Annotated in this window: 37 protein-coding genes and 7 tRNA genes; 12 read left to right on the forward strand and 32 right to left on the reverse strand. The window is 40.5% G+C overall.

Annotated features, from left to right (window positions below):
* Positions 1-100 precede the first annotated feature (100 nt).
* The 9 genes from H5182_RS18480 to dnaQ all read right to left on the reverse strand — a co-directional run bounded on the left by H5182_RS18480 (position 101) and on the right by dnaQ (position 3064).
* A tRNA-Asp gene (locus H5182_RS18480) sits at positions 101-177 on the reverse strand.
* Positions 178-231: 54 nt separating this feature from the next.
* Positions 232-308: transfer RNA gene (locus tag H5182_RS18485), tRNA-Asp, on the reverse strand.
* A 37-nt stretch (positions 309-345) separates the two neighbouring features.
* A tRNA-Asp gene (locus H5182_RS18490) sits at positions 346-422 on the reverse strand.
* Between the two features lie 38 nt (positions 423-460).
* Positions 461-537, reverse strand: a tRNA-Asp gene (locus tag H5182_RS18495).
* Between the two features lie 31 nt (positions 538-568).
* Positions 569-645: transfer RNA gene (locus tag H5182_RS18500), tRNA-Asp, on the reverse strand.
* A gap of 41 nt (positions 646-686) precedes the next feature.
* A tRNA-Asp gene (locus H5182_RS18505) sits at positions 687-763 on the reverse strand.
* 27 nt (positions 764-790) lie between these two features.
* Positions 791-867 (reverse strand) — tRNA-Asp (locus tag H5182_RS18510).
* Between the two features lie 98 nt (positions 868-965).
* The gene (locus H5182_RS18515) at positions 966-2342 is read right to left on the reverse strand and encodes a TIGR03503 family protein (RefSeq protein ID WP_149982935.1); all 1377 of its coding nucleotides are present in this window, start codon (positions 2340-2342) and stop codon (positions 966-968) included.
* 8 nt (positions 2343-2350) lie between these two features.
* Positions 2351-3064 (reverse strand): DNA polymerase III subunit epsilon, encoded by a 714-nt coding sequence (dnaQ, locus tag H5182_RS18520; RefSeq protein ID WP_145241655.1) that lies wholly within the window; start codon positions 3062-3064, stop codon positions 2351-2353.
* 68 nt (positions 3065-3132) lie between these two features.
* On the opposite strand from dnaQ, the gene rnhA reads away from it, so the two are divergent.
* The gene (gene rnhA / locus H5182_RS18525; RefSeq protein WP_145241653.1) at positions 3133-3600 is read left to right on the forward strand and encodes a ribonuclease HI; all 468 of its coding nucleotides are present in this window, start codon (positions 3133-3135) and stop codon (positions 3598-3600) included.
* 85 nt (positions 3601-3685) lie between these two features.
* Positions 3686-4549 (forward strand): MBL fold metallo-hydrolase, encoded by an 864-nt coding sequence (locus tag H5182_RS18530; protein WP_145241651.1) that lies wholly within the window; start codon positions 3686-3688, stop codon positions 4547-4549.
* On the opposite strand, the gene H5182_RS18535 is transcribed toward H5182_RS18530, so the two are convergent.
* Entirely contained in the window at positions 4520-5278 is a 759-nt protein-coding gene (locus tag H5182_RS18535) for a class I SAM-dependent methyltransferase (protein ID WP_145241649.1), read from the reverse strand. The genes H5182_RS18530 and H5182_RS18535 overlap by 30 nt on opposite strands.
* Before the next feature lie 52 nt (positions 5279-5330).
* Here H5182_RS18535 and gloB point away from each other — a divergent pair, with 52 nt between their 5' ends.
* Together gloB and H5182_RS18545 are read left to right on the forward strand one after the other, a co-directional pair.
* Positions 5331-6116, forward strand: coding sequence for a hydroxyacylglutathione hydrolase (gloB, locus tag H5182_RS18540; RefSeq protein WP_145241647.1), 786 nt, complete (start codon positions 5331-5333; stop codon positions 6114-6116).
* 157 nt (positions 6117-6273) lie between these two features.
* Positions 6274-7860 carry a LysM peptidoglycan-binding domain-containing protein gene (locus H5182_RS18545; protein WP_182760426.1) on the forward strand — a complete coding sequence of 529 codons (1587 nt, stop codon included), beginning with the start codon at positions 6274-6276 and terminating at the stop codon, positions 7858-7860.
* Between the two features lie 50 nt (positions 7861-7910).
* Here H5182_RS18545 and H5182_RS18550 read toward each other — a convergent pair whose 3' ends face one another.
* From H5182_RS18550 to H5182_RS18560, 3 genes are read right to left on the reverse strand one after another with little or no spacing between them, the layout of a single operon-like run.
* Entirely contained in the window at positions 7911-8360 is a 450-nt protein-coding gene (locus H5182_RS18550) for a flavodoxin (protein ID WP_182731914.1), read from the reverse strand.
* On the reverse strand, positions 8360-9124 hold the full coding sequence (gene truC / locus H5182_RS18555) for a tRNA pseudouridine(65) synthase TruC (protein ID WP_145241641.1): 765 nt from the start codon (positions 9122-9124) through the stop codon (positions 8360-8362). Before truC ends, H5182_RS18550 begins: the two co-directional genes overlap by 1 nt.
* On the reverse strand, positions 9117-9437 hold the full coding sequence (locus H5182_RS18560; protein ID WP_182731913.1) for a YqcC family protein: 321 nt from the start codon (positions 9435-9437) through the stop codon (positions 9117-9119). Before H5182_RS18560 ends, truC begins: the two co-directional genes overlap by 8 nt.
* Before the next feature lie 104 nt (positions 9438-9541).
* Here H5182_RS18560 and H5182_RS18565 point away from each other — a divergent pair, with 104 nt between their 5' ends.
* Complete coding sequence (locus H5182_RS18565; RefSeq protein WP_182760427.1) at positions 9542-10570, forward strand: DUF3549 family protein; 1029 nt, start codon at positions 9542-9544, stop codon at positions 10568-10570.
* Positions 10571-10870 (forward strand): DUF3301 domain-containing protein, encoded by a 300-nt coding sequence (locus H5182_RS18570; protein ID WP_145241637.1) that lies wholly within the window; start codon positions 10571-10573, stop codon positions 10868-10870.
* A gap of 732 nt (positions 10871-11602) precedes the next feature.
* On the opposite strand, the gene H5182_RS18575 is transcribed toward H5182_RS18570, so the two are convergent.
* The gene (locus H5182_RS18575; protein ID WP_145241634.1) at positions 11603-12250 is read right to left on the reverse strand and encodes a GNAT family N-acetyltransferase; all 648 of its coding nucleotides are present in this window, start codon (positions 12248-12250) and stop codon (positions 11603-11605) included.
* 153 nt (positions 12251-12403) lie between these two features.
* Here H5182_RS18575 and H5182_RS18580 point away from each other — a divergent pair, with 153 nt between their 5' ends.
* The 3 genes from H5182_RS18580 (at position 12404) to H5182_RS18590 (ending at position 13781) form a co-directional block, all read left to right on the forward strand.
* Positions 12404-12637 carry a DUF2789 domain-containing protein gene (locus H5182_RS18580; protein ID WP_145241632.1) on the forward strand — a complete coding sequence of 78 codons (234 nt, stop codon included), beginning with the start codon at positions 12404-12406 and terminating at the stop codon, positions 12635-12637.
* Between the two features lie 89 nt (positions 12638-12726).
* Entirely contained in the window at positions 12727-12990 is a 264-nt protein-coding gene (locus tag H5182_RS18585) for a hypothetical protein (protein WP_145241630.1), read from the forward strand.
* Between the two features lie 17 nt (positions 12991-13007).
* Positions 13008-13781: a Zn-ribbon-containing protein gene (locus tag H5182_RS18590; protein ID WP_182731912.1), complete on the forward strand. Its 774-nt coding sequence runs from the start codon at positions 13008-13010 to the stop codon at positions 13779-13781.
* Between the two features lie 40 nt (positions 13782-13821).
* Here H5182_RS18590 and syd read toward each other — a convergent pair whose 3' ends face one another.
* On the reverse strand, positions 13822-14361 hold the full coding sequence (gene syd, locus H5182_RS18595; RefSeq protein ID WP_182731911.1) for a SecY-interacting protein: 540 nt from the start codon (positions 14359-14361) through the stop codon (positions 13822-13824).
* Between the two features lie 59 nt (positions 14362-14420).
* Here syd and queF point away from each other — a divergent pair, with 59 nt between their 5' ends.
* Complete coding sequence (gene queF, locus H5182_RS18600; protein ID WP_182717945.1) at positions 14421-15266, forward strand: NADPH-dependent 7-cyano-7-deazaguanine reductase QueF; 846 nt, start codon at positions 14421-14423, stop codon at positions 15264-15266.
* Between the two features lie 54 nt (positions 15267-15320).
* Here queF and H5182_RS18605 read toward each other — a convergent pair whose 3' ends face one another.
* The 4 genes from H5182_RS18605 to H5182_RS18620 are packed head-to-tail and all read right to left on the reverse strand — an operon-like array spanning position 15321 to position 22450.
* Positions 15321-16202, reverse strand: coding sequence for a peptidylprolyl isomerase (locus tag H5182_RS18605; protein WP_145241622.1), 882 nt, complete (start codon positions 16200-16202; stop codon positions 15321-15323).
* A gap of 35 nt (positions 16203-16237) precedes the next feature.
* On the reverse strand, positions 16238-17053 hold the full coding sequence (locus H5182_RS18610; protein ID WP_182760428.1) for a hypothetical protein: 816 nt from the start codon (positions 17051-17053) through the stop codon (positions 16238-16240).
* 25 nt (positions 17054-17078) lie between these two features.
* A complete protein-coding gene (locus H5182_RS18615) occupies positions 17079-20765 on the reverse strand; it encodes a translocation/assembly module TamB domain-containing protein (RefSeq protein ID WP_182760429.1) in 3687 nt (1228 codons plus the stop codon).
* Positions 20765-22450, reverse strand: coding sequence for an autotransporter assembly complex family protein (locus H5182_RS18620; RefSeq protein WP_257326364.1), 1686 nt, complete (start codon positions 22448-22450; stop codon positions 20765-20767). Before H5182_RS18620 ends, H5182_RS18615 begins: the two co-directional genes overlap by 1 nt.
* A gap of 203 nt (positions 22451-22653) precedes the next feature.
* On the opposite strand from H5182_RS18620, the gene H5182_RS18625 reads away from it, so the two are divergent.
* Positions 22654-22989, forward strand: a complete 336-nt coding sequence (locus H5182_RS18625; protein WP_182731907.1) for a ribonuclease E inhibitor RraB — start codon at positions 22654-22656, stop codon at positions 22987-22989.
* Between the two features lie 21 nt (positions 22990-23010).
* Here H5182_RS18625 and H5182_RS18630 read toward each other — a convergent pair whose 3' ends face one another.
* From H5182_RS18630 to H5182_RS18675, 10 genes are all read right to left on the reverse strand, one after another.
* On the reverse strand, positions 23011-24768 hold the full coding sequence (locus H5182_RS18630) for a DEAD/DEAH box helicase (protein ID WP_182760430.1): 1758 nt from the start codon (positions 24766-24768) through the stop codon (positions 23011-23013).
* 84 nt (positions 24769-24852) lie between these two features.
* Positions 24853-25155 (reverse strand): H-NS family nucleoid-associated regulatory protein, encoded by a 303-nt coding sequence (locus H5182_RS18635; protein WP_145241611.1) that lies wholly within the window; start codon positions 25153-25155, stop codon positions 24853-24855.
* A 307-nt stretch (positions 25156-25462) separates the two neighbouring features.
* On the reverse strand, positions 25463-26233 hold the full coding sequence (locus H5182_RS18640) for a hypothetical protein (RefSeq protein WP_182760431.1): 771 nt from the start codon (positions 26231-26233) through the stop codon (positions 25463-25465).
* A gap of 264 nt (positions 26234-26497) precedes the next feature.
* On the reverse strand, positions 26498-27052 hold the full coding sequence (locus H5182_RS18645) for a DUF1439 domain-containing protein (RefSeq protein ID WP_182731905.1): 555 nt from the start codon (positions 27050-27052) through the stop codon (positions 26498-26500).
* 96 nt (positions 27053-27148) lie between these two features.
* Positions 27149-29833, reverse strand: coding sequence for a DUF349 domain-containing protein (locus tag H5182_RS18650; RefSeq protein ID WP_182760432.1), 2685 nt, complete (start codon positions 29831-29833; stop codon positions 27149-27151).
* On the reverse strand, positions 29823-30104 hold the full coding sequence (locus tag H5182_RS18655) for a YeaC family protein (protein ID WP_182731903.1): 282 nt from the start codon (positions 30102-30104) through the stop codon (positions 29823-29825). Before H5182_RS18655 ends, H5182_RS18650 begins: the two co-directional genes overlap by 11 nt.
* A gap of 1 nt (position 30105) precedes the next feature.
* Complete coding sequence (locus H5182_RS18660; protein WP_145241601.1) at positions 30106-30432, reverse strand: hypothetical protein; 327 nt, start codon at positions 30430-30432, stop codon at positions 30106-30108.
* A 181-nt stretch (positions 30433-30613) separates the two neighbouring features.
* On the reverse strand, positions 30614-32119 hold the full coding sequence (locus tag H5182_RS18665) for a sodium:alanine symporter family protein (protein WP_182760433.1): 1506 nt from the start codon (positions 32117-32119) through the stop codon (positions 30614-30616).
* A 370-nt stretch (positions 32120-32489) separates the two neighbouring features.
* The gene (locus H5182_RS18670) at positions 32490-33620 is read right to left on the reverse strand and encodes a carboxypeptidase family protein (protein ID WP_182731902.1); all 1131 of its coding nucleotides are present in this window, start codon (positions 33618-33620) and stop codon (positions 32490-32492) included.
* 208 nt (positions 33621-33828) lie between these two features.
* Positions 33829-35271, reverse strand: coding sequence for a glyceraldehyde-3-phosphate dehydrogenase (locus H5182_RS18675; RefSeq protein ID WP_145241596.1), 1443 nt, complete (start codon positions 35269-35271; stop codon positions 33829-33831).
* Between the two features lie 176 nt (positions 35272-35447).
* Between H5182_RS18675 and H5182_RS18680 the strand changes: the two genes are divergently transcribed.
* A complete protein-coding gene (locus tag H5182_RS18680; RefSeq protein WP_145241594.1) occupies positions 35448-36248 on the forward strand; it encodes a DUF2989 domain-containing protein in 801 nt (266 codons plus the stop codon).
* A 58-nt stretch (positions 36249-36306) separates the two neighbouring features.
* Here H5182_RS18680 and ihfA read toward each other — a convergent pair whose 3' ends face one another.
* From ihfA to pheS, 3 genes are read right to left on the reverse strand one after another with little or no spacing between them, the layout of a single operon-like run.
* Entirely contained in the window at positions 36307-36600 is a 294-nt protein-coding gene (ihfA, locus tag H5182_RS18685) for an integration host factor subunit alpha (RefSeq protein ID WP_016707763.1), read from the reverse strand.
* A gap of 2 nt (positions 36601-36602) precedes the next feature.
* On the reverse strand, positions 36603-38990 hold the full coding sequence (gene pheT / locus H5182_RS18690; protein WP_182731901.1) for a phenylalanine--tRNA ligase subunit beta: 2388 nt from the start codon (positions 38988-38990) through the stop codon (positions 36603-36605).
* Between the two features lie 15 nt (positions 38991-39005).
* Positions 39006-39986 (reverse strand): phenylalanine--tRNA ligase subunit alpha, encoded by a 981-nt coding sequence (gene pheS / locus H5182_RS18695; protein ID WP_182731900.1) that lies wholly within the window; start codon positions 39984-39986, stop codon positions 39006-39008.
* Positions 39987-40417: the final 431 nt, after the last annotated feature.

Raw genomic sequence — 40417 nt, forward strand, 5'->3', positions numbered from 1 at the left:
GATAGCTGATAGCTGATAGCTGATAGCTGATAGCCAAAGTATGTTTTATTGCAATAGGTATACAAGGACTTTATAAACTTATTATTGAGGAAATAACAAGTGGCGGAGTGGACGGGACTCGAACCCGCGACCCCCGGCGTGACAGGCCGGTATTCTAACCAACTGAACTACCACTCCGCAGTGGTATGTGCATGGGGTAATGCACTTACTAATTTTATTACTGATATCAAGTGGCGGAGTGGACGGGACTCGAACCCGCGACCCCCGGCGTGACAGGCCGGTATTCTAACCAACTGAACTACCACTCCGCAGAGATATCATTATACTTGTTATTACTTAATTTGTTGGCGGAGTGGACGGGACTCGAACCCGCGACCCCCGGCGTGACAGGCCGGTATTCTAACCAACTGAACTACCACTCCAGCATACAAATTTTGTAATATAACATTGTTTAAATAGTTGGCGGAGTGGACGGGACTCGAACCCGCGACCCCCGGCGTGACAGGCCGGTATTCTAACCAACTGAACTACCACTCCAGCGCATATTTAAACTGTTATTTTTTCTTATTGGCGGAGTGGACGGGACTCGAACCCGCGACCCCCGGCGTGACAGGCCGGTATTCTAACCAACTGAACTACCACTCCATAATAAGAATATGTTTTACAACCATATGTTGTGTAAGTGTTGGCGGAGTGGACGGGACTCGAACCCGCGACCCCCGGCGTGACAGGCCGGTATTCTAACCAACTGAACTACCACTCCAGCGTCTACTTACAAATTGTCGAAAATTGGCGGAGTGGACGGGACTCGAACCCGCGACCCCCGGCGTGACAGGCCGGTATTCTAACCAACTGAACTACCACTCCACATTTTCGTTGCTGTCTGAGTCTCCCCTGACAGCGGCGTGAATAATACGAACCAACCCCTACTTCGTCAAGGGCTTTTTTGTTTTTTTACAGGTTTTTTAGTCATCTGACATCGAAAGGTTTAAAATTTCACCGGATCTATCACTTTTTGAACCATTTTTGTCGAGTTCTTTTTTTTCATTACTTTGCGGCTCATTTTCAACTGCTGTTTTTTTCTTCAAAAATGGTAAGTTGATTTTCGGCATGATTGATTTTTTCTGCACAAATACACGAATTGCTAACCAACCCAACAGCAAAACCAGTAAATTCCCGCCAACAATTAAACTAATAAATGTAATTGTTGCCATTGATTCGGCTTCCTTAGCAACTCTTTCTATTTCTTGTTGCTGTGCTGGGGTAATAATTGGTTCTGGTAATTCAGGCACCACTTCTATTGGTCGTTCTATTTCAAATTTATAGGTCGGTAAAGTCGCCATAAATTCGCGCCCATTAACATTAGTACCAAAAACAGACAGTTCAATACTGTATCGCCCCCAATCATAATTTTTAATCGTCAGCTGACGGGTCAAACTGTTTTTAGCATCAAGCGTAAACATTTGCTCTTCATTATTGGGGTAATAAATTTTACCTTGGATCAATACCGTATCTGGTTGCACTATTTGGTTATCGAGGGTAATGGTTAATTGATGTTCTTGCAGGTCATCTTCGGCTAAGGCGATTTCATAACTAAAGGGGGGTTCTTTAACTTCGATAAGATCTTGCACGACGGTGCGCTTTAATAATGGGGTTTCAATATATAGCTCTGGTCGCCATTGTCCGGCTGGGAAAACTAATTTAAATTCACCGGTAAAAATACCATCTTTAGGGCGCTCATCGAAACCACGGCCATCGTCTTTAAATTCAGCAACATTCTGAGTGCCAGCGCCAAAGTTTGCAAAGTCACTGTTATTGGTGCTAATAAAGTCAACATTTAAACTGACCACATCCCGAAACAAGCCCACTTGAATCGGCTCACCATCATTTAGTATTTGCCCTGTAATTTTAACTGTTTCGCCACGAAACAGTAATGGGGGTAATGGTTCGGCTTGTAATTCTACTTCTCCTAACACCACAATCCGGCTTTTCGGCAAAATACTACCAACGACCTGCCAAGGCCCAGGCATTGGCTGCTTAATAGTAATCAGATCATAACTTAGCTCATCAAACCATTGTAGGTTGTCATCTTTTCTCGCCGAGGTTGCATAATATTTACTGCCATCGGGTTTTACCAATACCACTGCTGGTGCACCGGGCTTGCGAAAAAATAATAAGGTGATTTCGTCAACTTTATAATCAATACGAAAACGATTTTCCAGTAAAGGAATTTCATTTTGCCGCCCATCGCGCTGCAGTAAGGTTATTTTATCTTCATTTGTTGCACTGCTGGTGTTTGGTAACATCATAACCAAACACACAACTAACATTATGCTTCTCATGTTTTGCCTTATTCGGCGCGCCATATACATTGACCACCGGCTTCGTTGACTATATTTAATCGCTCTTCGTGAGCGAGTTGCTCATCATTATTGGCTTGTAAGACCACCAGCGGTGGACGGTTTGAATCTAAACGACGCAGTTCTTTTTGTTGTTGCTCACTGCCTTGATTTTTATTTTGATTAAGATTGAGCTTTACCTGCCCCCCCGTCATCGCTAAATAAACGTCAGCTAAGATCTCAGAATCCAGTAGTGCGCCGTGTAAGGTACGCTTAGCGTTATCTACATCATAACGCCGGCATAACGCATCTAAGTTATTCTTCTGTCCTGGATGCAAGTCACGCGCCATTTTGAGGGTGTCGAGAACTTGGCAGTAATCATGGGTTTTTTGATAACCTTGATTGAGCAACGCAAATTCATTATCCATATGACCGACATCGAACGGCGCATTATGAATTACCAGCTCCGCCCCTCTAATATAGTCGAGAAACTCTTGAGCTATTTGATGGAATAACGGTTTATCACGTAAAAACTCATTAGTGATACCATGAACATCAATGGCTTCTTCGTCACTTTTGCGCTGTGGGTTGATATAAACGTGAAAGTTATTGCCGGTTAAACGACGATTCACTAATTCCACACAGCCAATTTCAATAATACGATGCCCTTGCTTAGGGTCGATGCCGGTGGTTTCTGTATCTAAAACTATTTGTCTACGTGCCATATCGAATTTAGCCTGACTCTGGTATCTTTCTATAATCACTTTATTGTACATAAGATCAAGGGAAAACAGTGCAAAAAACCGTAGAGATTTACACCGATGGCTCATGTTTAGGTAATCCGGGCCCCGGCGGTTATGGTATTTTTATGTTTTATAATGACCACGAAAAAAAATTAAGCCAAGGCTATACCCTCACCACCAATAATCGAATGGAAATGCTCGCAGCAATTGTTGCTCTTGAGAGTTTAAACCGCCCGTGTGAGATAAACCTCACCACCGACAGCCAATACGTGAAACAAGGTATTGAATCATGGCTTGCTAACTGGAAGAAGCGAGGCTGGAAAACGGCTGCTAAAAAACCAGTTAAAAATGTCGATTTATGGCAGCGTCTTGATGCAGCCTGCGCCCGTCATAATGTGACTTGGAAGTGGGTAAAAGGTCATAGCGGCAATAAATACAATGAAATTGTTGATGATTTGGCGCGTGATGCCGCTGGCAGTAAAGATTTATTAGTCGATGAAGGTTACAACCCTGAATAATATTAGTAGGTAATTCATCATAAACCATTTAACAACTTAGTTATATGATATAAGATTTGGATATATTAAATAATGGAGTTGTTAAATGGCTATCTCGATCGAGTCTTTTTTTCATCAGCAAAGTGCTACCTTTACTTATTTAGTGTCTTGCCAAACCACTAAATCTGCCATGTTGATCGATGCCCCTGCTGACTTTGATGCTGCTAGCTGTACGTTAAGTTTTCAAACCGCCGACGAGATCATTGCCCATATAAACGATAACCAACTTATTCTTGAGTGGGTTTTAGAAAGCCACGCCCATGCAGATCACATTACTGCCGCCAGTTATATAAAGCAGCAACTTGCGACATATCATCCTTGCAAGTTAGCAACGGGTAAAAAAATAATACAAGTGCAAGAACATTTTAGCCGCCTGTATAATATTAATATGCCATGTGATGGCAGCCCATTTGAACAGCTATTTACTGATAACGAGCATTTTGCACTGGGCGCACACAAGGTTACTGTATTAGCGACTCCAGGCCATACTCCAGACAGTGTGTGTTATTTAATTGAAGGCAACTTGTTTGTTGGTGACACATTTTTTATGCCCGATAGCGGTACTGCACGCTGTGATTTCCCAGGTGGCAGTGCCAAAACGCTTTATCAGTCACTGCAACGTATTTTAGCCCTGCCCGATGAAACTATTTTATGGATGTGCCACGACTATCAGCCGGGTGATCGCCCACTTGCCAATAAAACATCGGTACTCGAGCAGCGCACCAGTAATATTCATCTACAAGCCTCTGAGCAAGATTACATAACAACCCGTAGCGCCCGTGATGCAACACTCAGTGCACCTAAATTATTGCACCCAGCAATACAAATGAATATTCGCGCAGGCCAATTACCAAAAGCACAGCAAAACAGTCAGCGTTATTTAACGCTTCCGCTCACAGTGTTGCTTTGAGGTTTGCCGTAAACCAGCTCCTTTTACTGGAGCAAACTGTGGACGAGCGTGCCATTTAGGCTTTATGGGTGTCAAAGGCGCAACTCGTTTACGAGCGACCAACATATACACACTTCCCATGGGTTTTAGATATTGCTTGGTAAAACGTCGCCATGGCGCAAACCGCGATAAACGGTTGCCTCGTGCTAATGACGAATAAATAAAACGTTCATCACTGACTATTTCAAAACCTAATAGGTTAAGCCAATCTTTTACCCGTGCGGGAGTGAAAAAGCGTCCCGTCCATGGCAACTTTTGACCGCTAAAGGGCAACAACTGCGCAAGTCCACATAAACTAAATGGGTTAAACCCGGTGATCACCATATAGCCACCTGGTATTAAGGTGCGGTGTGCTTCACGTAATATATGATGCGGATCGGTGTGATACTCTAAGCAATGACTTAATATACAGGCATCAACACTGTGCTCGTAAAAAGGGAGTTCATCTATATCGGCAACAACACCTGTAAATGGTCCTGACTCTGCTACGCAGACTTGGTGTTTAATGGTACTTTTACTGGTATTAAGTTCGCCACTGAGATTACCGAGTTTTAACATGTGATAGCCAAACATCCGCGGTAACCACTTGGCCATTTTACGTTCTATATCACTACGTAAATAGTCACCATGAGGAAACTCTTGCCACGACAGTGGTTTGGGTCCTTCTTGAAAACTAAGGGCTGGTTTCATACGCTGAGCTCGTTATACTGTTTGATATCGTCACTTTATAGAGCAATGTCACATGGTGCAAGTCAAAGCAATTAAAGCCTTTTCTGATAATTACATTTGGTGCCTTAGCGATCCTACAAGTTCGCAAGCATGGGTAGTTGACCCAGGTCAAGCTGAACCAGTGTTAACTTATTTAAACCAAGCTGGTTTGACCTTAGCGGGTATTTTAGTTACCCATCATCATTATGATCATACTGATGGCGTAGCCGCTTTGTGTGAAAAATTTGTGGGCATTGATGTATATGGCCCACACAATAGTCCATTTAAAGGGATCACAAAACCATTAATGGACGCGGATAAGATAACCGTACTTGGGACAGAATTTTCAATCATAACAACACCTGGACATACCTTAGATCATATTTGCTATACCCACCCTGCTCTCGCTTTTACTGGCGATACATTATTCAGTGGTGGTTGCGGACGCTTATTTGAAGGAACAGCAGAGCAAATGTACCACTCATTTAACAAACTAAAAGCGCTACCGCATGATTGTAAAATTTATTGTACTCACGAATACACCCAAGCTAACTTAGCATTTGCATTAGCCGTTGAACCGGATAATCAAGACTTGCTCAACTATTCACACTGGGTTGACGAGCAACGTAACAACGACTTAATCACTTTGCCGAGTACTTTAGGGCAAGAGTTAAAAATAAACCCGTTTATGCGTAGCGAGCTGCCAAGCATTACCACGCTATTGCCAGCACAATTTAAAGGACTCAGAAAAAACTCAGCACAAAAAACTGAACCTTGGCAAAACTTCGCAGGTCTGAGAACCTGGAAAGATCATTTTTAATATAATAAACCTGCCCTGTAGTTAATAAATCTAAGCAGATTATTTAGTTAGCTGGTAAACAGCGGCATTGTTGCATATTTTAAACGGTCATAAAGTGGTAATACCGACTCATAACGGGTAGTATTCGCCGAGTTTTTTACCTGATGTATTGGTATTTATGAATAAATCCCCCCTCGTTTTAGCCTTGGCTTTAGTGCTAAGTGGTTGTCAAACCTTGACATCAACACAATCTGATGACGCTATCGTCAATCAAGCAGAGCAGCCACAACTTAATGGCGCCAGCCCACACGATATCAGTGAAGCATTGATGATCAATGCACAATACCAACAAGTTAACGACTTGGATGATGCACCACCCGTTTTTGATGATGTGTGGGAGCGAATTCGTTACCAATTATCAATTGAAGTGCCGCAAAATCGCCCAGTTGTCACTGAGCGTAATTATTATGCTAAACATCAAGCTTATCTAGATCGCATCTCAAAACGCGCGGAACCTTATCTACATTTTATTGTAGAAGAAGTTGAAAAGCGTGATATGCCAATTGAAATAGCATTACTGCCTATTGTTGAAAGTGCCTTTGACCCGTTTGGCTACTCATACCGAAGTGCATCGGGTATTTGGCAATTTATGCCACAAACTGGTGAGCGTTTTGATTTAAAGCAAAACTGGTGGTACGACGGTCGTCGTGACATTGTACAATCAACCCGTGCGGCGCTTGATTATCTATCTTATTTACATAAAACCTTAGAGGGTGATTGGCTCAACGCCATTGCGGCCTATAACTCAGGTGAAGGGCGTTTATTACGCGCCATAAAAAAGAACCGTAAAAAGCACTTGCCTACTGATTTTTGGTCTCTTGATTTACCAAGTGAAACCACCGCCTATGTGCCAAAGCTATTAGCATTATCAGATTTACTAAAACGCCAAGATGACTTTGGGGTAAAGTGGAACCCGATTATCAATGCACAAGTTGTTGAAGCCGTTGATATAGGTTCACAAATTGATTTAGCACTTGCTGCGGATATGGCTGACATTAGCCTGACTGAATTGTATCGTTTAAATCCTGGCTTTAATCGCTGGGCAACGGATCCAAATGGTCCTCACTTTTTATTATTACCAACAGACAAAATTGAGCAGTTTCAACAGTTATTAGCTAAAACAGCGATGAAAGATCGTCTGCGTTGGCAACAGTATATTGTCGCAAGCGGTGACAGCTTATCGGTAATTGCGAAGAAGTTTGCCACCAGCACCAGCGCTATCAAATCACTCAATAAACTAAAGTCAAATACCATTCGTATTGGTCAGCAATTATTAGTGCCGTTAAGTGACGGTGCAATTAATAGCGAACACCTACCAAAACAAATGCGTATGGCGGTGAATAACAATAGTCAAAAGAAACTGTCTCATACGGTTAAAAGTGGCGACACTTTATGGGATATAAGCCGAGAGTACGATGTAACCATTAATGAACTCGCTAGCTGGAATAAACTTAAAAAGAATAGTGTATTACGTTTAGGCCAAAAGTTAACGGTTTATCAGAGCCCTAAGACCCCTAAGACGGCGTTAGTCAGTACCGAGCGGACAATCACCTATAAAGTTCGCCGTGGTGACTCTCTGGCTCGCATCGCAGCTAAGTTTAACTTAACAGTAAACGATATTATCAAATGGAATAACTTAGCAGGACAAAAGTACTTACAACCAGGGCAAAAGTTAAAGCTTAAAGTGGACGTAAAAAGCACCTAAGCGAAATAATACAGACAATAAAAAAGAGCGTTTTCGCTCTTTTTTATTGTCTAATGAGGTAACTTAGCTAACCACTCTTGGAGCCATGGCTGAGTTACTGGCCAAGGTTCAAAATCTTCACAGGCATCAATTTCTAAACGATGGCCGATAGGTTGTGCTTGTAAGTCACGAAATAACTCATCAAAACTTCGCCCTGCACCACAAAACGTATCACCATAACTTCGGTCGCCCATAGCGATAATACCGTATGGCTTAGCAGTTAACATAGGAAAAGTGCTATTCAACTCGTTAAAAAAACCAGCAAGGTTGTCAGGAATATCACCTTGCCCGGTAGTTGAAGTGATAACTAAAATATGTGTGGCTTGTTGAATATCTGCAATGGTTGGTTGATCGACTAAATTTACGCTGTGCCCTGCTTGTTCTATTGCGTCAATAACTTCGTCACTTAAACGCTCGGCACCGCCATATACACTGCCTACAAATATGCTAATCGTTGCCATTAATAATCCCTCTCTTGATGTGGCCAGCCAAGCTGTTGACAAATAGTGAGCATTTCTTCACCTAGCGGCGCTTTAATATTGATCTGTTGTTGAGTATAAGGGTGCACAAAATTAAGCTCAGTTGCAAATAACATTAATCGACGTAATGCAAAATGCTCTCTAAAAAATTGGTTATGCTGATTATCACCATGATTAACATCACCAATTATAGGCAGTGATAAATGTTTTAAGTGACGGCGGATTTGATGCTTACGACCAGTTTTAGGAAAGCACTCCACCAGCGAATAGCGCACTGTTGGGTATTTATCAATTGGTATCGGTAACGTTGCTTGCTGCAAGCAGTTAAACAGAGTTTGTGCCTCTTGTGGGGCTTTATTTTGATCAGCAAACTTATCCGCAATTTTATCCAGCTGTTCTTTTAGTGGCTTATCTAAAAACACCGACTCCGGCGCAAAACCACGCACTAACGCGAGATAGCGTTTAGAGATTTGATTATCAATAAATAACTGATTAATGTCCCGTGCAGCTTCAGAGCTCAATGCAAACAGTAAGACGCCCGATGTAGGCCTATCTAAACGATGCACAGGGAACACATGCTGGCCAATTTGATCGCGCAGCATCTGCATCGCAAATTGTGTTTCATGTTTATCTAAAAATGATCTGTGTACTAATAAACCAGAAGGCTTATTAATTGCGATATAGTTTTCATCACGGTATAAAATTTCAAGCTCAGCAAATTCAATTGGCTCAGGGCGTTCACTCATGGCTGCTTCCTAGTACATTATCAAACTCTGTGAGTAACGCGATGATGGCATCGCCTCCAGCCTTTTCAGTAAGCATTAACTCAGCCATCGGTGCAATTGCAAAATTACTCGGTAACGGCTGCTGTTTAGCAACTAACATTTGCATTTTTTCAATAAATACAAATTGTAACCACTGCTCAAACGCCATAGTATCGTGACAAAATGGCACTGTTGAGTTTAACGCTTGCGGATCAATTGGAGTATTTTGCCAAAGTTGATGCTGTTTTAATAAGTCTTCGAGTTGCGTTAAGTAAGTTTGGGTCTGTTGGTACATAACCACCCTTGTTGATTATCATTGCTTGATTATACCCTGTTCCCACATGGCCTGCTATGGCGTATAATTTAACGAATTTTGCAGTAAAAAATCAGTGGATCATTATGACCGAGCAGATCGCAACCTTAGGGCAATTACTTGATGGCGCAGGTACAAATTGGCGCGCTTTTGATATTGGCAGACATATTACCAAGCTAGATAAAAAGCAATTTTTAGCCATTGAGCAAGCACAGATCCCCTATCCTTACCCGCTCGCAGGCAATGCATGGTTAGCTATTCAGTTTTGGGATAGCAAAGCCAGTAGCGAGCCCTACGTGTGGTTTTTAAAGTTTCCAGTTGATGAGCAAAGCAAACTGGTATGCGCCAGTCGCGATCACTTTGCCAATATGGTGATAGAAGCACTTGGCAATGATTTGACCGGCGAGCAAGCCGACGGGAAGCTTGATAATAACCCATATGTGTTTACACCTAACGCAAATAAACTAGCTGCATTTAATGCACAGTTAAAAGTGTTATTAAAACAACCTGCCTCACAATATTATGAGTACACCCAACTGTATTTTAGTGGCAAACTAGGGTTTGATAATTGGCAAAGTGTTGCAGTACAGGGGATTGCTGATTTTGCATTACGCTTAGATAGCGATAAAAATCTAGCGTCATTACAACAAGCCTGGGAGCAACTGCCAGCTGAAGTGTTACAACCGCTCAGCGCAATGCTTGAACATGTTGAAATACCGCCGGTATTTAGTCAACAGTTGTTAAGCTACGCCCAGCAAGCCATTGCGCAAAAAGATACCTTAGCACTGTGTTGTGCCCTACGTGCAATGTCAAAAGCACAAGCGCAAACACTTACGGTACAATTAGTGGATACTCTTTTAGATTCAGAAATCGCCACAGAATCGGATGTTTTACTGACCATTGCAGGACGTTGTTTTAACTTGCTCACTGATCCCGAGCGGTTACATATTTTTATGGACAATTGCGCCCACCATCAGCAAATTGAAGAGCTTTTCCCAAGTATTTTTGCTGACTTAGTTGCAATACCGAGTATTCGACCACACCTATTAGGTTTACTTCGCAAAGAAAATCGCAGCGAAACCCTCGCGCGAGCAATTGGAAGGTTATTCTCGTAAATGGCAAGTTTATGGACATTCATTATCATTGGTGGTGTGATTTATCTTTTTTGGCTTAATCGTAAAGTTGCTGAAGCTGCCAACGCACACGCAAAACGTCAAAGCGACCAGCTACAAGTGCAATTAATGAGTGTCGCCTGCACTAAACGCCGCTTTGGCCTTTTAAAAAGCGGCAAACCTGGTATCAAAAGCGAGTTTATTTTTGAATTTTCCAGTGATGGTGAAAGCGTTTATCAAGGGGTGTTATTTATGGAAAATGAAATGCTGAAAAGCGTTTTAGTGCCGCCGCATAAGATTTAGTAGTGAGTTAGTGAGTTAGCAAGTTTGCGAGTTAGAAAGTTAGCGAGTTTGCGAGTTAGCAAGTTAGAAAGTTAGCGAGTTATCAGCGCACACTGATATTTAATCATTTTACGTTAACTATAAAAAACTAAGGCGTAACATATAGTTACGCCCCAATCTGACTTCGTCCATAATAAGGCATCCATACCTACGCCGAAGCTACCATTTTTATCTATCCCCTGAACGGGTATATATCCAAATACACCCTCACATTGCATCTATGCAATATCCTACACATCCTAGTGTTATCCTCTTTGCCTACCTGGCCGTCCTGCGTTTCCAAACGCTCCTATTACTTCCTGTAATATAATCCTTTGGGCTATCCTTATCATTAGCTCCGCTAATGTACTGCATCCTCGCAGTGTCCTAACTCATCCTTGCATCCGTGTTAACTTGTCCATTTGCTTCCTGCTAAGCATCTTGCTTAATTGCCATAATCCGTTTCCTTGGCAGCAGCTCATTCATTGAGTCTGTGTCGTCTTGACAAAGTAAAGTTTAAAGCAAAGTGGACTCAGCGGTAGTCATAAATAATAATAATTTTCATGTAACAAATTTGCAAAAAAAATTTTTTTACTATAAAACAGTTTGTTACGATGAAATCAATCATGATCACAGCGATATAAAAGGCTTAAGCGCACGATAATGTAAGATATCTCTCACAGTGACATTTCCATTATGGCGCTTTATCTTAAATCAATGCTGTTGAGCTGATTTAAATAGCAGTTCACCTTGTACATTGTTAAAAGTCAGTTGTTGTAAGTGCACAAAACCTTCACTGGCAAAAAACGCGGTATGTTTATCTTGGGTTACAAATACAGCCATACCCGATGCAGCTGGATTACCGCTAACTAAATCATTCAAGCCACGAAGTAGATGACGGCCGAGGCCTTCACCATGAAAATGAGGATCAACTGCAATAAAGGCTAAAAAATAGTAGTTTCCTTGTGCTGCGAGCGCATTACGGATCGTTTGCTCTTTTTCAATTAATTGATTTGTTTGCAAATAGCCAGCACTAAGCATTAACTTTAAACGCCAGTGCCAATAGCGCTGTGCTTGCAGCTGACTTGATGATTCGAATACACACGCAACCGCTTTTAAACGATCATTTTTATATAAACCAATCAGCGGCTGTTTTTCTTGCCAAAAAGTACTGAGCTCTTCACGGATCAGAGCACGTAATTTTTTTTCATAAACGGCTTTATTCGCCTCACTATAATTGAGCATTGGTTGCAATAGCGGATCATCATGATAAGCTTGATAGATTAAGCTCGCAGCAATACTAATGTCTTCTGCAGCAATATATTGAACTCGAAATGTCTCATTTTCAGTCTCAACTGTCATAGCTAGTCCTTTTTATTATTTTGATTTTTTGTACATCAGCAACTATAGGTATATTCCTATCTGCGTTAAAAGGCAAATTCAGCGGGTGTTAAACTCTAACAACCCATCATAAAGTTCTATAACTGTTTTACTGTTACCATCAAGGAGCATGACATGGATACCACTAAACACGATATCAATACATTATTCAAACAACTCGGCTTACCAAGTTCAGAGGCTGAGATTGACACTTTCATTGCTGCTCATTCATTACCCGCCACAACATTATTACAAGACGCCCCTTTTTGGGATCAAGCACAACAACATTTTATTGCTGAATCATTAGCAGAAGATGGTGATTGGAGTGAAGTGATTGACGAACTGGATGTACGTTTACGTCAGCAGTAAAAGTATTTGGCTACGGCCAACCACCTGTTATTATACCCGGCGCAGCACATGTTAGTGCTATGCCTTACTTTAAAGAGTTTAAAAATCGAATGAATGCTGTTGTTTTTGATGCAATTAAAGCCCTTCTTGATGAAGGCAAAATTCCTACTGTAGCTTTAACTAAAAGTAAACTGACACAACCTATTCCATTGCCTGTTATTATTGCTGCTGTTAGCCAATATAAAAATAACCCTGATTCTATCCATAATTTAGCAAAACAACCTCAGCAAAAAAGTGAGACTATAGATAACTCTAGTCAACTTGATCGCATCGAAGCAAAACTAGACCGCTTACTAGCACTACTTGAAAAATAATAAATTAGAGATCCATCATGTTTGTTGTTGATTTAACGTTTGATTGTTACCAAGACACGACCCTTGAAAATGCCGAACAAGCGATAAACCGCTTAGTTAATGCACTGCGCTTTAATGGGCAAATAATGGGAGAAGAATTCCCAACAGTATTAAAAGATGGCTACTTTGTAACGCGTGTTATGTGTCCCACTGATGATGCAATGCACCCGCTCAACAACAGTCCATTTGTAAAACACAGCATTGATAAATTACATAGCGCTGGATTGCTGGCACCAAAAGTAAAAGTGATCGGCCAAGATATTCACTCTAATGGTGCAGATGAGTGTCATGAGCCGTCCAGCTATATTTTATATACAACCTATGTGCATACATGTAGTCCGCTGTATTGCGGTGATGATTTTTTACCCGTTCCGTTGTTTAAAATACCCGCTATTGCCAATGGTGATTATAAAACTTTAATAAAATGGCAAGAAGACTGGCAAGCTTGCGACCAAATTCAAATTAATGGTGCAACACGTTGTGAATTTCCTGCATTAGATGAAATATCAAACATTGATAGCGATCTTTCTCGTCGCGGTAAAGATATTGCCAAACGTGTTAGCTTTTTAACTAAAAAGCCAGTTTATTATTATTTGTATCGGGTTGGTGGCAAAGACAAAGCATCTGAGCTTGAACGTAAATGCCCAGGCTGTAATAACGATTGGAAGTTACCTGAATCATGGTTTGGCTTATTTGATTTTAGGTGTGAACCATGTGGTTTAGTGTCTAATATATCGTGGGATTTTCAGTAATAAAAACAAAAGGGAACTGCAGTTCCCTTTTTTAGCATTGTTATATTTCAAGTGCTGCAATAAACTCTCCAAGATTAGCCGCTAAGGTATGATGCGGTTTCTTTCCGACATACTCCAAACATACTTCACCTGAAGAAATTAATACTGATACTAATAAATCGTCTTGATCCGTTAAGCCTATAAATACCGTTGGCTCTTGCTTAAGCTTACGCTTCATCAATACATGCCCGGTTATATTTTGCTGCAGTAAATCAAAGTCATCTTCATTCCAAGCTTGCAGTAACTCCACGCTATGTTGGTTTATTTTGGCAGTAATTGCTCCTGCGAAAAACGCGCCATAATACTCATTCAGTGCTTGTGGAAACTCAACCTCAAGGGCTGCTGCTAAATCAGTTAAAGAGCCTGTAGGACTGCGACGCGTCGCCTGCCATTGGATCATACCATTTGCATCCGCACTGCCAACCTCACAAGGGCTTGACCAATCACTGTCGTGCTCAATACATGGTAATGAATCTGTTTGCTCTAACTGGCGCTGGGCAAATCGTTGATGAAGTTGTTCTAATTCTGTAGCAATACTCATACTGTGAAACTCATAAGCTTTAGGTATAATGGCGCTATTGTAACTATAAAAGACGTAACATGACAGATTACAGCAATTCACCTGAACTAAAAGGCAGCGTACTTGGCCAATCAACCGAGTATGTAGATACCTACACACCGAGCTTATTGTTTCCGATCGCACGTAAACTTAACCGCGATGATTTAAATATTGATGAAAGTGCCTTACCCTTTAAGGGTCAAGATCTTTGGACTGGCTATGAGCTATCGTGGTTAAACGCAAAAGGTAAACCTGTGGTTGCCGTGGCCACCTTTGAATTTCCTTGTCAAAGTAGCCATATCATTGAATCAAAGTCTTTTAAGTTATATTTAAATAGCTTTAATCAAAGCCGTTTTGATTCAATTGATGACGTACAGGCTATTCTAACTGCGGATCTATCGACAGCAGTAGCAAAGCCCGTCAATGTTACTTTGTACAGCCCGAGTGATTATAACTGTTTACCCTGTACGCCGTTGCCTGGTGAGTGCATTGACGACTTAGACATTGAAATTGATAACTACCATTTACATGCTAACTCTTTACAAGCGGTCGCGACAAATACAGTGACTGAAACACTGCACAGTCACTTATTAAAATCTAATTGCTTGATCACCTCACAACCTGACTGGGCGAGTATTATTATTCGCTATACCGGTGAGCAAGTATGTAAAGAGTCTTTATTGCGGTATTTGATTTCTTTTCGTACTCATAATGAGTTTCATGAGCAATGTGTTGAGCGTATTTATTGTGACTTAATCACGCAATTGAAGATTACCAAGCTTGAAGTTTATGCCCGTTACACCCGACGTGGTGGCCTTGATATCAACCCATATCGATCCACAGATCACGATACAATACCATTTAACGTGAAAATAAACCGCCAATAATAGTCATTTTATTGTATAGAACCCCGAGCCCGCTCGGGGTTAATTTTCAACTCGCTAACTTTCTAGCTCACTAACTCTTTTAGTTGGTATTGACATACCGCATACATCAACATAATTAGGCGTTTCTACAAACCATGCTTCACTGCGATTTTGACGCGCTTTAATCAACATTTTAAAACTATTAGAATCTGTTTTTAGCACCTTAAATTGACTGCGGTCCTCTTTGCTTATATCAGCTAAAACTTGCAGATCCGTTATTGGATTAAATTTCTCTCCTGCTGTTTCTATGCGTGAGAGCAGATTAAAATGAGCCATGCCTTCTAGCACCCGGCCAAATACGGTAATATTTCTATCTAAGTAACGAGGTCCATGACCTAATGTGACATAAAACTCAGTGCCACCGCTGTTAATATCATTATCCCTTGCCATCGCAAATATACCGTTACAATGTACTTGCCAAGTTTGGGCTTGCGCTTCATTTTGTGCCACTGCAAAGCCATTTAAAAACCCCGTGATTGCAGCGTAACCATCTTCTCTATCCAGTTCGGTAATTTTAAGTGCCGTTTTAGTCGCTAAATAAAACTCAGCAGGTACTGCTTTACTTGCAGTGTTAATTACTTTTTTACCACTGGCATCACCGCCTTGGGCTACAAAACCTTCCACAAAACGGTAAACACTCAAACCTCTATAAAAGCCTTCACGAGCAAGTTTTTTTATATTCTGTGTGTGTTTTGGTGCAAGTAATGGATTAAGTTCAATATACGCCGCGCCCGAAGGTAGAGTAATTTTAATGATATTATCAGTGTCTACCATTCGCCATTCTGATGCGCTGACATTACTCATTACGCCACTGACTGTTGGTTGTTCAACCGTGTTTGCCACGCTTGTTTGACTCAAGATTAACGCAACCGCAGCTAAGCATGATTTTTTCAACATATCCCACAACTTTTTTTATTATTAGTGGTGCTACATTATTGGGTTAAGGTTTTTTTATCAAGCCAAAATTGTTGTTGCTGAATCGGCGCACTGCGCGGCAACAAGGGATTAATGAGCTCAATAATTCGACGATTTTTTAAATTAGCTTGCGCAATAGCTGCGGCAAAATACTGATAAAATAACGCATCAAAAGATCCATCAGCGATCGCAGCCAATAGTCCATCTTGAAGGAGTTTATGTAATGTTTCATTATTATTTGCGACAAAAAAGTACACTGCGGATGGGTAACGAATAGCAATATGCTGATCGTGAATAACATCATTGCCGTAATTTTTCGACACATCAAATATATCGTACGCAAGTGCATCAATATGCCCAGTACGAAGCATTTCTATTGGCTTAGCCCCCATGCCATACCTTAGCGTAGATAACTCATTGCGTTCGAAAATAGCTGAGTCAGGCCAATCTTGCCTTAACCCAAATAGAAATGAACGCAACTGTCCTGAATGCGTAACTTCTGCAAACATACTTTTGTTACTAACATGCACTAAAGGAATACGATAACCCAGTAAACCTTTATCTATGGGGATCAAAATGGCTTTAGCTTGTTTTTCCCATTTCGCGCTTGTTACCCCCCAAAACACATCAATACCATTTTTATCGCCTAACAAGCGTATTGCTCTGGTTTGCGATGGAATACTAGGTACTTCAACTGGCACAATAGTGATAGCAGACTTACTTAATACCAGTGCGAGTAACTCAGCAGAATAAGGATGGCTTCCTGCCGAGTAACGTACACTTAATTGCGTATTAGCGTACCCACTAAAAGAACACAATAAGTAAACTAACATTAGTTTTCTCAACGTATCATTACCACTAATCTAAATCGAATTTATAAAGAATATCAACATTTTGATACAGGCCACTGGTGATTTCAATGTATAACTGCGACAGTAACTGATAGCGTACTGCCACTTCACTGAGGGAGTCAAAAATCCCCACACTGTATTTCACTTGAATGCCTGGCGCAACGTAACCCGAAATTTCAACTTTGGTCTCTTCGCCGCTCCCCTTAGAGCTCAAACTCACATCAGTTAAACCAAACGTTTCACCAACTTTAGAAACCATTCCTTCACTACGGCTCACCCCTTGTGCTAGCAACAACTGAGTTAACATCGCATCTGTTGAGCTATCACCTTCACCTAGTGGTTGACCATTTAACAAGTAAGCGAGTGATTGTGCTTGATCCATTGCTGGTTCAGAGAACACTTTTAATACAGGCTGATCGATATTGCCTGTTAAAGTGATCCCGGCAATAACATCATTAGCAGTATTGTCTGGATTACGGATCGCTTTAATATTTAAGTACGGCTTATCAATTGGGCCACTAAAACCAATTTGCCCGGTACGAATTATCAAATCTTGACCAAATGAACGATATGTACCTTGTCGTAAGTTCAATTCACCGGTGGTGATCATTGGCGTTTGTTGATCCATTTTAATCGCTAAATCACCTTCAATTTTTGACTCCAGACCAAAAGATTTTATACGCACATCGTTTTCAACAATTAGCTTTAAGTTTATATCGTAATCAAAAGGCACAGCTTGCGTTTGCTTGGTCTGCTTATCAATAATAATCTCATCATCACTGACTCGCACAGCGCCTTCTGGTAACTCTTCTATTTCTATTCGACCATACGGGACAACCACTTGCCCTGCTAGTTTAAAAGCATTATCAACTAAACTTATTTTTAGGTCTGGGGAGATCTTAAAAATCACTCCTTGCTGCGCACGCACGTAAAACTGCTCACCAAGTACCGCTAAGTTAACCGCAGGCTGAGTTCCTTGCCAATCAATATCACCGGTCAGTGCTAATTCACCGCCTTCAGCATCTTTTAACTTTCCTTCCAAGGTGGCTTTAGTTTTATCAAATGCGATACTAATATTTGAATCCACAATCGCGACTGGAAGTTGCTCGCCTTGTAAATTCACGTCGGAAATCTCAAGTTCACCATTTAACAATGGCGCACTGAGCGTGCCAGCTAACGCAATTTGCCCGCTAATACTGCCTTTTAATTGCTCTAAAGTACCCATAAAAGGCTGTAAATCGGTTAATAAAATCTTATCAATCATAAGTTGACCACGAAGCAATTGCTGACCAGTTAAATCTTCAGTATTGAGGTCAGCACTGATATCACCAATCACACTAGAGCTTAGACGAGCCTGCAATTGTGCATTTTGTTGATCCGCGGTGGCGTTAAGCGAAAATGTTTCTATTGGTAAACGATAGCGTTTATCTTCATTTATAAGCGTGGTCGCTAAATCATGTGAGCTGATTACTGCTGTTAAAGTTTGTAATTGAGTGTTTTGCCAATTCGCATTTAGTTGGCCGTTCAAGCCCCCTTCGGTAATAATATTCTCAGGTAATAAATGTTTTATCTCAGCTAGATCAAAATTATCCAGTTGCGCTTTAAACTGGCCTTGTTGGTTAGTTTGGCTAAGCTGCTCAACGCAAAGTTTGCTATTGTCACTTTGCCAGCAATGTTGCTGCACCGAAAAATCACCATTGTCGATGTTAAATTCAATTGCAACCGCCGGTTGTGCGCTAACGCGAATAACATTATCAGTAAGCATTACATCACTGACATGGCCTTGCCATAATTGATTAGTAAATTTACCAGCAACTTCAAATTGAGCTTCTCCGTCAGCGGCATCTAAATTAAATTGCAATTGATGATCAGCTTTATCGCCTGCTGCTGCAATAGTAAAACTGTTGATATGACGACCAGATACACTCGCATCTGTGAGCTTTAAACTCACATTGGTTTGCCAATCAGCGGCATAATTAAAGTCGGTCTTGAGCGCTAGATGTTCAATCGCAATATCAGCAAAGCTTAAATGACTGATGCCAACATCTAGATTGACTATCGGCTCCAACCGTTGCCCAGTTATAGCAAGCTTACCTTCACCAACACCGGTAAATTCGAGTTCATTTTGCTGCGCTTTATTTAAATGTAACAGCCCTTTAATATTCCACTGCTTAGTAATATCACCAGATAATGTAAGTTTATTCTCACCACTGGCAAGCTCAAACTTGTCAATGCTTGCATACAGTGAGTTATTTAAATCAAAGTCTGAGGCTAAGCTAAATGGTATATCGTTCAGCGTACCAGCTAGCTGAGTATTGGTCATTTTCAGCTGCCATTGCTGCTGCTCAGCACTGAAAACACCGTTAAATTGTCCTGAAAGATCACTTGTTAGCGCATCTGTTAGGTACTGGGCTTTCAAATGAGTTAATTGCCCTGAAAACTCACTATGGATACCTTCATCCCAACGCGCAGACGCTGTAATAGTGGCTTTACTCTCGTTCGCTAACAATGACAAGTCATCGACGTGGATCTGGGTTAGGCCACCTTTAAGAGAGGACTTTAACTGTACCTTAGGGTATGCCGCCAACTGACTTTGTGCTATTAGCTGTAACTTATAATCATCAGCATTACCTTTGCCAGTTAACTGCACATCACTAATCTCTAAAGCGTTGTTATCTACTTCAAGCTGCCACTGAGTAATATTTGCATTGACTGAAAAAGGAAAGTTTATCGTTTTTAAATCTGCGTTTATTTTTGCACTTAGCGGATATTGCCCTTGGGTGATTACATCTAGTTGCAAATCGTGTAAATCACCATCCACAGCCAAACTGAGCTGATGCTCTGGATTGTTAAGAGTTATTTTTGCCGTAACAGGCGTATCATCAACTAAGGTTGCTTTCAATTGGCTACTCAAATGCCATTGCAAATAATCAGCACTGAATGAAGGTAATATCAGTTGGCTTTTTGCAATTGAGAAAGCACCTTTAATATCTGTAATTTCATGACTTTGCTCACCTTGTACAATCGTTACTTTCGATACCAATAATTGCTCAAGTGTTGCTGCAAGCGGCGAGCTAAAATGGATGTCAGGTAACGCCGCAAGTGCAGTTAGTGGTTCGCTAGGAGGTGATTGAGTCTCTTTGAGCAGCACATCAACTTGAGCAATTGAGAGTGAGTTTAACGTCACAAGGGATTGCTCTGCCGAGGCTGACAGCGCAAATTTTGTCACTGTGACATCAGCGCTGGGATGAGCAAGCTTAAACGATGCAATTGCGATACGTTTAATCGAAATTGCTATCGGTAAACTGATCTCATCAGTACTACTGGCAACTGGCTGCTCTGGAACAGTCGCTTCATCATCAGCTAAATTTTGTGAAATATCGGGCAATATCAGTGCCATACTCTGCGCACTAATATTTTCGATGCAAATACCTTCACATCCCCACCAATATAGGTCGAGTTTTAGGTTTTTAGCATTAAAATCTAAGCCATCTTGTTGAAACTGCACATCAAATGAATCGTTATATAAAAAACGGCCATTGTTAATATCTATGTGTAAGCCATCGACTAGTTTATTTGCAGTATAGGCAATCAGCTGATTACCTGGTGCTGTAAATAATAAACAAAATACCAGCACGAATACCGAGGCGAGAAACACTGTGAGTACAGTGATGATTTTTTTCATTCTTGACATTAAATTTCAGGCCCTATGGTAATACTTAATCGTGTACTTTTACTTTCTTTAGTGAGTCCCCACGCGTGATCAATTCTCACAGGGCCTACTGGTGTTAAATAACGAATACCCAACCCAGCTCCCACTTCGACACGATCAGTAAAGTCATTGGTCGCTGTACCGCTGTCTACAAATAAGGCTGCTCGCCAACTCTCTGCAAATTGATAATTATATTCAACAGTACCTGTAATTAGATATTTACCACCAATCAAACGACCGGCTTCATCTTCAGGTGATATTGATTGATATGCAAAACCACGTACGCTTTGATCACCACCAGCATAAAAACGCAGTGAAAATGGTACGTTATCAATATCATCGACTAGCATTGCACCAATATTTGCTTTTAAAAAAATCAGATGTCGGTCAAGGTATGTTTGCAACCAAGCATTTTGTATCTGCATTCTGACGATATTTGTGGTTGAAAACATGTCCTTTAAGCCAAACTCTGCCGACAATAACCATTGATATCCTGATAATGGCGTTGTGCCTCCCTCTGTGACTTTTTTTGCGTAACTGAGCCCGGGCATTAACATTTTTGAGCTTTGCTCTGCATCACCAATTCGGTATGTTTCTCGATCGCGGCGTAAAAAGGCAGTACGAACCCAATTATCATCAGTCAACCATTGGCGTTGTAGTTGTCCAGTAAGGATTTTACTGTAAACGTCGTTAGTTAACTCATCTTCTAACTTGTAACCGACAGAAAAACGCCATAAATCATCATTTGGATCATCAACAGGAACTGTGTAACCAAGTGAAATATCTTGTTGGCGCTGCGACACATTTAAGTTGCTTTCAAGGTAGTGACCATTTTCAGTGAGCCAAGGTTTGGACCATTTAAAACGCACTTTTGGACCAAGATCTGTACTGTAACCGCCACCTATTTCATAACTGTTGGCAGGTCGATGTAGTACGTCAACCCTAATAGGTACTTGCTTATTCGCACGATTAGCAATATCAGCGTAAACACGCACACTGGCAAAATAAGGTGTGGTTGAAAGTGCTAAGTTATACTCAGAAACCAAGGTTGCTTTATAAGCTTCACCTTGCTTAAATTTTGCAATTGAACGAATGTATTTCTCTGCTCGGGTTTCTTCACCTAAAACTAACTCACCAAATTGGTAGCGAATACCGGTGTCGATCGTTAAAATCACTTCAGCACTGTTATTCTTTAATGAAATTGCGAGTTGATGTGCTTGCCATTTAACATCAAAATATCCTAACTCAAGCAATTGTCCTTCAATTTTTTTACGCGCCGCGTCATAATTGCTGTGATTTAAAATATCTCCTTGCTTTAAATTAATACTATTGATGCTTTGCTTGAGAAGAGGGTCATCTTTACCATCACCTTGAACAGTGATACGTACATCTGCAATTCGTGTTACAGGTCCGCGCTCAATGGTAGCGACTAAGGTTTGTGTTTCATTATTATATTTTAACTTAATGGTCGGTTTATAATAACCGAGTGCTTTTAAGCTAATCGCCACTTGTTTTTTTGCATGACTTAACAAAGTGCTGGTTACTTTTTCACCATCTAGTTGTTTTAAGTACAGCGCAACGTTTTTTTCAAGATCGCCCTTTATACCATTAATTTCATAACTAGTTACCACTTGCGAAGCTGCAAATACATGAAATGAAAACAACAAAAATAAACCAACCGCAAAGCGAGTTAATATCCAACTAGGCAAGTAATTTCCTTACTTAAAAAAATTTACCGATAATGATTGAAATAGTACCATATTGAAGTGACTTCACGCAGTAACTCAAATGTGAAAATTAGTACGCTTATGTGCTTTATTTTGGTTACAATAGTCGATACTAATTTGAAATAATTTTATTGAGTTTTTAAATGCACTTTCCTGATGATGACAATGGCCAACTTTTAGCTGAAATCGCCGCTGCGGGTATAGATTTGGCGCAGATGCACAAAATTGATTTCTATATTTTATTTGAGCAAAAAGTAGATGCCGAAAAGTTTGCCACCGCGATAGCCGAAGATGAACTCTCCCCTGCCACCGAATTAGTGCAATGCACAGACACGGGTATTTGGGAAGTGGTAACTCAGGTCGAGATGGTGCCAGATCACACTTTACTTGGCCAAACAGAGCAATATTTAGAAAGTATTGCAAATGGCTATAACGGTTATGGTGATGGCTGGGGATTAATGGATGGCGACGACGCCTAAATCTAAAATCAGTTAAGCTTATTAATAGCTTAGCTGATTTGCCTTTCTAAAGTTACCTTGATAATCAAATAGTTTATCGGCAACCTTCCAGCCATATTTTTTACTCTTTCTAGCAATAACAAAATCCGGTGCAACAAGCTGCATCTGTCCAGCAATAACTTGTCCAGCTGACTTATATTCTGTGGGTGTTTGACCATTAGCAGTACGCTGAGAAAATTGTTTATTAAACGCATAACGGGCGCCGGACTTTGAGAAATCATAAATTTCATCGCAACTAGCACCATCTTCATCATAATAAGTAACTTTAATAATATGTTCGTTATTTGCGAGGCTAACAACACTTAAACCACTGCAACGTAATACCAATGCATCTTTTAAATTTAATGCAGCACGTAGTTTATCATCAGGATCAGCCATTACCTCATGGCAAGACTGGCACTGACGTGCGGCAATATCATTTTGCGCACCACACGCTTCACATTCTTTAAAGCGAAAACGGTAATCACATTGCTCTTTTGAGCCATCATCATCTTCGAGTAAACCTTGGCAGCGACGGCCAAAATGCTCAATCACTTTACCTTGTGTATCGGTTTTTCCCCAAAATATATTGGCAAAACCACAACCAGGGCAAAGTACTTGTACAGGCTCGTTATCACTATCGCCTTTTTTACTTCCTACTTCGGGGTAAAATAAGTCAAAGCCATTACCTGCATAATCAATTACCAAACACTCGGTTTTCCCTTCGCTTAAACGCAGGCCTCGACCAACAATTTGTTGGTATAAACTAACCGACTCTGTCGGGCGTAAAATAGCAATAAAATCAACATGAGGCGCATCAAACCCGGTGGTGAGCACAGATACATTGACTAAATACTTTAGTCGGCGCTGCTTAAATTCCATAATAATACGGTCACGTTCAGCGTTAGGAGTATCCCCGGTGATCAAAGCCGTTTGTTGTTCAGGCAAATAACCATAGACTTCTTTTGCATGCAGTACGGTCGCAGCAAAAATCATGATCCCTTGGCGTTGCTCGCTGTACTGAATAACTTGCTGCATAATAGCTTTGGTTGCTCTGCTATGCTTCTCTAGTAACTGGTTCATATCATCGGCTGTATAGCGTCCGAATGAATCACTTTGTAAAGAAGAAAAATCATAATGACTGATCGCCGCATCCACTTCCTTTGGTGCAGTCAAATAATGATGCTTGATCATATAACGCAGTGGTAGTTCAAAAATACATTCTCGAAATGGACTCGCTTTATCGCCTCGAACAAAACCATGATAATGACGATAATAAACCCAGCCCATTCCCATACGATAAGGCGTAGCGGTAAGTCCAAGTACTTTTAACTGCGGATTATATGCTTTTAGCGCAACGATCACTTTTTGGTACTGGCTATCTTGCTCACCACTGACACGGTGACATTCATCTATGATCACTAACGAATAATGTTCGTTAAGTTGCTCAATATTGCGTGACAGCGATTGGATACTGGCAAACGTTACTTGATGTAGCAATGACTTTTGTTTTAAACCCGCAGAAAAAATACTCGCCTGAAGACCAAAGCTTTTATATTTTTCAGCATTTTGCTCAACAAGCTCTTTGACATGGGCAAGTACTAAAATTTTCTTTCTGGCAATTCGCGCTAACTCAGCGATCACCAAGCTTTTACCTGCACCCGTAGGTAATACAATTAAAGCAGGATCTGAAGTTTTACGAAAATGAGCGACTGTGCGATCAACCGCTTCTTGTTGATAGGGTCGTAGTACATACGTCATAGTAGCAACTTCGAAGGGGTCAAAAAAATAATGGAGTAATAAACTATTTTGTAAATAAAGAGGGGGTATACACCCCCTACAGTATTAAGCTAAGTGGTCGGTAAGTTCAACACCTTGGAATGCTTTAGGGCGTTTACCACGGCCAGTCCATTCAACAATTTCACCCTCAAACTCAATACGGTATTTAGGCATTACTTTTGTGCGTTTATCGTTGGCACCGTCTTGAAGATCATCAAGAGTAAGACCTTTTTCTTTCAACAGATCAAGTACTTCCTGTTTAGCTTGCTGCTGCTGCGTATATTTTGCAATCGCATCACCAAGTAATGCCTGTGCTTTTTCTAAGTCTGATAGACTCGCTGATTTAATAAAAGCTTTAACTTCTTTCATTTTTTACTCACTAAGTTGTAAAGTTATAAATTAGATATGATTCAACTAAATTATAAGCCTATTCTTTAAAATAGGCCAAGCTGATTAATCAGTTTTTAAGGATTTTATTTAAACGAGGATTAATCAATAAGATTAGTATAGTCATTTATTAAGGTTAAGTAGTTTATTATTCACTTTATCAGCGCTGAAAAATATACTTAACATGCTTAATTAACCTAAAGAGTATGCAATCCTTTTATTTAAAAACGAACGTTCAGTTTAATATTTTCGCAATTACATAAAATCATTTGATCACTTTATAATACAACTACATCGACGTTATTAGCGTTTCAAATCGCCATTTTAAACCAATATCATTAATATTTTTTTCAATACCAATGAAATAGGATTGATTTTCGTCAGCCCAAGATAAACTAGTGTACACATTATCGCTATTATCTTTAAGTACATAAAGGATCCCTGGATTGCTATTTACATAATAATTCACCGCGTCCGCATCGATATATACACCACTGCTTTGACTAAAACTAAACATTTTTATAATCACAGTACCAAACGTATCATTTTTGACAACCTGAGTTAACTGATCCCAGCCGCTACCGGCAATAAAATTTCCACCGACCATTCTACTAAAGGTAATAAACTCTTGCTGTAACAAGATACTGTCTAAGCTAACTGTATCGCCTGCAAATTGCTGCGACAAATTAGTTTGGTCAGCGATTGATTGCGCCGCCATAATTTCAGGTTTTAAACTACGCAGAAATAGTTCATGGCCATTTTTGTGCTCTGCAATCACTTTTTCAATATCTTTGATCTGAGATGTGTCCACTAACGCAAAACCATTGCTTTTAGTCTCTAAAGCAAGCCGTAAATAGCCTGTATCTTGGGCTGTATTAATTTTATCATTTTCGTGCAGTTCAATTGGCGTTTCTGTAAAAGAAAACACCTGATCGCCCTGCTGTTGTGTTGAATGTTCTGCAAGAAAAGGATTAGAATTTAAATCGGGCTCATTAGCAAAAGCTACAACCGAGAATACAGCTATTAGAGTTGCATTGAAGATCACGTTACATTTTTTCATAATAGGCTCTTTATCCATAAAGAAGGCAATTAATGGTGATTAACTAACAATCAGTATAGTCGATTAAATACACAACATGTACCTATATAATAAAATTATTATTTTGATTTATAGCTCGATGACCGGTTATAAACAGCAGCCCTTGCAGCGTGTGCCTCCTCTTGTAAATTAAGCCGCAGTAATAGTGCTAATATTTAATAATAACCTTATAGATACAAAAAAGCCCTGTACGTGCAGGGCTTCAACCATCTGAATAATATTAGTTTAAATGCTAGGTACTAATTTAATTGCGCCCTGCTCTACTTTCATATCTAAAGGTAATTTACTTAATAGCGCAACCTTAGGGTCATTCATATTTAGTTTATAAACTGGGTTTACAGCTAAAAATCCGTTAATAACTTTCATTGCTTCATCATCAAGTACCGCTAGGTTTCCCTTAAAACCGCCTGCGTCGATAGTTGAATCAAGCAATTTTACATTCCGTAAAAATACCGCCTTTTTCTCACTATCATAAAATGGCGCACCTTCTATTTGCAGCTTTAAACGCACTGGGTATTTAAGTGCGAAAGCATTTATAACAGCACTCGAATCTGCACCTAATAAGATTACATCACGATTATCAGGGCCGACATTCACGCTCAAATCATTCACATTAAACTGTACAGGTAATCCCATCAAGCTGACTTTTTCACTAAGTTTTGGTAATTGCTGGTTAAGTGCTGTTTCAATTTCACTGCTAGTAAATGAATAAACCGATACGCCGTTCGTGGTGTTACAAGCAGAGAGTAATAAGCAACTAATTAATAAAATATACTTCATTGTTTTTCCTTTACTATAATATTATCGTCAAAAACCAAATAAAAACAAAAGCCGCACAACGGCGGCTTTTATTTAATCTACAGCGCCCTAGATTATTTAAATGCTAAATACCGCTTTTAAACGTCCTAGTGTGTCAGCATCAACTGAACCTTGACCCAGAGCCAATAACTGTTTTAAGTAATAATGTAGATCAGCTTGTTCACCGCGATGCTTATCGTCAAGCATTGCAACCTGCTCAGCCATACGCGGTGCTCCCTCAGGACTGGCAACATTAGCTAGAATTTCCATTCTTAGCATCAGTTGTGTAATGGTTAAATGCGTATCAGCACCCCCTTGCCATTGTGCAGGGATTGCTTGCTGGTTTTCAAGCGCACTAAATAAAGCGCTAAAATCAGCCTGTGCTGCTTGCTCTGTCAGCACGGCTAATTTACCATCAATGTTAGCTAATAGCTTTTGCATGCGGTTATTGAGTTCTTTGCTCCCTTCAAGCGCAATTAGCTTAGTGCGTAAATCAAGTAATTGTGCTTTTTGATTAACCGCTGGTAATGCGTCTTCAAGTTCACTCAGTTGTGCTGCGATAACTGCGTTGTCGGCGGCTTGTTGCTGCTTATGCTGAGCAAACTCTTCACTGCGTTTAGCAAATGTCACATCGTTGCATTGACGGAATTTTTGCCATAATGCATTTTCAGCTTTTACACCCGCAAAGCCTATTCCCTGCCACTGCTGTTGCAGCTCTTTGAGCTGCTGACAAGCATCAGCTAAGTCTTCACTTACTGATAATTGCTGTGCTTGTTCAAGTAGTGCATTTTTTGCTGCCGCGTTGCTTTTATGAAACGCATTCAACGCATTGAATACTTGCTGTTGCTGCGCTTTATATTGTGTTTGCAAAGCACGGTATACTTTTGGCTCTACATTACCAGCATTACGCCATACTTTATTGATACGATTGTATTGGCTTTCAAACTCTTTCCAATCAAACTCATCACTCGTCGTATCAGTATCAGCCAATGATTTCATCTGAGTGATAATCGCTTCGCGTTCAAGTTTCGTCGTTTCGCGCTGTTGTTCTAGTTGCGCAAAATGTTCACGACATGGTACAAATAATAGCTCTATCTTGTCATCAAACTCTTTACCTTGCGCCTGCTCTTGCTCGGTATCTAAACGCCCAAGCTCATTCCAACGACGACGTAATGTTTTCACTTCGTTTGCACGCGCCTTGGGATCTGTGCAAGGTTGATTGAGCAAACTGGTAATTTCAGTTAGTAGCTCTTCACGCTTAGGGGCAGACGCATACTTTTGCCAATCACGAGCATTTTCTAACTGCTGCTCAAGATCTGCTTTGACTTTTTCAAGACTTTGCTGACTAACTGGAGTTAACGTTTCATACAGCTCAATAAAGCCTTTAAACACACCAAATGCAACATTAAAACGGCCTTGTTCAATAAGGCGCTGAACATCGCGTCCTTTGCGAGTAGCTTGTTGCTGATTTTTCGTTAATTTATCACTAATAGGTGCAACAGCTTTATCCCAGCGTTGTTGTTGCTCATTTAATTGTGCTTTAAAAGGCCCTTGTAAAGGCTTAGGTAACTGAGCTAGAGATGCATTCGCCGCTTTATACGTCTGCTTAAATTGGCGATTAGCCTCATCATAATTTGCTTGGTCAATATCGTCAGTGTTGATACTGCTCAATTCTTTTAATGAAGTTTTAAAAACCCTGATCGCTTCACTAAGCTCTGGTAATTTAGCTACTTGCTTAAACAAACTTGTTAATCTGCCAGTCACTTGGTTTTTTTGCCCGCCGTCTTGCAGTTCGCTTTGTGTCAATGTTTCCTGTGCTTGTGCAACTTTAGCTTCCAACCAATCTTGTTGTATTTGCTCTGGTGTTTCTAAGCCAACTTGTAGCGCATTTTCAATTTCATCACTTAACGCTTCTAAATTTGCCAACGCCAATAATTGTCGTTGCTGCTGAGCTAACCGTTGTTGTTGTTGCTCATGCACAGCTTGTAATTGACTAACTAACTCATTTAATTTTTCGGTTAGTACGATGTATTTATTTGCAACCGTCTCGCGTTGTTCTGGATTTAACCAGGTTAGATCAAGTGCCTGCCATTGCTGAGTAAGTTCGCCATATTGTTGAGTAACAAGCGCATAGTCTTGCTTTTCACGTAATGCATTAAGTTTTGCCAAGATAACACGAGTATCATTTTGTACTTTTAATGGCATTTCAATTGCTAAACGCTCATTTTCTATATGCGTCTCAAGGGCTACTTTTGCCTCATCATGTGCATGCTTAACTAAGTTTTTCACTAATTGATGGGTGATCACTTGCTCAACAAGGTTTACTTGTAGTTCGCTTGAACCTTCTTTAAACGCCTTTTCAACTAACTTAGGATTAGCCAAGCGTTTTAATAGCTTCACTCTTACTTGTAGTTCTTTTTCTGCAAATGCAAGTTTTTCAAGCGTTTTTACCGGAGCAAAACGCTCTATGTATTCGTTTTTAATTTGGCTAGATAAGTTACTTTCATCACTCAGTACGGCATTTGATATATGCTGCTCTGCTAATTCTTTTAAACTTTGATCTTGTTTATACGCCTGCCACCACAGCACTAAATCATTGACTTTATTAAGCGCTTTTTTACGGATCTCTGCTGAACTATCTTCCAGAGCTAATGCATTTAAAATCGTCGCATCACGCTCTACATCTAGCTTTTCAATTGCCTCTAAACGTACTTGTTGCTTTGGGTGCTTCCACTTCGGGGTAAAAAGGTGTTTAAAGATCATTTTCACTAAACCTTGCTATTTCGTTGTCTGCGGTAAATTCTTTTTGCAATTGTGCTTTGGTTTTTTGCACCATTTCACCATTAGAACCTATGGTGAATTGCTCATTTGTTTGCGCTACTTTTGCTTGGTAAAGCATAACTAATTGCACTGTCTGCTGCTTTTGCTCGTCACTGAGTACCGTGCCATCAGGCCACTTACCTGTTGCTGCACCATACTGAAGGCGTTCGAATAATTCTGGGGTAATTGTTTTTACGAGATTATCGATGTTCATGTCATTTTTTCTTTTTTAAAGTCACTAAAATAACGCGGTTTATTAAATACCAAATACAACCGATTGCAATGGCTGCGGTGCATGCGTACCACGATGGAGTTTCAGGTTCTGGATGTAAAAAGTATAAACTAAAGAAACCACCTAAAAATATCAGTAGAGCAAAAAAAGAATGATTCATAAACATTTGTTGTTTTTGAATGCGTTTTTCGCGCGCTAGCTGTTGACGTTGTTCATCATCAAGCTGCGCTACATTATTCTCACAGTGAGGGCACTGTTGGTGTTTATCGGATATTGACTTATTACAACTAGGACAACGAACAATTGCCATATCTTTCTCCATACTTCGCATAAAAATCTACGCATAAAAAAGGCGCCTTGCGGCGCCCTTTATTGTACGTGTTTTATTTGTCGTTGTCTTTTTTCAATTGCAGCCAATAGCTGAGATCCGAAAAACAACGAGTATCTAATTTTTACAATAACCAAAACATGTCTGATTACGCCACTCAATCCTATAACTGAGAGTTTTTTGATTGTTTTGCGAGACGCTTTTCCCAAAAAGTAGCGTTTTTGATCCCTAACTTAACAGGGTCAAATGTGATATCCCCACCTTTTTTCTTCTGATCTTCGTAATCGCGCAAACATAATAGCGCAGGTCTAGCCACAAAGAATATTGATAAAATGCCCAATATATTTATCCAAGCCATTAAACCCACACCAATGTCACCAATACTCCAGATATAACCAGAGCTGTTTACCATGCCATATGACACCATAAACATAATCACAAATTTCACCATCACAAGCGGAATAGTGCCTTTAAAATAACGATTTAAATATGCAATATTGGTTTCAGCAATATAGTAATAAGCAAGTATTGTAGTAAAAGCGAAGAAGAACAATGCAATACCAACAAATGCTTCACCAAAACCACCAAACACGCTGAATAAAGCCATTTGCGTGAAAGCAGCTGAACCAACTTCAGTTGCAGCATCAACGTTTTGTACAATAAATTGCCCTGCTGGTAATTCACCCACTACATTGTATTGCTGTGTAATTAAAATCATTAATGCTGTCGCAGTACAAACAAAAATAGTATCAACATAAACAGAAAAAGCTTGCACTAAACCTTGTTGGGCTGGGTGATCAACTTCGGCCGCTGCAGCTGCATGCGGTCCGGTACCTTGACCAGCTTCGTTAGAATAAATACCACGTTTTACACCCCAACCAATAGCGGCACCAAAACCGGCCTGTGCGGTAAACGCATCTGTTATGATTAAAGAGAAGATATCAGGTACTTTATCGATATTTAAAAATACCACGATTAAAGCTAATACTATGTAGCCTAACGCCATAAATGGCACCACAATTTGAGTAAAGTTAGCAATACGCTTAATACCACCGAAGATAATAAACGCTAAAACAATAAGAATAATTGCCAAAGCAACCAATTTAAAGCTACCGACTTCACCAAAACTCGTTGAGACCATAGTGCCATCACCAAACACTTGGGTAAACGCGTTGCCAACAGCATTGGCTTGCACGCCCGGCAGAAAAACACCACATGCAATAATTGCCGACACGGCAAATAAAATCGCCAGCCATTTTTGTTCTAAACAGCGATCAAAATAATATGCTGGGCCGCCGCGATATTGGCCATCTTCTTCTGTTTTATAAATTTGCCCTAATGTTGATTCGGCGTACGCTGTACTTGCTCCTAAAAAAGCCACAACCCACATCCAAAAAATAGCACCTGGGCCACCAAAACCAATAGCTGCCGCTACACCGGCTATATTACCAACCCCTACTCGTCCAGATAACGACACAGCCAATGCTTGAAAAGATGAGATCCCTTTATCTGAGGTGTTAGGGCTAAATAGTAATTTGCACATTTCTTTAAAATGTCTAACTTGAGCAAATCGGGTTAATACAGAATAGAACAAGCCTGCGCCTAGGCATAAATAGATGAGTGCGTTACTCCAAACAACATCATTAACAGCGCTTACAAAAGCTTCCATGGATATCCTCTATAGTTATATTTATTATTTTCTAGTTACGATACTCTGCTGTAGCTAATCAGAATGCGCGACATATGGCTATGGGAAATAAGGTAACAACATTACTACCTCCCCTGCAACTTTTTGAATATTAACTTAAACGTTCTAAGTTTGTTAACACTTAATTTTCAAAATAACTACTTTTAAAATTTAATTAACCCTACATGGTTTTATGTAGGTAACTTAAAGATACGGCTCGAACAGAGCTTGGAAAAGATTTAAGTAACACATTAAGCAAATATCATCGCTTTATTAGCGTCGCTAATGCCATTCATCGCGATAAAAAAAACTAAGGGCATCGATATGAATGATGCCCTTAGTAACAAACACGTTATCTTAATTTATCTACTACGTTAACAATCGCAGCCAAGGTGTCTTGGCCAAATTGATATGAACGGCGATCTGACCAGCCATAATCAGGATCTGGTAAACCATCGTTATCTTTAAATGGCATTTCAACCGTGTAAGCAAGCGCTTTAAATTCTTCTGCAACAGCTGATGACCCCACCGTTAGATTGGCTTGACCTGGCTCATCTTTCGGGTAACCGTGGATATCTTGAAACTCAGGAGTCACTATGTGCAATGCCGCTTTAAAACTGTCTTCTAAGTCTTTTAAGCGCGCATCATAGCTTGGGATACCTTCACTACCGGCTACAAAGTTATATGGAATCGCTTCATCTCCGTGAATATCAAGGTGCATATCAACACCGGTCTCACGCATTTTATTTAGCACTAAATATACTTCAGGGCTATTTTCCATGCTTGGAGTTTGCCATTCACGATTTAAGTTAACTCCTTTTGCGTTAGTACGTAAATGCCCACGAGCACTACCATCAGGATTCATATTGGGTACAATATAAAATACCGCTTTTGATAACAATGCTGCTGCATGTGGATCTTCATCATCTAATAACTTATGTAATACACCTTCAACAAACCATTCGGCCATCGTTTCGCCTGGATGTTGACGGGCTGTTATCCAAATTGTTTTCTTATTTTCATCACTTTCGCCACCAATACGCAGTACGCTCATATCACGGCCATCAAGTGTTTCACCTAAGGTTTCAAGCTGACAAGCTTCTTGGCTTTGTGCCCATGTGATTAGATCTAAGTGACGCTCGTAGCTATATGGCGCAAAGTAAGCAAAATAAACACAGCCACATTCTGGCTCAATCTCAAATGATAACGTGCCATCAGCATAGTTTGAAGGAACACGAAACCAGGTTTGGCGATCATACGATGCAACAGCCTGATAACCTTCCCAGCCGTCAGGGTAAGCTGAATTTTCAAGGTTATTGATATGTAATTTATGGCTTTGAAAAGGTGTTGTTTCTAAACGGAAATGGAACCACTGAAAAAAATCAGATAAATGATCTTTATTGATCTCAAGCTGAATATTAAGTGGATCGGTCGCGGCAATGACCTTGATATTGCCACTGTCAAAATTACTGGTGATTTTCATTTTATTAAACCTATATATGAAAAATTAATCGCTAACTTATCGCTTGTTAGTTAGAAATTAAATAACGCCCACTATAATGGGCGCATTGTTATTAAAATGTAGCAAACTGGATACAGCCTACCACATGGCTTGGGTTTTGAAAAAACATTCATGACTAAAAAAGCCAGCGAATGCTGGCTTTTTGTAAAGATTTTTAAGCTATTACCAATTAACGTGGCAAGCTTGGGAATGAAACCTCGGCCATATCGCGCATACAACGCACAACTTGGCAGCTGTAACCAAACTCATTATCATACCAAACATAAAGTACAATACGGTTGTCATCAACGATAGTGGCGGTTGAATCAACCACACCCGCATAACGACTGCCGACTAAATCGGTAGACACAATCTCAGTAGAGGCCGTGTAATCAATTTGGTCGCGTAACTCTGAATGCAGAGCAGCATGGCGTAAGAACGAGTTTAACTCCTCAACCGTGGTGCTGGTCGCAAGGTTTAAGTTCAAAATAGCCAGAGACACATTCGGTGTAGGTACACGGATTGCGTTACCCGTTAATTTGCCTTCAAGTTCTGGTAATGCTTTTGAAACGGCTTTAGCTGCGCCAGTCTCAGTGATCACCATATTAAGTGCTGCGGCACGGCCACGACGATCTGCTTTGTGGTAGTTATCAATCAAATTTTGGTCATTAGTGTACGAGTGAACTGTTTCAACGTGACCATTGTTAATACCAAACTTATCATTAAGTGCTTTTAATGTTGGTGTGATTGCGTTGGTAGTACAGCTTGCTGCACAAACAATTTTATCTTCCGGTTTGATATCGTGGTTATTAACACCATATACGATGTTTTTGATATTGCCTTTCGCCGGTGCTGTTAATAGTACTTTTGCAGCGCCTTTTGATTTTAAATGTAAGCCAAGGCCAGCTTCATCTTTCCAGATCCCCGTATTATCAACGATCAATGCGTTTTCAATACCATATGCTGTGTAGTCAATTTCATCTGGAGAGTTAGCATAGATCACCTGAATGTAGCTACCATTGGCTTTTATTGCATTACGTTCTTTATCAATGGTGATTGAACCATTAAAAGGACCATGAATTGAATCACGACGTAATAGGCTAGCACGCTTTTCAAGGTCGCCGTCTTTACCACCACGAACAACGATTGCACGTAAGCGTAAATCCGCATAAGGACCTGATTTTTCAATTAACAAACGCGCTAGTAAACGACCGATACGACCAAAACCATATAACACCACATCGCGTGGCTCTTTGGCTTGTGAGTTTACAATTTCAGCTAACTCGTCGTTTAAATACTCTTCGATAGAACGACCATTTGCAACATCGTTAAATAAATAACCATAAGCCAGTTTACCAATATCGATACGTGCAGAGTTTAAATCCATTTTGCTAATAGCTTCTAAAAACGGAAAGCTTTCACGTAAACGAAGTTTAGTGCCTTCAAACTGCGCCACTGTTTTGTGAGATTTGATGATATCAATTGTACTGGCATTGACGAGAGGACGGCCATATACCGCGATTTCAATACCACGATTACGATAAAGCTTTCCAATGATAGGTTGCATGCTTTCTGCGTAATCTTGGCGTTCTTGCCAACTATTTGTGTATTCTAACTCGTGAGATGAGGTCATTTTATTTACCTAATTAAACAATTTTTGAACGGATAGCCATAAGACGTATTGAGTTTTGAGAGCAACACGCCTCAGTGGGCTTCGCTATTCTAATTTAAACTAACTTTATTCTCCACTGTTAGAGAGCAATTCATTACGCTAGAATAACAAGGTAATTATTAAGGTGAGGTTAAGGGATGTTACTAAGAGCAAGTGTTTTACTGAGTTTGTTGGCATTAACTGGGTGTGAAGAACCGTTGACACTTGCACAGGTGTGTAAAGAAACCCCAGGTTTATGTAATGATTTAAATAAAGATAGTCACTGTAAAGCCCAACGTGCTGATGTGATCATGGCGCGTTACCATGAATACAAACAACCGACTGATAATAACAAATATTTATTATTAAAAGGTTTTGAAAAATACGATCAATGCGTATCGCTGGCGGCAAAAATTGAACATATCAAATTAAAAGAAAAAACCACCTCCCGCGTTGAAGCACATTTAACCAGTATCAAGGAAATGACGCGGTTATTTCAAGATACCAAAAATACTAACCACCCTGGGTTGTTGTATTATCATTGGTCTCGCAATAATGACCAATCAGCCCTGACTAAATTACTTGCGCTTGAAAACGATCCTAGTGTCACTGAGGACGCTGAAATCCAGTTTTTCTTAGCCAGTTATTATATTAAGTTTGATGAAGATAAGACCATAGACTTACTGTATAAAACGTTAGAGCTAAACAAAGCTGAACAAACTCCAAACCCCGAGATTTACACCTCATTGATCAGTTTATTTTATAAACAGGAAAAATATAAGCATGCCTATACTTTTGCAAAAATTGCACAGCTTTCTGGGATAACCAATGTTGAAATATTCCCGATTGAGCAGCAACTCACAGCAACAGGAAAAAGTCTCAGCGGATTAGATACCCTCGCACAGCAAACCTACGACAGTATTCAAGCTGGGCAGTTTGTTTCACCACGGGATTTTTAATCGTGTTCAAACTTAGTTTATAGAAAAGAAAAAGGCAGCTGACGCTGCCTTTTTTAATTTATTTGCTCGTACCAACTTCAACACGAGTTTTGAGCTTTTGACCAGGTCGAAAGGTGACGACGCGTCGTGCCGAAATAGGGATATCTTCCCCAGTTTTCGGATTACGGCCAGGCCTTTCTTTCTTGTCACGAAGATCAAAGTTACCAAATCCAGAGAGCTTAACCTGCTCGCCTTTTTCAAGCGCTGAGCGGATTTCTTCAAAAAACGCTTCAACTAAATCTTTGGCATCCTTTTTATTGATCCCCAATTTTTCAAATAGGTGTTCAGCTATGTCGGCTTTAGTAAGCGCCATATCTAGTCCCTCAACGATGCATTAAACTGTTCGGCCAGTGCGGCCACCACGTTATCAACTACTAGATTGATATCTTTCTCTTCGAGTGTTCTATCAACCGCTTGCAGTGTTAGAGCAATCGCCAAACTCTTATAATTTGGCTCAATACCTTTGCCCTTATACACATCGAATAAGTTTAGGTCAACCAATTGATTTCCGCCAACTTTTTCTATCACTGATAAAATGTCGCCAGATTTCACCTGATCTTCCACTAAAATAGCGATGTCGCGGCGGTTTGAAGGGAACTTCGAAACCCCTACAGCCTCTGGTAAATTTCTTTTTTCAATGGCTGACATTTCAATTTCAAACACATAAGTCGCATTATTGATATCTAACGATTTTTGTACTTGAGGATGAATAGCACCAAAGAAACCGACCTTTTTACCTTCAACATAAATCACCGCAGATTGGCCCGGATGTAAGCCATCTGATTGCTCTGCTTTGATTTCAAAACGCGTTATATCATTGGTTAATGAAAGTAATGCTTCAACGTCACCTTTTAAATCATAAAAATCAACGGTGCGCTTTTCTTCAACCCAATGTTCACCATGTGCCAGACCAGTAATAGCCCCACCAATAACTGCAACTTGGTTTACGCCATTCTCTGCGTTTTCATCACGTAGAAATTTAAGGCCATGCTCAAATAAACGAATACGTGGCTGCTGGCGGTTTTGATTATACATTACTGATGCCAGTAAACCTGGCATAAGGCTCACACGCATTGCCGACATTTCAATCGAAATTGGATGTGGCAAAACCAGCGCGTCACTGTCTGGGTGTAAAATAGCTTGTGCTTTAGGGTCAACAAAGCTGTATGTGATCGCTTCTTGATAACCACGAGTCACTAGCGTATTGCGAAATTTGCTCACTGCAATATTGGCTTCGTTATGAGTGGTCATTTTTAATTTAGCAGTCGGTGCTACGTTTGGAATACTGTTGTAACCATATACGCGAGCAACTTCTTCAATTAGATCTTCTTCGATACGAATATCAAAACGGTAGCTTGGTACATCTGCACTCCACACACCATCGACAATTTTCACATCAAGCCCTAAACGGGTTAAAATGTCGGTTACTTTCGCATCTTCAATATGATGACCAATAACACGGTCTAAACGCGCACGACGAAGACGCACTTCAGTGACCTTAGGAAGCTTATCTTTTGCAACAGCTTCAACTACAGGGCCTGCTTGACCGCCTACAATCTCAAGTAACAACGCAGTTGCACGTTCTATTGCATCATGTTGCAGCGCAAAATCCACACCGCGTTCATAACGATGCGATGCATCTGTGTGTAAACCATAGCTACGAGCTTGCCCTGCGATAGCAACTGGATTAAAAAACGCACTTTCTAATAGAATATCCGTTGTTTGCTCGGTAACGCCTGATTGCTCACCGCCAAAGATACCGGCAATCGCCAGCGCTTTGTTATGGTCGGCTATTACTAAGGTAGATTCATTCAACTTAGCAGTATTACCATCTAGTAAGACCAGCTCTTCACCAGCATGGGCGCTACGTACTTTGATACCGCCTTCAATCGCATTTAAATCAAAAGCATGCATTGGATGGCCAAGTTCAAGTAACACATAGTTAGTTACATCAACCACAGGGTCAATTGCGCGCACGCCACTACGACGAAGCTTCTCAACCATCCAAAGTGGTGTTGTGGCGTCAAGGTTGATGCCTTTGATCACACGCCCTAAATAACGAGGGCAGGCTTCATCGTTTACTAGTTCAATTGATACTTTATCATCAATAGTTGCTGCAACCGCTGGTATTTCTAGGGCTTTAACATCAATACTGTTAAGTACGCCCACTTCACGAGCGATGCCTTTAATACCTAAACAGTCACCACGATTCGGGGTTAAATCAACATCAATAATGTTGTCATCAAGGCTTAAGTATTCACGTAAGTCTGTGCCAACAGGTGCATCAAGTGGCAACTCCATGATACCGTCGCCTTCTTCGCTAATACCCAACTCCACGAATGCACACAGCATGCCGTGAGACGGTTGACCACGTAGTTTGGCTTTTTTAATTTTAAAATCGCCCGGTAATACAGCGCCAACCATAGCTACTGCAACTTTGATACCTAAACGGCAATTTGGCGCACCACATACAATATCTAATAGCTCATCGCCACCGACATTGATTTTAGTTACACGTAGTTTATCTGCATCAGGATGCTGACCACATTCAACTACTTCACCGACAACAACGCCAGAGAATTCTGCCGCAGCGGGCTCTACGCCATCTACCTCAAGGCCGGCCATCGATAACTGTTCCGAAAGAGCCTGCGTGTCAATTGCAGGATTAACCCACTCTCTTAACCACTTTTCACTAAATTTCATGTTATTTCTTCACTCTTAACGGAACTGATTAAGGAATTTCAAATCGTTTTCGAAAAACGCACGTAAGTCATTTACCCCATAACGCAGCATGGTTAAACGCTCTACACCCATACCAAAGGCAAAACCAGTGTATTTTTCTGGATCAATTCCCACTGATTTAAGCACGTTAGGGTGCACCATTCCGCAACCTAATACTTCTAACCATTTTCCGTCTTTACCCATCACATCAACTTCCGCTGAAGGCTCTGTAAATGGGAAAAATGAAGGACGGAAACGAATTTCCATATCTTCTTCAAAAAAGTTACGCAAGAAATCGTGCAAAATACCTTTAAGCTCAGTAAAGCTTACATCAGTATCAACCATCAACCCTTCAACCTGATGGAACATCGGCGTATGTGTTTGGTCGTAATCGTTGCGGTATACACGCCCTGGAGAAATAATACGCAGCGGCGGTTGCTCAGCTTCCATGGTGCGAATTTGCACACCACTGGTTTGCGTACGCAACACCAGTTTTGGATTAAAGTAAAAAGTATCGTGATCAGCACGCGCTGGGTGATGCTCAGGAATATTTAGCGCGTCGAAGTTATGAAAATCATCTTCTACTTCTGGGCCAGATTTAACCGCAAAACCTAATTCGCCAAAAAAGCTCTCAATCCGCTCAATGGTACGCGTCACTGGGTGTAAACCACCCGTTGGCATAACACGACCGGGTAATGTTACATCGATTGTTTCAGCGGCTAATTTCTCTTCAAGGGCTTTGGTTGCTAATAATTCGCGCTTGTCGTTAATCGCAACTTGTACATCTTGCTTAGCTTGGTTAATTACTTGGCCTGCTTCTTTGCGTTCTTCAGGGGCAATTTTACCAAGGGTTTTTAATAGATTCGTGATTTCGCCTTTTTTACCAAGGTAATTAACCCTGATATCTTCAAGCTGCGCGATTTCACTGGCACTGGCGACCGCCTCAAGTGCTTGCGCTAATATATTTTCTAAGTTCATTCGATACCTGATCTGTCACAGAAGGTGATTTAAGTAATAGCTAATGATAACTGAAAGCAATGGCTAGATTCCAGACCTTATACCAATCTTATTGAATTCTTTCCCATTCTGGTTAAGCAAAATGGGAAGTTAGACGATTTTGTAGAGAAAACTAGGGTCTGTTGATCTTTCAAGGTTAAATTTGCAGCAGTCTGTTTGGTATTTAGGCAAGGCAGAGCCTATGTGGTGTGGTTATTCCCCATAAATAGGCGATAACGCAGCATCAATGCCAAACAGGCGCTGCCCGAAGGGTTCTGCCTAGGGGCAATTAACTCTTTGTTACTTACATGGATGTCATAGGTAGGTACTTAAGAAAAATATTAAGTACAGCCTTAAAAATTTGGCTCTACCCCATACTGAAATACTCCTGTTTTTCGATCGCGTTTGGGGTG

The sequence above is a fragment of the Pseudoalteromonas sp. SG44-17 genome, assembly GCF_014164235.1.
Lineage (GTDB): Bacteria > Pseudomonadota > Gammaproteobacteria > Enterobacterales > Alteromonadaceae > Pseudoalteromonas > Pseudoalteromonas rhizosphaerae.

Excerpts from the sequence above, each read along its gene's own strand:
- H5182_RS18665 (WP_182760433.1), bottom strand. The coding sequence starts at position 32,119 with ATGGAAGCTTTTGTAAGCGCTGTTAATGATGTTGTTTGGAGTAACGCA.
- H5182_RS18575 (WP_145241634.1), bottom strand. The coding sequence starts at position 12,250 with ATGACAGTTGAGACTGAAAATGAGACATTTCGAGTTCAATATATTGCT.
- H5182_RS18655 (WP_182731903.1), bottom strand. The coding sequence starts at position 30,104 with ATGAACATCGATAATCTCGTAAAAACAATTACCCCAGAATTATTCGAA.
- H5182_RS18545 (WP_182760426.1), top strand. The coding sequence starts at position 6,274 with ATGAATAAATCCCCCCTCGTTTTAGCCTTGGCTTTAGTGCTAAGTGGT.
- H5182_RS18515 (WP_149982935.1), bottom strand. The coding sequence starts at position 2,342 with ATGAGAAGCATAATGTTAGTTGTGTGTTTGGTTATGATGTTACCAAAC.
- pheT (WP_182731901.1), bottom strand. The coding sequence starts at position 38,990 with ATGAAATTTAGTGAAAAGTGGTTAAGAGAGTGGGTTAATCCTGCAATT.
- H5182_RS18580 (WP_145241632.1), top strand. The coding sequence starts at position 12,404 with ATGGATACCACTAAACACGATATCAATACATTATTCAAACAACTCGGC.
- H5182_RS18590 (WP_182731912.1), top strand. The coding sequence starts at position 13,008 with ATGTTTGTTGTTGATTTAACGTTTGATTGTTACCAAGACACGACCCTT.
- H5182_RS18625 (WP_182731907.1), top strand. The coding sequence starts at position 22,654 with ATGCACTTTCCTGATGATGACAATGGCCAACTTTTAGCTGAAATCGCC.
- H5182_RS18680 (WP_145241594.1), top strand. The coding sequence starts at position 35,448 with ATGTTACTAAGAGCAAGTGTTTTACTGAGTTTGTTGGCATTAACTGGG.
- pheS (WP_182731900.1), bottom strand. The coding sequence starts at position 39,986 with ATGAACTTAGAAAATATATTAGCGCAAGCACTTGAGGCGGTCGCCAGT.
- H5182_RS18565 (WP_182760427.1), top strand. The coding sequence starts at position 9,542 with ATGACCGAGCAGATCGCAACCTTAGGGCAATTACTTGATGGCGCAGGT.
- dnaQ (WP_145241655.1), bottom strand. The coding sequence starts at position 3,064 with ATGGCACGTAGACAAATAGTTTTAGATACAGAAACCACCGGCATCGAC.
- H5182_RS18675 (WP_145241596.1), bottom strand. The coding sequence starts at position 35,271 with ATGACCTCATCTCACGAGTTAGAATACACAAATAGTTGGCAAGAACGC.
- queF (WP_182717945.1), top strand. The coding sequence starts at position 14,421 with ATGACAGATTACAGCAATTCACCTGAACTAAAAGGCAGCGTACTTGGC.
- H5182_RS18635 (WP_145241611.1), bottom strand. The coding sequence starts at position 25,155 with ATGAAAGAAGTTAAAGCTTTTATTAAATCAGCGAGTCTATCAGACTTA.
- H5182_RS18530 (WP_145241651.1), top strand. The coding sequence starts at position 3,686 with ATGGCTATCTCGATCGAGTCTTTTTTTCATCAGCAAAGTGCTACCTTT.
- gloB (WP_145241647.1), top strand. The coding sequence starts at position 5,331 with ATGGTGCAAGTCAAAGCAATTAAAGCCTTTTCTGATAATTACATTTGG.
- H5182_RS18650 (WP_182760432.1), bottom strand. The coding sequence starts at position 29,833 with ATGATCTTTAAACACCTTTTTACCCCGAAGTGGAAGCACCCAAAGCAA.
- truC (WP_145241641.1), bottom strand. The coding sequence starts at position 9,124 with ATGAGTGAACGCCCTGAGCCAATTGAATTTGCTGAGCTTGAAATTTTA.
- H5182_RS18570 (WP_145241637.1), top strand. The coding sequence starts at position 10,571 with ATGGCAAGTTTATGGACATTCATTATCATTGGTGGTGTGATTTATCTT.
- H5182_RS18645 (WP_182731905.1), bottom strand. The coding sequence starts at position 27,052 with ATGAAGTATATTTTATTAATTAGTTGCTTATTACTCTCTGCTTGTAAC.
- H5182_RS18615 (WP_182760429.1), bottom strand. The coding sequence starts at position 20,765 with ATGTCAAGAATGAAAAAAATCATCACTGTACTCACAGTGTTTCTCGCC.
- syd (WP_182731911.1), bottom strand. The coding sequence starts at position 14,361 with ATGAGTATTGCTACAGAATTAGAACAACTTCATCAACGATTTGCCCAG.
- H5182_RS18585 (WP_145241630.1), top strand. The coding sequence starts at position 12,727 with ATGAATGCTGTTGTTTTTGATGCAATTAAAGCCCTTCTTGATGAAGGC.
- H5182_RS18605 (WP_145241622.1), bottom strand. The coding sequence starts at position 16,202 with ATGTTGAAAAAATCATGCTTAGCTGCGGTTGCGTTAATCTTGAGTCAA.
- H5182_RS18660 (WP_145241601.1), bottom strand. The coding sequence starts at position 30,432 with ATGGCAATTGTTCGTTGTCCTAGTTGTAATAAGTCAATATCCGATAAA.
- H5182_RS18560 (WP_182731913.1), bottom strand. The coding sequence starts at position 9,437 with ATGTACCAACAGACCCAAACTTACTTAACGCAACTCGAAGACTTATTA.
- H5182_RS18610 (WP_182760428.1), bottom strand. The coding sequence starts at position 17,053 with ATGTTAGTTTACTTATTGTGTTCTTTTAGTGGGTACGCTAATACGCAA.
- H5182_RS18640 (WP_182760431.1), bottom strand. The coding sequence starts at position 26,233 with ATGAAAAAATGTAACGTGATCTTCAATGCAACTCTAATAGCTGTATTC.
- H5182_RS18535 (WP_145241649.1), bottom strand. The coding sequence starts at position 5,278 with ATGAAACCAGCCCTTAGTTTTCAAGAAGGACCCAAACCACTGTCGTGG.
- H5182_RS18670 (WP_182731902.1), bottom strand. The coding sequence starts at position 33,620 with ATGAAAATCACCAGTAATTTTGACAGTGGCAATATCAAGGTCATTGCC.
- H5182_RS18550 (WP_182731914.1), bottom strand. The coding sequence starts at position 8,360 with ATGGCAACGATTAGCATATTTGTAGGCAGTGTATATGGCGGTGCCGAG.
- H5182_RS18630 (WP_182760430.1), bottom strand. The coding sequence starts at position 24,768 with ATGACGTATGTACTACGACCCTATCAACAAGAAGCGGTTGATCGCACA.
- ihfA (WP_016707763.1), bottom strand. The coding sequence starts at position 36,600 with ATGGCGCTTACTAAAGCCGACATAGCTGAACACCTATTTGAAAAATTG.